The 52814-nt window shown below is 74.0% G+C and carries 50 protein-coding genes (1 of these 50 running past the window's edge); 30 read left to right on the top strand and 20 right to left on the bottom strand.

What is annotated here, in order from left to right:
• The first annotated feature begins 194 nt into the window (after positions 1-194).
• A complete protein-coding gene (locus tag V6U81_RS09420; RefSeq protein WP_067300694.1) occupies positions 195-464 on the top strand; it encodes a DUF6458 family protein in 270 nt (89 codons plus the stop codon).
• Positions 465-481: 17 nt separating this feature from the next.
• Here V6U81_RS09420 and V6U81_RS09415 read toward each other — a convergent pair whose 3' ends face one another.
• On the bottom strand, positions 482-1021 hold the full coding sequence (locus V6U81_RS09415) for a SixA phosphatase family protein (RefSeq protein ID WP_334486783.1): 540 nt from the start codon (positions 1019-1021) through the stop codon (positions 482-484).
• Positions 1022-1132: 111 nt separating this feature from the next.
• Here V6U81_RS09415 and V6U81_RS09410 point away from each other — a divergent pair, with 111 nt between their 5' ends.
• A complete protein-coding gene (locus tag V6U81_RS09410; RefSeq protein ID WP_334486780.1) occupies positions 1133-1423 on the top strand; it encodes a DUF6458 family protein in 291 nt (96 codons plus the stop codon).
• A gap of 58 nt (positions 1424-1481) precedes the next feature.
• Here V6U81_RS09410 and trhA read toward each other — a convergent pair whose 3' ends face one another.
• Complete coding sequence (gene trhA / locus V6U81_RS09405; RefSeq protein WP_334486777.1) at positions 1482-2159, bottom strand: PAQR family membrane homeostasis protein TrhA; 678 nt, start codon at positions 2157-2159, stop codon at positions 1482-1484.
• Positions 2160-2266: 107 nt separating this feature from the next.
• Here trhA and V6U81_RS09400 point away from each other — a divergent pair, with 107 nt between their 5' ends.
• From V6U81_RS09400 to V6U81_RS09390, 3 genes are read left to right on the top strand one after another with little or no spacing between them, the layout of a single operon-like run.
• Positions 2267-2893 (top strand): 5-oxoprolinase subunit B family protein, encoded by a 627-nt coding sequence (locus V6U81_RS09400; protein ID WP_334486775.1) that lies wholly within the window; start codon positions 2267-2269, stop codon positions 2891-2893.
• Positions 2779-3753, top strand: coding sequence for a 5-oxoprolinase subunit C family protein (locus V6U81_RS09395; protein WP_420884003.1), 975 nt, complete (start codon positions 2779-2781; stop codon positions 3751-3753). The genes V6U81_RS09400 and V6U81_RS09395 overlap by 115 nt, the downstream gene beginning before the upstream one ends.
• Entirely contained in the window at positions 3737-4486 is a 750-nt protein-coding gene (locus V6U81_RS09390; protein WP_334486772.1) for a LamB/YcsF family protein, read from the top strand. Before V6U81_RS09395 ends, V6U81_RS09390 begins: the two co-directional genes overlap by 17 nt.
• Positions 4487-4704: 218 nt before the next feature.
• On the opposite strand, the gene V6U81_RS09385 is transcribed toward V6U81_RS09390, so the two are convergent.
• The 6 genes from V6U81_RS09385 to pdhA form a co-directional block, all read right to left on the bottom strand.
• Positions 4705-6537 (bottom strand): NHL domain-containing thioredoxin family protein, encoded by a 1833-nt coding sequence (locus V6U81_RS09385; protein ID WP_334486769.1) that lies wholly within the window; start codon positions 6535-6537, stop codon positions 4705-4707.
• Between the two features lie 109 nt (positions 6538-6646).
• Positions 6647-9706, bottom strand: a complete 3060-nt coding sequence (locus tag V6U81_RS09380) for a hypothetical protein (protein ID WP_334486766.1) — start codon at positions 9704-9706, stop codon at positions 6647-6649.
• Between the two features lie 339 nt (positions 9707-10045).
• Positions 10046-10183 (bottom strand): hypothetical protein, encoded by a 138-nt coding sequence (locus tag V6U81_RS09375; RefSeq protein WP_334486763.1) that lies wholly within the window; start codon positions 10181-10183, stop codon positions 10046-10048.
• A gap of 221 nt (positions 10184-10404) precedes the next feature.
• Positions 10405-11859, bottom strand: a complete 1455-nt coding sequence (locus tag V6U81_RS09370; protein WP_334486802.1) for a dihydrolipoamide acetyltransferase family protein — start codon at positions 11857-11859, stop codon at positions 10405-10407.
• A gap of 5 nt (positions 11860-11864) precedes the next feature.
• Positions 11865-12854: an alpha-ketoacid dehydrogenase subunit beta gene (locus V6U81_RS09365; protein ID WP_334486760.1), complete on the bottom strand. Its 990-nt coding sequence runs from the start codon at positions 12852-12854 to the stop codon at positions 11865-11867.
• Complete coding sequence (pdhA, locus tag V6U81_RS09360) at positions 12854-14032, bottom strand: pyruvate dehydrogenase (acetyl-transferring) E1 component subunit alpha (RefSeq protein WP_334486757.1); 1179 nt, start codon at positions 14030-14032, stop codon at positions 12854-12856. The genes V6U81_RS09365 and pdhA overlap by 1 nt, the downstream gene beginning before the upstream one ends.
• A 490-nt stretch (positions 14033-14522) precedes the next feature.
• Here pdhA and V6U81_RS09355 point away from each other — a divergent pair, with 490 nt between their 5' ends.
• On the top strand, positions 14523-15281 hold the full coding sequence (locus V6U81_RS09355; protein WP_334486754.1) for a hypothetical protein: 759 nt from the start codon (positions 14523-14525) through the stop codon (positions 15279-15281).
• A gap of 192 nt (positions 15282-15473) precedes the next feature.
• Complete coding sequence (locus V6U81_RS09350; protein WP_334486799.1) at positions 15474-16073, top strand: phosphatase PAP2 family protein; 600 nt, start codon at positions 15474-15476, stop codon at positions 16071-16073.
• On the opposite strand, the gene V6U81_RS09345 is transcribed toward V6U81_RS09350, so the two are convergent.
• Positions 16070-16762 (bottom strand): NUDIX hydrolase, encoded by a 693-nt coding sequence (locus V6U81_RS09345; protein WP_334486750.1) that lies wholly within the window; start codon positions 16760-16762, stop codon positions 16070-16072. The genes V6U81_RS09350 and V6U81_RS09345 overlap by 4 nt on opposite strands.
• A 76-nt stretch (positions 16763-16838) precedes the next feature.
• On the opposite strand from V6U81_RS09345, the gene V6U81_RS09340 reads away from it, so the two are divergent.
• On the top strand, positions 16839-17945 hold the full coding sequence (locus V6U81_RS09340) for an SPFH domain-containing protein (protein WP_334486747.1): 1107 nt from the start codon (positions 16839-16841) through the stop codon (positions 17943-17945).
• A complete protein-coding gene (locus V6U81_RS09335; RefSeq protein WP_334486744.1) occupies positions 17942-18853 on the top strand; it encodes an NAD(+)/NADH kinase in 912 nt (303 codons plus the stop codon). Before V6U81_RS09340 ends, V6U81_RS09335 begins: the two co-directional genes overlap by 4 nt.
• A 43-nt stretch (positions 18854-18896) precedes the next feature.
• Here V6U81_RS09335 and V6U81_RS09330 read toward each other — a convergent pair whose 3' ends face one another.
• The 3 genes from V6U81_RS09330 to V6U81_RS09320 are packed head-to-tail and all read right to left on the bottom strand — an operon-like array spanning position 18897 to position 23688.
• Positions 18897-20123 (bottom strand): hypothetical protein, encoded by a 1227-nt coding sequence (locus V6U81_RS09330; protein ID WP_334486741.1) that lies wholly within the window; start codon positions 20121-20123, stop codon positions 18897-18899.
• A 41-nt stretch (positions 20124-20164) separates the two neighbouring features.
• Complete coding sequence (locus V6U81_RS09325; protein ID WP_334486797.1) at positions 20165-21826, bottom strand: GTPase; 1662 nt, start codon at positions 21824-21826, stop codon at positions 20165-20167.
• 17 nt (positions 21827-21843) lie between these two features.
• Complete coding sequence (locus V6U81_RS09320) at positions 21844-23688, bottom strand: GTPase domain-containing protein (RefSeq protein ID WP_334486738.1); 1845 nt, start codon at positions 23686-23688, stop codon at positions 21844-21846.
• Positions 23689-23897: 209 nt separating this feature from the next.
• On the opposite strand from V6U81_RS09320, the gene dnaK reads away from it, so the two are divergent.
• The 5 genes from dnaK (at position 23898) to V6U81_RS09295 (ending at position 28727) form a co-directional block, all read left to right on the top strand.
• Positions 23898-25751, top strand: coding sequence for a molecular chaperone DnaK (gene dnaK, locus V6U81_RS09315; RefSeq protein WP_334486735.1), 1854 nt, complete (start codon positions 23898-23900; stop codon positions 25749-25751).
• 48 nt (positions 25752-25799) lie between these two features.
• Positions 25800-26555 (top strand): nucleotide exchange factor GrpE, encoded by a 756-nt coding sequence (gene grpE / locus V6U81_RS09310; RefSeq protein ID WP_334486732.1) that lies wholly within the window; start codon positions 25800-25802, stop codon positions 26553-26555.
• An 82-nt stretch (positions 26556-26637) separates the two neighbouring features.
• Positions 26638-27825 (top strand): molecular chaperone DnaJ, encoded by a 1188-nt coding sequence (gene dnaJ, locus V6U81_RS09305; protein WP_334486730.1) that lies wholly within the window; start codon positions 26638-26640, stop codon positions 27823-27825.
• A 28-nt stretch (positions 27826-27853) separates the two neighbouring features.
• The gene (locus tag V6U81_RS09300) at positions 27854-28291 is read left to right on the top strand and encodes a heat shock protein transcriptional repressor HspR (protein WP_334486727.1); all 438 of its coding nucleotides are present in this window, start codon (positions 27854-27856) and stop codon (positions 28289-28291) included.
• Between the two features lie 226 nt (positions 28292-28517).
• Positions 28518-28727, top strand: a complete 210-nt coding sequence (locus tag V6U81_RS09295; protein WP_334486724.1) for a hypothetical protein — start codon at positions 28518-28520, stop codon at positions 28725-28727.
• A 107-nt stretch (positions 28728-28834) separates the two neighbouring features.
• On the opposite strand, the gene V6U81_RS09290 is transcribed toward V6U81_RS09295, so the two are convergent.
• From V6U81_RS09290 to V6U81_RS09280, 3 genes are all read right to left on the bottom strand, one after another.
• The gene (locus V6U81_RS09290; protein WP_334486722.1) at positions 28835-29266 is read right to left on the bottom strand and encodes a hypothetical protein; all 432 of its coding nucleotides are present in this window, start codon (positions 29264-29266) and stop codon (positions 28835-28837) included.
• Between the two features lie 173 nt (positions 29267-29439).
• Positions 29440-30645 (bottom strand): cation:proton antiporter, encoded by a 1206-nt coding sequence (locus V6U81_RS09285; RefSeq protein ID WP_334486720.1) that lies wholly within the window; start codon positions 30643-30645, stop codon positions 29440-29442.
• 5 nt (positions 30646-30650) lie between these two features.
• Positions 30651-31151, bottom strand: a complete 501-nt coding sequence (locus tag V6U81_RS09280) for a cation:proton antiporter regulatory subunit (RefSeq protein ID WP_334486717.1) — start codon at positions 31149-31151, stop codon at positions 30651-30653.
• A gap of 32 nt (positions 31152-31183) precedes the next feature.
• On the opposite strand from V6U81_RS09280, the gene V6U81_RS09275 reads away from it, so the two are divergent.
• Positions 31184-32281: a beta propeller repeat protein gene (locus V6U81_RS09275; RefSeq protein WP_334486715.1), complete on the top strand. Its 1098-nt coding sequence runs from the start codon at positions 31184-31186 to the stop codon at positions 32279-32281.
• An 88-nt stretch (positions 32282-32369) separates the two neighbouring features.
• Here V6U81_RS09275 and V6U81_RS09270 read toward each other — a convergent pair whose 3' ends face one another.
• The gene (locus tag V6U81_RS09270; RefSeq protein ID WP_334486712.1) at positions 32370-33506 is read right to left on the bottom strand and encodes an epoxide hydrolase family protein; all 1137 of its coding nucleotides are present in this window, start codon (positions 33504-33506) and stop codon (positions 32370-32372) included.
• 82 nt (positions 33507-33588) lie between these two features.
• Here V6U81_RS09270 and V6U81_RS09265 point away from each other — a divergent pair, with 82 nt between their 5' ends.
• The 15 genes from V6U81_RS09265 (at position 33589) to V6U81_RS09195 (ending at position 46775) form a co-directional block, all read left to right on the top strand.
• Entirely contained in the window at positions 33589-34230 is a 642-nt protein-coding gene (locus V6U81_RS09265) for a TetR/AcrR family transcriptional regulator (RefSeq protein WP_334486709.1), read from the top strand.
• An 85-nt stretch (positions 34231-34315) separates the two neighbouring features.
• Positions 34316-36907, top strand: a complete 2592-nt coding sequence (clpB, locus tag V6U81_RS09260; RefSeq protein WP_334486707.1) for an ATP-dependent chaperone ClpB — start codon at positions 34316-34318, stop codon at positions 36905-36907.
• 111 nt (positions 36908-37018) lie between these two features.
• Entirely contained in the window at positions 37019-37396 is a 378-nt protein-coding gene (locus V6U81_RS09255; protein WP_334486705.1) for a hypothetical protein, read from the top strand.
• Positions 37397-37450: 54 nt separating this feature from the next.
• Positions 37451-38413: a hypothetical protein gene (locus tag V6U81_RS09250; protein ID WP_334486702.1), complete on the top strand. Its 963-nt coding sequence runs from the start codon at positions 37451-37453 to the stop codon at positions 38411-38413.
• An 83-nt stretch (positions 38414-38496) separates the two neighbouring features.
• Complete coding sequence (locus tag V6U81_RS09245) at positions 38497-39129, top strand: DUF4178 domain-containing protein (protein ID WP_334486701.1); 633 nt, start codon at positions 38497-38499, stop codon at positions 39127-39129.
• A 2-nt stretch (positions 39130-39131) separates the two neighbouring features.
• Complete coding sequence (locus V6U81_RS09240; RefSeq protein ID WP_334486698.1) at positions 39132-39644, top strand: DUF2617 family protein; 513 nt, start codon at positions 39132-39134, stop codon at positions 39642-39644.
• A complete protein-coding gene (locus tag V6U81_RS09235; RefSeq protein ID WP_334486696.1) occupies positions 39641-40066 on the top strand; it encodes a DUF4247 domain-containing protein in 426 nt (141 codons plus the stop codon). Before V6U81_RS09240 ends, V6U81_RS09235 begins: the two co-directional genes overlap by 4 nt.
• 30 nt (positions 40067-40096) lie before the next feature.
• The gene (locus V6U81_RS09230; protein ID WP_334486693.1) at positions 40097-40519 is read left to right on the top strand and encodes a DUF350 domain-containing protein; all 423 of its coding nucleotides are present in this window, start codon (positions 40097-40099) and stop codon (positions 40517-40519) included.
• Positions 40519-41325: a hypothetical protein gene (locus V6U81_RS09225; RefSeq protein WP_334486690.1), complete on the top strand. Its 807-nt coding sequence runs from the start codon at positions 40519-40521 to the stop codon at positions 41323-41325. The genes V6U81_RS09230 and V6U81_RS09225 overlap by 1 nt, the downstream gene beginning before the upstream one ends.
• Positions 41322-42893, top strand: coding sequence for a polyamine aminopropyltransferase (locus V6U81_RS09220; RefSeq protein WP_334486687.1), 1572 nt, complete (start codon positions 41322-41324; stop codon positions 42891-42893). The genes V6U81_RS09225 and V6U81_RS09220 overlap by 4 nt, the downstream gene beginning before the upstream one ends.
• A gap of 81 nt (positions 42894-42974) precedes the next feature.
• Positions 42975-44048: a hypothetical protein gene (locus V6U81_RS09215; protein ID WP_334486685.1), complete on the top strand. Its 1074-nt coding sequence runs from the start codon at positions 42975-42977 to the stop codon at positions 44046-44048.
• Between the two features lie 82 nt (positions 44049-44130).
• The gene (locus V6U81_RS09210; protein WP_334486682.1) at positions 44131-44838 is read left to right on the top strand and encodes a hypothetical protein; all 708 of its coding nucleotides are present in this window, start codon (positions 44131-44133) and stop codon (positions 44836-44838) included.
• Positions 44835-45644, top strand: coding sequence for an SDR family NAD(P)-dependent oxidoreductase (locus V6U81_RS09205; protein ID WP_334486679.1), 810 nt, complete (start codon positions 44835-44837; stop codon positions 45642-45644). The genes V6U81_RS09210 and V6U81_RS09205 overlap by 4 nt, the downstream gene beginning before the upstream one ends.
• A 156-nt stretch (positions 45645-45800) precedes the next feature.
• Positions 45801-46340, top strand: coding sequence for an orotate phosphoribosyltransferase (gene pyrE, locus V6U81_RS09200; RefSeq protein ID WP_334486676.1), 540 nt, complete (start codon positions 45801-45803; stop codon positions 46338-46340).
• 57 nt (positions 46341-46397) lie between these two features.
• Positions 46398-46775, top strand: a complete 378-nt coding sequence (locus V6U81_RS09195; protein WP_210777125.1) for an ArsR/SmtB family transcription factor — start codon at positions 46398-46400, stop codon at positions 46773-46775.
• 175 nt (positions 46776-46950) lie between these two features.
• Here V6U81_RS09195 and V6U81_RS09190 read toward each other — a convergent pair whose 3' ends face one another.
• The 4 genes from V6U81_RS09190 to V6U81_RS09175 all read right to left on the bottom strand — a co-directional run.
• Entirely contained in the window at positions 46951-47838 is an 888-nt protein-coding gene (locus tag V6U81_RS09190; RefSeq protein WP_334486670.1) for a DedA family protein, read from the bottom strand.
• Positions 47839-47867: 29 nt separating this feature from the next.
• The gene (locus tag V6U81_RS09185) at positions 47868-50387 is read right to left on the bottom strand and encodes a polynucleotide kinase-phosphatase (protein ID WP_334486667.1); all 2520 of its coding nucleotides are present in this window, start codon (positions 50385-50387) and stop codon (positions 47868-47870) included.
• Positions 50384-51832, bottom strand: a complete 1449-nt coding sequence (locus V6U81_RS09180; protein ID WP_334486664.1) for a 3' terminal RNA ribose 2'-O-methyltransferase Hen1 — start codon at positions 51830-51832, stop codon at positions 50384-50386. The genes V6U81_RS09185 and V6U81_RS09180 overlap by 4 nt, the downstream gene beginning before the upstream one ends.
• A 114-nt stretch (positions 51833-51946) precedes the next feature.
• Positions 51947-52814, bottom strand: partial view of an LPXTG cell wall anchor domain-containing protein gene (locus V6U81_RS09175; protein ID WP_334486661.1) — the 3' portion only. 689 nt of this gene lie beyond the right edge of the window; 868 of the gene's 1557 nt are visible here — the last part of the coding sequence; its start codon lies beyond the right edge, outside the window; its stop codon occupies positions 51947-51949.

Here is a 52814-nt window from a genome sequence, read left to right as displayed (position 1 = left end):
GTGCTGAAGACCGACCCCAGCCGCACCGCCGAGGAACGGCAGGCGGCCACGCACCAGACCGTCGGGCGCAAGCTCGCCGGCCGCCGTCGTATATCCGCCGCGCTCGGCCGGGTAGGCGGGCCGCCTGACGGGTAACCGTCGCGGACCACGTCAGGGCACGCCCAAGGGCCACCGCACGGGGGAGTGCAGCGCACATGGGCATTGGTAGTGGCATCTTTCTCATCGCGCTGGGCGCGATCATGACCTTCGCCATCCGGGCCAACGTCTGGTGGATCGACCTGCGCGCGGTCGGCTGGGTCTTCATCCTGGCCGGCCTCGCCGTCCTGCTCACCACGCTCTGGTTCTGGCAGGACCGGCGCAAGCGGGCCCGCACGCTGATCGTCGAGGAGAACCGGCTCTCCCACCCGACCGCGATGATGCCCCCGCCGCCGGACCCGCCGCCGCCCACCGCACCACCCTCCTGATCCTCGGGCGGCGGCGGTCAGCCCCGGGCGGTGTGCCGATCGACGATCGGCGCGCCGCCCGCCGCCAGTTCCGCCCACGGCACCCCGAGGCGGTGCACCACCAGGTCGGTGGTGCGCAGCCCGTCCGGGTCCGCCCGCTCCGGGTCGAGCAGGGCGGACAGCAGCGAGATGCCCGGGTTGTGGGCGACCAGCAGCACCGTGCGAGGCGTCGCGTCGACCGTCCGGACCAGCGCCAGCAGGTCGTCCGGGTGCGCCTCGTACGCTGCTGTCTCGTAGCGCACCACCGGGGTGGACCCCGCCGGCCCGCCCTCCGGAGGGGAACCAGTCATGCCCAGGGCCACGTCGTGCCAGGTCTGCCGGGTGCGCCGGGCCGCCGAGCAGAGCACCACGTCGGGCAGGATCGCGTGCCGGGCCAGCCAGGCCCCGGCGGCGGCCGCGTCGGCGTGCCCCCGCGCGGTCAGCCGGCGTTCCAGGTCCTGATCGCCTCCGGCGGGCTGTTCGGCCTTGGCGTGCCGGAGCAGCACCAATGTCCTGGTCTCGGCATGGGCGTCGGTCATCTGCCCAGCTTGCCTGATTGACGATCGGAGCGCCTGGGTAAGTCGATGGATGCCGCTCGCTCATCGATGGCCGCGGTGGAAACGCCAGCTGACAGCCAGGGAGGCGACGTCATGGGCATCGGTGCCAGTATTTTCCTCATCGCGCTGGGTGCGATCTTCGCGTTCGCCGTGGAGGCCGACCTGGGGTGGCTCAACCTCAACGTGGTCGGCTGGGTGCTGATGCTCGCCGGCGTCGCCGGCCTGCTCACCACCCTCTACTTCTGGAACACCCGTCGGCGGACCGTCGTCGCCACCCCGGTGCGCGAGGACCGGGTCGTGGCTGACCGGGTCGTCCCGGTGCAGGACGACCGGGTGGTCCGGGAGGAGTACCGCGAGGTGCGCCGCCCCGGTTACCCGGCCTGATCCACCCCCGTACGACGCAGGGCCCCGCAACGGTGCGGGGCCCTGCGTCCGTCTGCGCTCAGGCGAAGAGCGCGAAGTAGATGGCGATGTGGTGGCAGATCGCGGCGAGCAGCGTGCACGCGTGGAAGAACTCGTGGTGGCCGAAGACGGTGGGCCACGGGTTGGGTCGGCGCAGCGCGTAGAAGACCGCGCCGGCGCTGTAGGCCGCCCCGCCGGCCGCGAGCAGCACCAGGACGGTGACGCCGCCCTCGTGCAGGATCTGCGGCAGCATCGCCACCGACACCCAGCCGAGCGCCAGGTAGAGCGGCGCGGAGACCCAGCGCGGCGCGTGCGGCCAGATCATCTTCACCGCCACGCCGGCCAGCGCCCCGCCCCAGACGAGGCTGAGCATGATCGTTGCCAGCCGCCGGTCGAGCAGCAGGACGCAGAACGGCGTGTAGGTGCCGGCGATGAACACGAAGATCATCGAATGGTCCATCCGGCGCATGATCTGGTAGCCCCGCTCCGACCACACCCGCCGGTGGTAGAGCGCGCTGGTGCCGAAGAGGCCGCAGACGGTCAGGCTGTAGATCAGGCAGCTGACCAGCGGTGCCCAGCCCGGCCGGGTGGCCGCGACGGAACACAGGACGATGCCGCACAGCAGGGCGACGAAGAACGCGTAGGTGTGCAGCCAGCCGCGCATCCGCGGCTTGCCGAGGTCGACCGGCTTGAGTCGAAGCCGTGCGGAGGTGGTCACGCACCTAGGTTACGGCACCGTAGGTTACCTGCAAGTAGTGCGGCTTGTCACCCACCCGAACAGGTCCACCGGCCCTGCCGGAGCCATCGATCGGGGAGTATGGCGGCATGCGGATCCGACCCGTCGGCCGGCACGCCCTGCTGCTGGACTGCGACGACCCCGACCAGGTCGAGGCGTGGCGGGCCGAGCTGTGGCGGCGCCGCGACGCCGGCGAGCTGACCGCCGCTGAGATCGTCCCGGCCGCGGCGACCGTGCTGCTCGACGGCGTACCGGACCCCGGGTCGGCCGCCGCGCGGATCGCCCGCTGGACGCCCCGACCCGCCACCACCCACACCGTCGCCGCCGGAGCGGTCGAGGTGCCCGCCGTGTACGACGGAGAGGACCTGCCCGTCGTCGCCGGGCACTGGGGGACGGACGTGGCGGCGGTCGTCGACCGGCTCGCTCGCACCGAGTTCCGGGTGGCGTTCTGCGGGTTCGCGCCCGGGTTCGCGTACCTGGCCGGGCTGCCGCCCGAATGCGCGGTGCCCCGACGGGCCACCCCCCGCCCCCGGGTGCCGGCCGGCGCGGTGGCCCTCGCCGGCCCGTACGCCGGGATCTATCCCACCGCCTCGCCGGGCGGCTGGCAGCTGGTCGGGCGGACCGGGCTGACCCTGTTCGACGTGCGCGCCGACCCGCCCGCCCTGCTGGCCCCCGGCACCCGGGTCCGGCTGGTGTCCCGCGAGGGCGACGAGTGAGCCGGCCCGGCTTCCTCGAGGTGCTCCGGGCCGGCCCGCTCACCACCGTCCAGGACCTCGGCCGCCCCGGGTACGCGCACCTCGGCGTGCCCCGGTCCGGCGCGCTCGACCCGGCCGCGCTGGCGCTGGCCAACCGGCTGGTCGGCAACGCCGAATCCGCCGCCGGCCTGGAGGTCACCCTGACCGGTTGCGTGCTGCGCCCCACCCGGGCGGTCACCGTGGCGCTCGTCGGTGCCGACGCGGACGTCCGGGTCGGTACCCGCCCCGGCGACCTGGGCCGACCGCTGCCGGTGCCGGCCGGCGTGGAGCTGAGGCTCGGCCCGCCCCGCGCCGGGCTGCGCACCTGGCTCGCCGTCGACGGCGGGATCGCCGTCGAGCCGGTGCTCGGCAGCCGGGCCACCGACACCCTCTCCGGACTCGGCCCACCCCCGGTCCGCGACGGCGACCTGCTGCCGCTCGGCCCGTGGCCCGGGCCGCCCGCGCCGGTCGACGTCACCGTCGTCCGGCCGGTGCCCGGCGAGGTGCGGCTGGCCGTACGACCCGGACCGCGCGCCGACTGGTTCACCGCCGGCGCGCTCGACACGCTGCTGGCCACCGCGTACACGGTCAGCCCGCTGAGCAACCGGGTGGGCACCCGGCTGGTCGGCGCGGCGCTGCCCCGCGCGGTCGCCGGGGAACTGCCCAGCGAGGGCGTGGTGCTCGGCGCGGTGCAGGTGCCGGCGGACGGCCAACCGTTGATCTTCCTGGCCGACCACCCCACCACCGGCGGGTACCCGGTCCTCGCGATGGTGGACGACGTGACCGGGCTCGCGCAGGCCCGGCCAGGGACTACGGTGAGATTCCATGGACCTCAACGCTGACCTCGGCGAGGGATTCGGCATCTGGCGGCTCGGCGACGACGAGGCGCTGCTCGACCTGGTCACCTCCGCCAACGTCGCCTGCGGCTTCCACGGCGGGGACCCGTCCACCATGCGCCGGGTCTGCGCCGCAGCCGGCGAACGCGGGGTCGCCGTCGGCGCCCAGGTCGGCTACCGGGACCTCGCCGGCTTCGGCCGCCGGCACATCGCGTACGCCTTCACCGAGCTGCGCGACGAGACCACCTACCAGCTCGGCGCGCTGGACGGCTTCTGCCGCCTCTTCGGCACCCGGGTCCGCTACCTCAAGCCGCACGGCGCGCTCTACCACGCCGCGGCCGTCGACGAGTCCCAGGCCGCCGCCCTGGTCGCCGCCGTCGCCGGGTACGACGACCAACTGCCCATCCTCTGCGCGCCCGGGTCGAAGCTCGCCCAGCTCGCCGTCGGCGCCGGGCTGCGGGTGGTCGCCGAGGGCTTCGCCGACCGGGGCTACCTGCCCAACGGCACGCTGGTGCCCCGGACCGCGCTCGGCGCGCTGGTCACCGACCCGGAGGAGGTGGCCAACCGGGCGGTCCGGATGGCCACCGAACACACCGTGGTCGCGGTCGACGGCACCGTCGTGCCGTGCGCGGTCGGGTCGATCTGCCTGCACGGCGACACCCCGGGCGCGGTCGCCTCGGCGGCGCTCGTCCGGGCCGCCCTGATCGACGCCGGCGTCACCCCGAAACCGTTCACCTGAAATCCGCCCGCCCGGTAAATGAATCACCGTGCCGGTGCGTGAAGGGAACGTGCAGCGAGAACGGGCGGAGTTCGCGGACTTCTACCACCACGGCCGGGACGACTGCCTGCGTGCCGTGCTGGCGGTCACCGGCGACCGGGGTCCGGGCCGCCCTCGCCACCGGCCCCGTCCGGGACTGCGCGCTGACCAGCGCGCCGCCCCGGTGAACCGGGCCCCGGTCAGGCGTCCATGCCGCGCAGGACCAGCGGCACCCGACTCGCGCCGCCGTCCACCACCCGCACCGGGACACCCCAGTCCTGCCGGGTCAGGTGGCAGGCGGCGTGCTCGACGTCGGCGTCACAGGTGGCCGCCTGTGCGGTCACCTGGAGCACGCCCTCGGCCACCGCACCGTCGATCACCAGCCGGCGGGACAGGTCGGTGGTGGTGCCGGCCCCCTCCAGCAGCAGCTCCGGTGGCGAGGCGGAGACCATCAGGCGGGTGGACGGGCCGTACGTGTCGTCGAGCTTCTGCCCCGGCGCGGGCGTGAAGATGACGGCCAGGGTCAGCTCGCCGGGCGCGACGTCCGTCGGCTTGCGCTCCATCCGGTGCCGAGGGCCGTCGACCGTGCTCGCCCCCGCCGCGGAGAGCGCACCCGGGGCCAGCCGGGTCAGCCGGTGCGCGGCCGACTCGACCACGAGCACCTCGCCCTCGGCGGTCAGCACCAGGTCGCTCGGCTCGGCCAGGCCGTCGGCCACCGTGCCGACCTGGTTGGTATCCGGGTCGAAGCGGCGCACCGCGCCGTTGTAGGTGTCCGCGATCAGCACCGAACCGTCCGGCAGCGCACAGACTCCGAGCGGGTGCTGGAGCAGCGCCCGGTCGGCCGGACCGTCGACGTGGCCGAAGTCGAAGAGCCCCTGCCCGACGGCGGTGCCCAGCACCCCGTTCTCCACGTACCGGATCGCGCTGGTCTCACTGTCGGCCACCCAGAGCCGGGCACCGTCCGCCGAGACCGACAGGCCGGACGGCTGCGCCATCCACGCCTCGGACAGCGGGCCGTCGCGCAGCGCCTCCACGGTGGTACCCGCGTACATGCCGGCGGTCCGCCGGATCGGGTCGAACCACCAGAGTTGGTGGATGCCGGCCATCGCGATGACGACCTTGTCGTCGTACCAGGCGAGATCCCAGGGGGAGGAGAGGTCGACCGAGAGCGCGTCGTGCGCGTGGTCGTCGACCGTCGATCGCCACTGCCGGCCGGTGCCGGCGACGGTCACCACCTCGCCGGTCGCCAGCCGTACGCCGCGCAGCAGGTGGTTGACGGTGTCCGCGACCAGCAGGTCGTAGCCGGCCACCTCGGCGGCGTGCGCGGGGAGCAGGCAGAGCCCCTGCGGTTCCGAGAAGGAGGCCGCCTCCGCCGGGCCGTCGGTGCGACCCCGCTCGCCGGAGCCGATCCGGCGGACCAGCTTCTCCCCGTCCGGGGCCAGCTCGACCAGGGAGTGCCGGGCCGAGTCGGAGACCAGCAGGTTGCCGCTGTCGAGCAGCACGGCCTTGCCGGGGAAGCGCAGCACCGTCTCCGGCTCCGCGGGCGGGACGTACGGGCCGTCGCCGCGGTGCAGGGTGCCCTTCGCCTCGTGCGTGGCGATCAGGTCGTCGACCAGCCGGGCCAGCCCCTCGGCGTGCCCCTCGCCGGCCATGGTGGCCACCACGTAGCCCTCCGGGTCGACCACCGACAGGGTCGGCCAGGCCTTCGCCGCGTACTGCTGCCACATGTCCAGCTCGGGGTCGTCCAGCACCGGGTGGTGCACCCCGTACCGCTCGACGGCCGCGGCCAGCGCGTCCGGGTCCTTCTCGTGCTCGAACTTCGGCGAGTGCACGCCGACCACGACAAGCACGTCGGCGTACTTCTCCTCGAGCGGGCGCAGCTCGTCGAGCACGTGCAGGCAGTTGATGCAGCAGAAGGTCCAGAAGTCCAGCAGGACGATCTTGCCGCGCAGGTCGGCGAGCTTCAGTTCCCGCCCACCGGTGTTCAGCCAGCCCCGACCGCGCAGCTCGGGGGCCCGTACTCGTGCGCTCATGCCCCCAGTCTGCCGGATGGCGGGCGGCCGACCGGCCGGGACCCGGCGCGGGGTCGATCACACGCGACGGCGGGGCCACGGATCACCGTGGCCCCGCCGTCGGAGCTGCTTACTTCGCCGTTGCCGGCTTCAGGCAGAGCACCCGGTCGGCGCCGCTGCCCGGCAGCACCACGTGCGGCTGGGCCGGGTCTGCGCACTTCTCCTTGGCGTCGACCTTGGAGACCACCGTGAAGGCGCCCTGCTCATCGCAGTTCGCCGCGCTCGCCCCGTTGCCGGACTGCTTGACGCAGGAGCCGACGGCCGGGTTGAACGCGGCCGGCTCGTCGTCCCCGCCGACCATGCCGAGCAGGCTGAGCAGACCGAGCGGCACGGCCAGGATCAGCACCGCCGCAACCAGCACGATGGCGAGCACCCTGCCGTTGCGGACCTTCGGCACCGGCTGCTCGGCCTTCGGTTCGGCGTCCGGCTTGAACGCGTCGAAGCGTCCCTGGTCCGACTCGGGCGACGGATCGTGCGGCCACCCGCCCGGACCGGACTGACCGCCCGGACCGGGGAAGGGCTGACCGGCCGGCGGGAACTGCTGGCCCGCAGGCTGGAACTGCTGGCCGGCGGCCGGGAACGGCGACGGGACACCGCCGTGCGCGGGGTCGTGGGCCGGGTGGCCGTACCCCGGGACACCGCCGGCGGGCGGGCCACCGGCAACCGGACCGCCGAACTGCTCCGCGGGCCGTTCGGCCGGGCCGTGCGGGCGGGTGCCGTTCATCGGCCGGTTGTTGCTCGCCGGGTCGGCGAAGGCCGGGATGGCGCCCGGGAAGGCGGGCGGCGCGGCCGGCGAGCCGGGTGGGGCAGAGGAGGGCGCCTCGCCGCCGAAGGCGTGCGGAGCGTCCGGCCGCTCGTCGAAGCGGCCCCGGTCCTGGTCGTCGAAGCGACCCCGGTCGTGGTCGTCGTGGCGCTGGTGCGGGATGTGCTCCGGCTGCTCCTCGACCGGCTCGTCCGGCTCGGGGCGGGCGGGCCGGCCGTACACCCGGGGCTGCGGGGCGGGCGTGCCGCCCGGTCGCAGTGCCTGGTCGGTCGGGGGCATCACCCGGCTGGCCAGCGGCACCGAGGCGCTCGCCGAGGCCCGGCCGGCCGCCGAGTCCGCGCCGTCGGCCAGCGGTACGGAGGCCCGCCCGGCGCCGTCGGACTCCGGCGACACACGGGGGCCGGGCACCACGGGACCGGCCGGCGACTCCGGCTCCTCCGCCGGACCCCAGCCCGCCGCGGCGGCGGGACGCTCCGGCTCGTAGCCGGCACCGTCCCGGCCGTGGGGCTCGAAGCCCGCCTGCTCGCCGGAGTGGCCGAACTGGGCCGGCGGGGCGAAGTCGGCCGGCGGGGCGAAGTCGGCCGGCGGGGCGAAGTCGGCCGGTGGAGCGGCGGCCAGGCTGGCGCCCGGAACCCGCTGCTCCTGCGGCGGCAGCGGGACGGCGTTGGCCGGCGAGATGCCGGGGGCCGGCCCCGGCTGGTAGGCGGGCTGGTCCTCCGAGCGCTGCGGCTCCCAGGCCTCCTCGGCCGGGCGCTGCCCGGGCTCCGCCCCGGCACGGCCCCACGCCTCGTCGGCCGACCACGGCTGGGCGTCCGGTACGGCCGGCCGCTCGGCGCCGGCCCACTGCGGCGGGTTGTCGGTGGTGCTGCCCCAGGCGGGCGGCCCGTCGGGGGTGGCGACGGACGCGGTCGCCCGGGCGGGCTGCTCCGGCGGCGTCCAGTTGCCCTGCTCCGGACGCTCCTCCTGCGGCGGTACGGCAGCCGCGCCCCAGGCCCCGGCACGCGGCGCGGCCGGCCATTCCTGGCCCTGCTGGGCGTCGTCGCGCTGGTCGTCCCGGGCCGCGCCGGCGCCCCAGGCCTCCGGGGCCTGCTGCTGCTCGGGCGCGTCCCAGCGGGACGGCGCCGACTCCTCCGCGGCGGCCCACGGCTGCTGCGGGCGGTCGTCCTGCTGCTCGGCGGGCCAGCCGCCGGAGCGGGCGGCCTCGTCCTGCTGGCCGGCGGGCCAGCCGCCGGAGCGGGCTGGGTCGTCCTGCTGGGCGGCCGCCCAGCCACCGGACCGGGCGGCACCGTCCTCGGCGGACGGTGCCCCGGCGGACCAGCCGCCGGAGCGGGCCGGGTCGTCCTCAGTGGACCAGCCGTTGGGCACGGGAGCGTCGGCCTGGGGGACCTTCGCCGCGCCGCGCGCGCCAATGTCGGGCTGCGCCCACCCGGGTGCCGGCTCCGACTGCTGCGGCACCGGCACCGATGCGCGGCCGGCGCTGCGGGGGGCCTCGTCCTGGGTGGAGGGTGCGGCGGCGTTCCAGCCGCCCGAGCGGGCCGGGTCGTCCTGCTCGGCGGCGTGCCAGCCGCCCGAGGCGGCCGGATCCTGCTGGCCGCCGGCCTGCCAACCGCCGTGGCGGGCGGCGTCGTTCTGCTCCTGCCCGGCGGCGCCGGTGTCCCAGCCGCCGGAGTGGGCCGGGTCGTCCTGGGTGGAGTTCGGCCAGCCGCCGTTGTTCGTGGCACCGTCCTGCGGGGCCGAGTGCCAACCGCCGGAGCGTTCGGCGTCGGCTTCGTGCGGGGCGGTGGCGGTGGCGGTGCCCCAACCGTTGGTGCCGGCGGCCTGCTCCGGCTGCGCCGGGGTCCAACCGCCGGAGGTGGCCGGATCGGCCGGCGCGGGCCAGCCGTTGTCGGCCGGCGCGGCGTCGGGCTGCGGCACCCGGGCGGCACCACGGGCACCGGCCTCGGGCTGCGCCCACGCCGGGGCGGCCGGCTCGGCCTGCGCCCAGCCGGGCTGGGCCGGTTCGCCCGGTGCGGCGGAGGGCCCCGCAGCGGCGGCCCAGGCGTTGGCGGGCCGGTCGGCCTGCGCTGCCCAGGCGGGCTGCGGCGGGCCGCTCGGCGTCCCCCACTGGCCGGGCTGCGCCGGCTCGCCCTGCGGTGGCACCGGCGCGGCGCCCCAGGTCGCGGGCTGGTCGGGGGCCGCGCCCCAGGCGGGGGCGGGCGGGTTCGGTCGGCCGGTGGGGGGCGGTGGCGCCCAGCCGAGGTCCGGGGCGGCGGCGCCGTACCCGGTGTCCTGCTGCGGCTGTCGGTCGCCATACGGCGCCGGTCCACCGGCGCCCGGCGGCACCTCGTCCGGCTCCTGGCCGGGGCGGTGCGGTCCCTCGGACGTCATGGGTGCGCCTCCTCCATCACATGTCGGCCGCCGACGCCGTCCGGTCCGGTCGGCTGGGTCGCCGAACGCTCCGGCGGATCGGCCGTGGCTCCCCGCACCGTATCCGGTGCGCGCGGGTGGCTACCGGGGAGCACCGGCCGTCACTCCGCGTCGCCGGACGGTGTCGATCGGCCGTCATCCGGCCGATCGCGTCGCGGGTCGACGGGTGGCGACCGTGCCCCACCGTACCGGGCGTCGGGTCGAGGTGGAATCCCGGTCTCGGAGCCCTGAAACGCCGACGACCCGCCCGGTGCCCGGGCGGGTCGTCGATCTGGAGGAGAGGAGGAAAGTCGGTTGGCATCAGCCCATGCGACGCTGGGCGATCGCGAGGATCTCCTCGCGGACCGCCGGCGAGTTGGCGGAACGCAGCGCGTGCTCGATGGCGCGGGCGCGGCGGTTGGCGTCGCGGCGGGTGCGGATTCGCTCGATCATGCTCATGGTGGTCTCTCCTCCGGCTATTCGGTTGTCAGCCCCTGATGTCTCTATTTAAGCGCAAGACGAGCCCAACTTCCATCGATTATTAGGTGAGCTGAACCACGGACCTAAGGATCGTAGGTCAACGGGGTTCTGAACCGAAGGTTTCGATCGTCCGAACGGACTACGGCCGGCGTGCCGGGCGTGAACCCGTGCACACCGGCCGTAGCGGGTGCGGTGGACCGTCAGGTCCAGGCGAGCAGCGCCGCCTCGGGGTCGGCGAGGAAGTCGCCGATGTCGCGCAGGAACCTCGAACCCAGCTCCCCGTCGATGATCCGGTGGTCGAACGACAGGCCCAGCGTGGTGACCTGGCGCGGCTTGACCTTGCCCTTGTGCACCCAGGGCATCTCCCGGACCGCACCGAAGGCCAGGATCGCCGACTCGCCCGGGGGCAGGATCGGCGTACCGGTGTCGACGCCGAAGACCCCGACGTTGGTGATCGTCAGCGTGCCGCCGGACATGTCGGCCGGGGAGGTCTTCCCCGCCTTCGCCGTCTGCACCAGGCCCGTCATCGCGTCCGCCAGCTCACGCAGCGAGAGCCGGCCGGCGTCCTTGATGTTCGGCACGATCAGGCCACGCTCGGTGGCCGCCGCGATGCCCAGATTGACGTAGTCCTTGACCACGATCTCGTCGCCGGCCCAGGTCGAGTTGACCATCGGGTGCCGCCTGACCGCCAGCAGCACGGCCTTCGCGACCAGCAGCAGTGGCGAGACCCGCACGTCGCGCCACTCCCGCCGCTCGCGCAGCCGGTCCAGGGCCTTCATCGCCCGGGTCACGTCGACGGTCAGGAACTCCGTCACGTGCGGGGCGGTGAACGCCGAGCGGGACATGTTCTCGGCGGTGAGCTTGCGTACCCCCTTGACCGGGATGCGCTGCTCGCGGTCCGCGCCGAAGCTCGCGACGGCCGTGACCGGCGCCGCGACCGTCAGCGGCTCGGCCGCCGCCGGGGCCGTGCCCACCGCCCGCTGTACGTCCTCCCGGGTGATCGAGCCCAGCGGGCCCGAGCCGGTCAGGGTGGCCAGGTCGACGCCGAGGTCCTTGGCGAGCTTGCGCACCGGCGGCTTGGCGAGCACCAGCCCGCCGGCCCGCCCGGTGCCGTTCGCCGCCGGAGCGGGCGCCGCCGGAGGCGGTGCCGCCTGGACCGGCGCGGCCGGGGTCACCGGTGCCTGGGCCGGCACGCCGCCCTTGCGCGGGCGCCGCTTCGCCGCCGCGGTCCGCGGGCCGTAACCGACCAGCACGGCGGTACGCCCACCCGGGGCGGGCCCACCGATCAGGCCCGGCTCGATCGCGCCCTCGGCCGGGGCCACCTCGACCGCGGCCAGCGACGCCGCCGACGGGGTGGGCAGCGCCGACGCCGGCGCGCCGGTCGTCGACTCCTCGATCGGGCCGGCGCCCGGGTCGGTGTCGATCGCGATGATCGGCGTACCGACCTCGACCGTGGTGCCCTCCGGCTGGAAGATCGCCTGCACCTGACCGGCCCACTTCGCCGGGATCTCGACGGCCGCCTTCGCCGTCTCCACCTCGACGATCGGCTGGTTCAGCTCGATGACGTCGCCCACCTTGACCAGCCAGGCGAGGATCTCGCCCTCGGTCAGGCCCTCACCCAGGTCGGGGAGGTTGAACTCCTTGATCCGTGACATGCCGCTCACCAGCCGAAGGTGCGGTCGACGGCGTCGAGCACCCGGTCGAGGTCCGGCAGGTACTCCTCCTCCACCCGGGAGGCCGGGTAGGGGGTGTCGAAGCCGGTGACGCGCAGCACCGGGGACTCCAGGGAGTAGAAGCACTCCTCGGTGATCCGGGCCGCGATCTCCGAGCCCAGGCCCAGGTTGCCCGGGGCCTCGTGGACGACCACGCAGCGGCCGGTGCGCTTCACCGACTCGTACGCGGCGGTCAGGTCCAGCGGGGAGAGCGTGCGCAGGTCGATGACCTCCAGCTCCCGACCGTCCTCGGCGGCGGCGGTGGCCGCGTCCAGGCAGGTCCGCACCATCGGACCGTACGCCAGCACGGTGGCGTCGGCGCCCGGCCGGGCCACCCGGGCCGAGTGCAGCGGGTACGCCGCGTCCAGCGGGGCGTCCAGCTCGACCTGGCCCTTCTCCCAGTAGCGCCGCTTCGGCTCCAGGAAGACGATCGGGTCGTCCGAGGCGATGGCCTGCTGGATCATCGTGTACGCGTCCTGCGGGTTCGCGCAGGTGACGACCTTGAGGCCGGCGGTGTGCGCGAAGTACGCCTCGGGCGACTCGGAGTGGTGCTCGACGGCGCCGATGCCACCGCCGTAGGGGATCCGGATGACCATCGGGATCCGGACCTTGCCCTGCGAGCGGTAGTGCATCTTCGCCACCTGCGACACGATCTGGTCGTACGCGGGGTAGACGAAGCCGTCGAACTGGATCTCGCAGACCGGGCGGAAGCCGCGGATGGCCAGGCCGACCGCGGTGCCGATGATGCCGGACTCGGCCAGCGGGGTGTCGATCACCCGCTGGTCGCCGAAGTCCTTCTGGAGCCCGTCGGTGATCCGGAAGACGCCGCCGAGCTTGCCGACGTCCTCGCCCATGATGACGACCTTCGGGTCGTTCTCCAGGGCCTTGCGCAGACCGGTGTTGAGGGCCTTGCCGAGGGTGAGCGTCTCCGTGGCCATCAGTGGGCGCTCCCCTCGAACGACTCCATGTACTTGCTGAACTTCGCCCGCTGCTCGTCGAGCTCGGGGGACCCGTTGGGGTAGACGTGGTCGAACATCGTCACCGGCTCCGGGTTGGGCATGGCGAGCACCCGCTCGCGCAGGTGCACCGACTCGGTGCGGGCCTGCTCGTCGACGGACGCGAAGAAGTCCGCGTCGGCGATCTGCTGCTTGGTCAGGAACGCCTTCATCCGGGCGATCGGGTCCTTGGCCTGCCAGGCCTCGACCTCGCTGGCGATCCGGTAGCGGGTCGGGTCGTCGGAGGTGGTGTGCGCCCCCATCCGGTAGGTGTACGCCTCGATCAGGCTGGGGCCCTGGCCGAGCCGGGCGTTGTCCAGCGCGTGCCGGGTCACCGCGTACGACGCGAGCACGTCGTTGCCGTCCACCCGGACGCCGGGGAAGCCGAAGCCGCCGGCGCGCTGGTAGAGCGGAACGCGGGTCTGCCGCTCGAGCGGCTCGGAGATCGCGTACTGGTTGTTCTGGCAGAAGAACACCAGCGGGGCGTTGAAGACGCTCGCCCAGACGAACGCCTCGTTGACGTCGCCCTGGCTGGTGGCGCCGTCGCCGAAGTAGGCGATCACCGCCTCGCCGTCCTCGGTGCCGGTCTTGCCGTCCATGTGGACGCCCATGGCGTAGCCGGTCGCGTGCAGGGTCTGCGCCCCGATCACGATCGTGTACATGTTGAACTTGAACTCGTTCGGGTCCCAGCCGCCCTGGTCGACGCCGCGGAACAGGCCGAGCGGCATGATCGGGTCGATGCCCCGGCAGTAGAGGACGCCGTGCTCCCGGTAGGTCGGGAAGGCCATGTCCTGGGTACGCAGCGCGCGCCCGGAGCCGACCTGTGCCGCCTCCTGGCCGAGCAGGCTGGCCCAGAGGCCCAGCTCGCCCTGGCGCTGCAGCGCAGTGGCCTCGGCGTCCAGCTTGCGGACCAGCACGAGGTCGCGGTACAGCCCGCGGTACTCCTCGTCGGTGAAGTCCACGCGGTACTCGGTCCCGTCGGGGCCGGTCGCGCTCTCGATCCGCTCACCGTCGGCGGTGAGCAGCTGTACGAGTTCCGGCTCGCCCGCCGGGGCGGTGCTCTTGGACCGCGGTGCGGCCCGCCGACCGCGGCTGGTGACCGCGGGGTCGCCCTTTGCCATCCGTCTCTCCCTGTCGTCTCTGCGCCGGCGCCGGGGGTGACCGGTCCGCGCAAATGGTGCGCCAGCCCGGCCGGTGCCGGGCTGGTCCGTGGCGGCCGCGCCTAGCCCTGGTGAGGGTTGCCGCGCGACCTGAGCCGGATTCGTGGGGCGAACCCGGATCGGGAGCGCCGGCGCCCAACCACGCCTGCCGCGGGGTGCGCGGAGGTGCGGCTGCTTTGCCGTCGTGCCTGAATGATTGCAGAGGAGGTGAGCGGGCCCACAGTATGGCCTCCTCTCCCCGGGTGGTTCCGTCTGCTTCGCGACGCATTGAGGGATTTGTCGCTTGGAAGATTCACCGTGACGCACATTTTGTGTGTCGACACGCTGTGCTCCCTGGTGAACTGAGCGTCACTGGTTCAAGCTGGCTGAGGTCAGATTGAGGGCGTTAGAGGCCTTTGTCTGGTTATCGAGCGAGGTTGGCCGACGTCCGTCCCGACGACGAGGAGTGTGCGTGTCCGAGACAGCCGAGGGTCCCGTCGCTCCGCTGCTCGGCCGGCATCTGCCCGGCCCCGCGTACCGGCGGGTGATCGGCTCGCACCGGGCTCCCGGCTCGGACGGCCCCGGCCGGGGCTACCTGTTCACCGTCGCCCTGCTCGCCGGCACGGCGTCGATGCCGATCCTCGCCGCCATCAGCGCCGGCTCGGCCACCGTGGGCAGCGCGCTGCCCGACGGGCGTACCCCGTTCCTGCCCACCCCCTCCGTCGGACCGGTGATCGTGACGGTGCCCGCCACCGGTCAGCCGGCGCTTTCGCCGACCGGCCCGGAGGCACCCGTGCCCCGGCAGCCGGGCGACGGCGACCTGCTGCCGCCCGGCACCCCGTTCCAGCCGCTGCCCGTGGCCGCCCCGGTGCCCCCGCGTCCCGGTGAGCCGGGGGCGGCCCGGCAGCGCGTCCCCGCCCCGCCGCCGACGACCTCGCCCAGCCCCACGCCGACGTCCTCGCCTGATCCCACGCCGACCAACCCGCCCGAACCCCCGCCGACGATTCCGCCCGAACCCACGCCGACGGACCCGCCCGAGCCCACGCCGACGGACCCGCCCGCCCCGGCCCGCCGACCGGGCCCGGCCCCGCTGCCGAACCGTCCCGTGCCGACCCGATCGCCGACCGCCCCGCCGGCCGATCCCACGCCCGGTCCCACCGTGACGGTCACCCTGGTCCCGAGCGCGAGCCCCCGGGCCACCGCCACCACCATCCCCACCCGGCCGGTGTGACCCGCCACGACGGGCCCACTCCGGACGGTACGGTGACGGGCGACGCCGGCTGACCGGCCCGACGTGCCGGCCGGGGCCACGCGGTCGTACGCCGCCGGGACTCCGGGTCGTCCGTCGGCGCTGACGGCTCGGTGGGGACGGATCGGGGACGGGGCGCTGGACACGATCGACGGCGGCGGTGACCGTGGCGGCATCCGCCCGCTCGTCCCGCCCGGACCGGCGACCCGGCTGGCCCGGCTGGTCACCGAGGTGACCGCGCCCGCCGTGCTGGTCACCGCGCTCACCGTCGCGGTCGCCTGGCACGGCGCCGGTGGCCCGCACGGGCTGGCGTGGGGGTTGCTCGCCACCGTCTTCGCCAGCGGCATCCCGTTCGCGTACATCGTCGGCTCGGTCCGGCGCGGGCGCCTGACCGACCATCACGTCGGGCTCCGTGAGCAGCGGCGGGTACCCCTGCTCTTCGGTCTCGCCTCGGCGGCCGCCGGCCTGGCGCTGCTCGCCGCGCTCGGCGCCCCGCGCCCGGTGCTGGCCCTGGTCGCGGCCGGGGTGGTCGGCCTGGTGGTGGCCGTGACGGTCAGCCACTGGTGGAAGATGTCGATCCACTCCGCGGTGGCGACCGGCACGGTGGTGGTGCTGGCGCTGACCTTCGGCCCGCGGCTGCTGGTCGTCGCGCCGCTGCTGCCCGTGGTCGGCTGGTCCCGGGTGCGGCTGCGCGACCACACGGTGGCGCAGGTGGTCGTCGGCGGCGCGGTGGGCGGCCTGGTCGCCGGGGTGGTCTTCACCGCCCTCGGCTAGGCCGGCTCCCCGGGCCGGAGCATCGGCGGGTGCAGCAGGGTGGCCGGTCCGCGCCGGAAGAGCTGCGCCGGGCGGCCGCGCTCGCCCTCGGTGGCGCGGCCGGCCGGCACCACGAAGCCCGGGGTGCCGGTCACCTTGCGGTGGAAGTTGCGCGGGTCGAGCCTGACACCCCAGACCGTCTCGTAGACCGCGCGGAGCTGGGCGACGGTGAACTCGGGCGGGCAGAACGCGGTGGCCAGCGGGGTGTACTCCAGCTTGGCGCGGGCGCGTTCCAGGCCGTCGGCCACGATCCGGTCGTGGTCGAAGGCGAGCTGGCCGGGGGCGAGCCGGGCGACCGGCAGCCAGTCGGCCGAGGCGGCGTCGGTGCCGGCCACCGGCGTGGGCAGGTCGGGCAGGAGCGCCAGCCAGGCCACCGTGACCACCCGGCCGCGCGGGTCGCGGTCCGGCCGGCCGTACGTGCCGAGCTGTTCCAGGTGGCCGGCTGGCTCGGGCAGCCCGGTCTCCTCGGTCAGCTCGCGGACGGCGGCGTCGGGCAGGTCCTCGTCGATGTGGACGAAGCCGCCGGGCAGCGCCCAGCGCCCCTGGTACGGGGGGATGCCCCGACGGACCAGCAGCAGGTGCAGGGCGTCGGACCGCACGGTGAGCACCACCAGGTCGACCGTCACCGCGAACGCCGGGTACTCCGTCATCTCTTTATCACCACCTTGACGATAACCTAGCAGAGCGTTTATCGTCGGCTGGACGAAAAAGGGGAGGGTGACAACCATGGCCGATGTGACGAGGCGGTTCTTCCTGCGCCACCTGCGCGGGACACCGACCAACTGGGTACGGCTGCACGTGGGCGGGCGGGTCCGCCGGGAGGGGATCGGGCAGTCCTTCTGGTACCGGCCGCTCACCGCCGTGCTCAGCGAGGTCCCGGTGGACGACCGGGAGCTGCCGCTGCTCTTCCACGCCCGTACCGGCGACTTCGCCGACATCACCGTCCAGGCCACCGTGACCTACCGGGTGGCCGACCCGGCGCTCGCCGCCGGCCGGCTCGACTTCTCGATCGACCCGCGCACCGGCAAGGCCCGGTCCCGCCCGCTCGACCAGGTCGCCACGCTCCTCGCCGAGCTGGCCCAGCAGCCCGCCCTCGACCTGCTCGCCCGGGTGCCCCTCGCCGAGGCGCTCACCACGGTCTCCCCGGTCCGCGAGGCGGTCTCCGCCGCGCTCGGCGCCGAGCCCCGGCTGGCCGACATCGGCGTCGCCGTGGTCAGCGCCCGGGTGGTGGCGATCCGGCCCGAGCCCGAGCTGGAACGGGCCCTGCAGACACCCACCCGGGAGGCGGTCCAGGTGCAGGCCGACCGGGCCACCTACGCCCGCCGGGCGCAGGCCGTCGAGCAGGAACGCACCATCGCGGAGAACGAGCTCCAGAACAAGATCGAGCTGGCCCGCCGCGAGCAGCAGCTCGTCGAACAGCACGGCGCCAACACCCGCCGCCGGGCCGAGCTGGACGCCTCCGCCGAGCTGGCCACCGCCCAGGGCAAGGCCGAGCGGGAGAAGGTCGCCAACGCGGCCGCCGCCGAACGGGCCCGGGTGCTCGCCACCGCCGAGGCGGAGAAGGACCGCCTGCTCGCCGCCGGCACCGCCGACAAGGAGCGGGTGCTCGCCGCCGCCAAAGCCGACACGGTACGCGCCGTCGGCGCCGCCGAGGCCGAGGCGGAGGCGGCCAAGCTGGCCGCGTACGCCGAACTGCCGCCCGCGGTGCTGCGGGCGCTGACCGTCCGCGACCTGGCCGGCCAGCTTCCGCAGATCGGCCAGCTCACCGTCACCCCGGACCTGCTCACCGACCTGGTCGGCCGGCTGGCCGGGTCGACCGCCGCCGACCGGTGAGCGCGACCCTGCACCCCCGGGTCGTCGTGGTACGCCGCCGCAGCGAGCTGGAGGAACTGCTGGGCCGGCACGGCACCCGGGCCGCCGCCGGGTGGTACCTGCGCGAGCGGGGTCGGGACCTGAGCGAGGTGGTGGCCCGGCACGACGCCCTCCAGGCGGCGCTGACCACCGTCGCGGCCGCCGTGCCGGCCGACTGGCGGCGCGGCACCGTGGACCGCGACGACCTGCCCCGGTTCCTCTTCGGGCCGGAGGACGTGGTGGTCGCCGTCGGGCCGGACGGGCTGGTCGCCAACGTGGCCAAGTACCTGGCCGGGCAGCCGGTGATCGGGGTCGACCCGGAACCGGGCCGCAACGCGGGGGTGCTGGTCCGCTGGACCGCCGATCAGGTGGCGGCGCTGCTTCCGGCGACCGTCGCCGGGGCGGCGCCGGTCCGCCGGCGGGCCATGGTCCGTGCCGCCCTCGACGACGGGCAGGAGCTGGTCGGCCTCAACGAGGTGTACGTCGGCCACAGCTCCCACCAGTCCGCCCGCTACCTGCTCGCCGTGGCCGACGGCGGGCGGACCCGGCGGGAACGGCACTCCTCCTCCGGGGTGGTGGTGGGCAGCGGTACGGGGGCGACCGGCTGGTGCGCGTCCATCGCGCGCAACCGTCCGGGCGCGCCGCACCCGCCCGTCCCGGAGGAGGAGGCGCTCTGCTGGTACGTCCGGGAGGCGTGGCCCTCCCCGGTCACCGGCGCGGACCTGGTGGCCGGGCGGCTGGCCGCCGCCGACACCCTCGAACTGACCGCCGAGTCCGACGGCCTGGTGGTCTTCGCCGACGGCCTGGAGACCGACCGGATCGCGCTGCGCTGGGGGCAGCGGGTACGCGTCGGCGTCGCCCCCGGCCGGCTCACCCTGGTCGAGCCGTGACCCGGATCGGCCCCGGCCCGGGAGCGCGACCGGCGCCGACGGATCAGGGGGTGTCGTCGCCCAGGCGCTGCCGGTTCGCCTCGATCCAGGCGTCCAGTGCCGCCGGGTCGTCCGGGTCCACCCCGTCCGCCATCAGCTGAGCGACCGCCGCGGTCGCCGGGCTGCGCCGCTCACCGGTGCTGTAGAGCCGCGCGAACTCCGGCACCAGCTCCTCGATCGCCTCGTCGGTCTGCCGGCCGGCCCGCTCCGGCAGCCCCCGCCGCCGGGCCGCGTACGCCGCCCAGGCGCGCAGCACCCGGGGCAGCATCGCGGCGTCGTCCATGTCCAGCACGGCGCGCCGGTGCACCCAGTCCAGCAGGAACAGGCCGGCCACCGCCGGGCTCCACCGCATCGGGTCGGCGTCCGGGAAGCTCGCCGCGTGGTCGAAGAGCAGGCTGAGGCAGAAGTGCAGCGAGGCCAGCTCCGCGTCGTCATCCAGCTGGGCCAGCCCGAAGCGGGCGGCCTCCGGCGAGGCGAGGAAGGCGCGGACCAGTTCGGTGCGCTCGTCGCCGCCGAGCGGCTCGGCGTCCCAGCTCGTGGTGTCGGCGGGCGCACCGGGCAGCAGCGCCAGCCGGGCACCCACCAGCGCCCGGTCGGTGGCGAGCGAGCCCTCGGCGGGCAGCTCGCCCAGATCGTCGGTGACCGCCAGGTGCCGGCTCACCTCGCCGTGCATCCGGGCCGGGTCCTCCTCCCGGAACCAGGTCAGGTCGTCGGCGGCGCACATCTGCCGGACCTGCTCAAGGATCCGCTCGGCGGGACCGCCGACGAAGACGTCCTTGGTGATGCCGATGTTGTGGTCGACGAGCGCGACCAGGGCGTGCTCCGGGCCGCCGGTGGCGTCGTCGTAGGCGAAGGTGGCCAGGTAGGAGGTCTGGTCGCCGTACACGTCGCCGTAGGACCAGACGCCGGTGAGGTGGACCCGACCGAGCTGGCCGGTCCAGGCGGGCGCCTGGGCGCCCGGGCGGACCTTCGCCGCGCCCTCGGCGTCCGGCACCAGTGCGGCGAAGACCGAGCGGATGGTGGTCGCGGCGGCCGTGCGGCGGCGCGACGTGGCGGCCAGGAACCCGGAGACGAACTCGCGCACCGCGGTTTCCCGGTCCGTCTCCGCGATCGCGTAGACGCTGCCGAGCAGCGCGGTGCCGAGCATCTCCGCGTCGAGCGCGGTGTCCAGCCTGGTCACGTCGCGTGCGGCCTGGAGCACCGCGTCGTAGGGGGTCTGTGGCGTGGCCATGGACCGACCCTACGCCGCCACCGGCCTTCCGGCGCCAGCCCTCAGCGGCCGGCGTCCCGCAGCGCCTCCCGCGCCTGGCCGTACCGCTCCAGGACCGCGCGGACCGGAGTGATCACGTACGCCCCGCCGACCTCGGCCACCGCGGTGGTCAGGCGTCTCTCGGCCCGCTGCCGGGCCCGCCGGGCAGCCCACCGGATCACCGGCCGGGTGGCCGCCGCCACCAGCAGCCCGGCGAGCAGTCCGCCGAGGAGCAGCAGGGTGGGCAGCGGCACCTCGCCGACCAGCGGGTATTCCAGCTCGGGCAGGCCGAGGGCGCGCAGCGCGTAGCCGAGCGCCAGCCAACCGAGGCCGGCCACGGCGGCGAGGGTGACCAGCCACTGGAGGGCGCCGACGATCCGCCACCAGATCGGCCGCCGATCCATCCCCAGGTCGGTGCCGGCGACCGCGCGGTCCAGCGCGTCCGGCAGGTCGGTGAGGCGGGAGCGGGCGGCGGCGGTAACCGCGGCGGGCCAGGGTGCGGGAAGCTCCGCACCGGTCCGGTCGGCGACCGCGCGGATCGCCAGGCCGAGGGCGGACCGCTGGGCGGCCGTCGGGTCGGGCACCGAGGTGGCCGCGACCAGGCTCTCCTCCGGCCGGTCCGGATCGGTGGCCGGCCCGGGCAGGTGCAGCCGGCGCAGCGGGTCGGGCCGCAGCTTGCGCAAACCGCGCACCAGCGGCCAGCCGGTGGTGCCGCCGGCGCGGTGCCGGTACGCCCCCTCGACCGCTTCCGCGACCGACGGGACCCCGGCCGCGCCGGCCAGGGCCCGGTCCAGCTCCCGGACCGTCGCGTCGTCCGGGGCGCCCTTCGGCACCTCGGCGGCGACCAGCTCGTCCAGCCCGTCGACCACGATGTCCACGTCGCCGGCGAGCCGGCGCAGCGCGGCCTGCCGTTCGGTGACCGTACGCTCCAGCGCCTGGCGCAGCCCCTCCAGCCCGGCCGGGTCGACGGCGGTGGTGGCCAGCAGCGGCACGCCGTCCAGCCCGTCGGCGTCGAGCAGCCGGCGCAGGTCGGCCAGGACCCGGGGCAGCTCGGCCGGGGCCAGCCGGTCGGCCTGGTTGAGCACGACCAGGGTGACGTCCTTGTGCCGGTGGAACTCACGCAGGTAGCTGGTGTGGATCACCCGGTCGGCGTACTTCTGCGGGTCGACCACCCAGACCACCTGGTCGACCAGGCCGAGCAGCCGGTCCACCTCCAGCCGGTGGGACCGCTGCACCGAGTCGAAGTCGGGCAGGTCGAGCAGGATCAGCCCGTGCAGGCCGGACTCGTCGTCGGCGTCCAACGCGCTCTCCCGGACGAACCGGTGCCGGGGCAGCACACCGACCCAGTCGAGCAGCCGGTTGGCCCCGTCGAGCTGCCCCCACACGCAGGCGTGCGCCACCCCCGTGGTGGGGCGACGCACTCCGACCGGGGAGAGTTCCAGCCGGGCCAGGGCGTTGAAGAGGCTGGACTTGCCGCTGCCGGTGCTGCCGGCGAGCGCGACCACGGTGTGGTCCCGGGACAGGGCCAGCCGGGTGCCGGCCCGCTCGACCAGGGTGTTCGCGGCGACCAGCCGGGAGTCGGGCAGCTGGCCGTCCACCGCGCCGAGGAAGCGGCGGACGGCGTCGAGGCGGGCCACCAGGGCGTCCGCGTCCACCCGCTGGTCGCCCCGGAACGCCTCGCGCATCCGGCCGACGATGTTGGTCACCGGGCGCCGCCCTCGGTGCTGGGGGAGGGCAGCGCCGACCCGTGGTGGTCGGCCAGGCCGCTGCGGTGCCGGGCCACCTCGACCCGGCCGGCGGCCCGGCGCAGCTCGGCGCCGGCGTCCGCGCCGGGGCGGGCGTCGGCGGTGCGGGTCAGGAAGCGGGCCGCCTCCTCGTCCAGCAGCGCGCGGACCCGTTCCAGCAGGTCGTCCCGGGCCTTGTTGGCGAGGTTACGAACGGCCTGGTCGCCGAAGATCGCCTGGAGCACGGCCTGCGCGGCGACCGTGGTGCCGGCTCCGGTGGCCACCTCGAGGCCGGTCGGGATGAACGCGGTCGAGGCGAACACCGCGATCATCACGGCGAGGCCGGTGGCGTTGACCGCGTACGCGGCGGTGCGGGCCACGAACCGTCGGTCGCCGCCCTCCTCCTTGACCAGTTCCAGCACGCCGCGCTGCCAGTCGCGGACCATCCGCTCGGCGCGGTCGGGCAGGTCGTCGGTGGGGTGGGCGAGCGCCGGGTCGAGCAGCGCCGCTCCGGCCGGGTGCGCCCGCCACCCGGTGTACGCGTTCTCGGCCGCCTCGGAGGCCACCCCGCGCAGCAGGGTGACCAGCTGGGACTCGATGGCGTTGCGCAGCTCGACGGCGGGGGCGGGACGGCCCGAGACCGCGGCGACCAGGCGGTCGCGTAGCCGGCCGATGCGCGCCTCCAACGTACGGAAGAACTCGCCGGTGCCGACGAACTCCTGCCAGCGGGCGAGGACCTCGCCGCGGAGCAGCCGACCGTCCCTGAGCCCCTCCTCGACCGACCGCCGCGCCCCCCGGTACGCGGCCTGGACCCGGTCGTCCAGGGCGGCGGCGGCGGTGACCTGCTCGTCGGCGGCGTCGGCCAGCGCCTCGACCGTCGGGTGCAGCGAGGCGAGCGCGCCGTCCAGGGTCTGCCGGACCACGGCGGCGCGGGCCTCGGCGTCGGCGGCGAGCCGGGCGAACCAGGCGCTCAGCGGCGCGGTGACCTTGTTCGGCAGGAGGCCCTGCCCGTCGACCCAGGTCTCCGGCAGCACGAAGAGCGGCGCGGCGGCGAGGTCCTGGGCGGCGAGCATCTCGGAGAGGTGGGCGGAGATCTCGTCGGCGGCCTCCGGCGGCACCCGGTCGAGCACCATGGCGATCGCCGCGCCCCGGGCCCGGGCGCTGCGCAGCAGCTCCCAGGGGACGGCGTCGGCGTAGCGGGCGGCGGTGGTGACGAAGAGCCAGAGGTCGGCGGCGGCCAGCAGTTGGCCGGCGAGGGCGCGGTTGGCGTCGACCACCGAGTCGATGTCGGGCGCGTCGAGGAAGGCCAGGCCGGCGGGGAGCGCGGGCGCGGTGACCAGGTGCAGGGTGCGGGGATCCTCGCTCGGCTCGTTGGTCCGGGTCAGGCCGGGCAGCAGTTCGCCGCGGCGGAACCAGCCGGAGTCGGCCGGGTTGCAGACCAGCACCGGTGAGCGGGTGGTCGGCCGGAGCACCCCGGCGGCGCTGACTCGGGCCTGGACCAGGCTGTTGACCAGGGTCGACTTGCCGGCGCCGGTGGAGCCGCCGACGACGACCAGCAGGGGCGCGTCGAGTCGGGCGAGCCGGGGCAGCAGGTAGTCGTCGAGCTGGTCGTTGAGGGCGGCGGCGGTACGCCGGGCGGGCTCGGCCGAGGGCAGGGTCAGTGGGAACCGGGCGGCACCGATCGCGGCCCGGAGCCCGGTCAGCGCGGCCGGCAGGCCGTCCCCGGCGGTGCCGGGCAAAGCCCCCCCAGCCTCCGACGACCCGGAGCGGGCGGCGACGGTGGGCGCGCCGGACCGGGTGGCGGGATCGCCGTGCGTCGTCACCGCTAAAGCGTGCCCGACCGATGCAAGGGAAGACAACCGGACGGTAATAACGGTCGGGTTGCGCCGGGTGGACTCAACCTCGACTTGCGGTTTGGCGACGGCGTGGCACTATTGAGTCAAGTTCACTCAACTTGTGGTGCGGTCGCTGCGGGCGACCCGCCGGGCAGGCCCTCCGACCTGCTTAAACGTTATGAAGCGAGGAAGCGAAGATGGCACGTGCGGTCGGTATCGACCTCGGCACGACGAACTCCTGCGTCAGCGTTCTCGAGGGCGGTGAGCCCACCGTCATCGCCAACGCTGAAGGCTCGCGGACGACCCCGTCGATCGTCGCGTTCGCCCGCAACGGGGAGGTGCTCGTCGGTGAGGTCGCCAAGCGCCAGGCGGTGACCAACCCGGACCGGACGATCCGCTCGGTCAAGCGGGAGATCGGCACCAACTGGTCCGTCGACATCGACGGCAAGAAGTACACCCCGCAGGAGATCTCGGCGCGCACGCTGATGAAGCTCAAGCGGGACGCCGAGGCCTACCTGGGTGAGCAGATCACCGACGCGGTGATCACCGTCCCCGCCTACTTCAACGACGGCCAGCGCCAGGCCACCAAGGAGGCCGGTGAGATCGCCGGCTTCAACGTGCTGCGGATCGTCAACGAGCCGACCGCGGCCGCCCTGGCGTACGGGCTGGACAAGGGCTCCAAGGAGCAGACCGTCCTGGTCTTCGACCTGGGTGGCGGCACCTTCGACGTCTCCCTGCTGGAGCTCGCCGAGGGCGTCATCGAGGTCAAGTCGACCAGCGGTGACAACCACCTCGGTGGTGACGACTGGGACCAGCGCATCATCGACCACCTGGTGAAGACCTTTCGCGGCGAGCACGGCATCGACCTGGGCCAGGACAAGATGGCTCTGCAGCGGCTCCGCGAGGCGGCCGAGAAGGCCAAGATCGAGCTGTCCGCCGCCACCACCACCAACATCAACCTGCCGTACATCACCGCCGGCGCCGCCGGCCCGCTGCACCTCGACGTGACGCTCAGCCGCGCCGAGTTCCAGCGGATGACGCAGGATCTGCTGGACCGCTGCAAGGGCCCGTTCGAGCAGGCCGTCAAGGACGCCGGGATCAAGGTCTCCGACGTCGACCACGTCATCCTGGTCGGTGGTTCGACCCGGATGCCGGCCGTGACCGACCTGGTCAAGCAGCTCACCGGCCGCGACCCGAACAAGGGCGTCAACCCGGACGAGGTCGTCGCCGTCGGCGCCGCCCTCCAGGCCGGCGTGCTCAAGGGCGAGGTCAAGGACGTCCTGCTGCTCGACGTGACCCCGCTGAGCCTGGGCATCGAGACCAAGGGCGGCATCTTCACCAAGCTCATCGAGCGCAACACCACGATCCCGACCAAGCGCTCCGAGGTCTTCACCACGGCGGACGACAACCAGCCGTCGGTGCTGATCCAGGTCTTTCAGGGCGAGCGGGAGATTGCGGCCTACAACAAGAAGCTCGGCACCTTCGAGCTGACCGGCCTGCCGCCGGCGCCGCGCGGCGTGCCGCAGATCGAGGTCACGTTCGACATCGACGCCAACGGCATCGTGAACGTGCACGCCAAGGACCTCGGCACCGGCAAGGAGCAGAAGATGACGATCACCGGCGGCTCCTCGCTGCCGAAGGACGACATCGAGCGGATGCGCCGGGACGCCGAGGAGCACGCCGACGACGACAAGCGCCGCCGCGAGGAGGCGGAGACCCGCAACGTCGCCGAGGCGCTGCAGTGGCAGACCGAGAAGTTCCTCGCCGAGAGCGGCGACAAGCTGCCCAGCGAGAACCGGGAGCAGCTCAACGAGGCCCTCGGTGAGCTGCGTGGCGCGCTCGGCGGCCAGGACATCGAGAAGATCAAGGCGGCCCACGAGCGGCTGGCGCAGGTCTCCCAGCAGGCCGGTTCGCTGCTCTACTCGCAGCAGGCCGAGCAGGGCGAGCAGCCCGGCGCGGCCGGCCCGGGCGCGGGTGCCACGGGTGGCCCGCAGGCCGGTGCCGCCGACGACGTGGTCGACGCGGAGATCGTGGACGAGGACAAGAAGTGACGGTCCGTCCCGGACCCCGACCCACGGCACAGAAATCGAGGTAGTCGCATGACGGAGAAGCCACGAGCCGCCGACCCGGCCGCCACCGGGTCGGCGCCGGGTGGCTCCGCGCCCGCCGAGCAGGCCGCCGGCGACGGGCCGCGGGTCGTCATCCGCAACAACCGCAAGATCGGCAAGACCGAGGAGGAGCCCGCTGCCGCCGACGCCGGGACGGACGTCCCGGCCGATGGCCTGGTCGAGGAGGGCGAGGTCGTGGTCGACGAGATCGAGATCGAGGCCACCTCGATCGACGGTCCGACCCCGGCCGGCCCGCCGGTGGTGGACGCCCCCGCGCAGCCGGTCGACGGCGGCGCGGCCGGCTCCCCGCTCGGCGCCGAGCTGGAAGCCCTCCGGGCCGAGCTGGACGAGCGGACCCGGGACCTGCAGCGGGTGTCGGCGGAGTACGCCAACTACCGCAAGCGGGTGGACCGGGACCGGGGCGTGGTCCAGGAGCAGGCGACCGGCTCGGTGCTCGCCGCGCTGCTGCCGATCCTGGACGACCTGGACCGGGCCCGGGAGCACGGCGATTTGGTCGGCCCCTTCGGCACGGTGGCCGAGCAGCTCACCACGGCGCTGGGCAAGTTCGGCCTGACCCCCTTCGGGGAGCAGGGCGACCCGTTCGACCCCACCCGGCACGAGGCGGTCGCGCACCAGACCTCGCCGGACGTCGACGAGCCGACCTGCGTACAGGTGATGCGCCGGGGCTACCAGCTCGGCGAGCGGCTGCTGCGGCCCGCGCTGGTCGCGGTCGCCGACCCGGAATAGTGCACGACCATCCGGTCGCCCCGCCCGCCGTCGCACGGCGGGCGGGGCGACCGGGCCACATCACTCGGAAGGGGGTGGACCGGTGAGTTCCAAGGACTGGATCGAGAAGGACTACTACGCCACGCTCGGCGTGCAGAAGTCCGCCTCCGCAGACGAGATCAAGAAGGCGTACCGGAAGCTGGCCCGGGAGTCGCACCCGGACCACAACCCGGGTGACCCGAAGGCCGAGGAGCGGTTCAAGGCGGTCTCCGAGGCGTACGCGGTGCTCGGCGACGAGGCCAAGCGCCGCGAGTACGACGAGATGCGGTCGCTGTTCGGCTCGGGCGCGTTCCGGCGCAACGCCCGTGGTGGCGGCGCCCAGCCGGGCGGGGTGCCGTTCGACGTCTCCGACCTGTTCGGCGCCGGTGGCGGCGGTACGGACACCCGGTTCGGCGGCGGTGGCTTCACCGACCTGTTCAGCTCGATCTTCTCCGGCGGCGGCCCCGGCGGGCCGGCGCGTGCCCGTGGCCCGGCCCGGGGTCGCGACGTGGAGACCGAGGTCGCGCTGGACTTCCAGGACGCGGTACGCGGGGTGACCCTGCCGCTGACCCTGCGCGCGCCCGGGGTCTGCGACACCTGCCACGGTAACGGCGCGAAGCCCGGCACTCAGCCGAAGACCTGCCCGGTCTGCCAGGGCGCCGGGGTGACCACCCGCAACCAGGGGTCGTTCAGCTTCTCCGAGCCGTGCCGCAACTGCCAGGGCGTCGGCACCGTGGTCGAGGAGAAGTGCCCGGAGTGCCACGGCACCGGCGGCGTGACCAAGACCCGCACGCTGAACGTCCGCTTCCCCGCCGGGGTGGCCGACGGGCAGCGGATCCGGTTGACCGGGCGCGGTGAGCCGGGCGACCGCGGTGGTCCGGCGGGCGACCTGTTCGTCCAGGTGAAGGTCCGGCCGGACGACCTGTTCGGGCGTACCGGAGACGATCTGACCCTGACCGTGCCGATCACCTTCGCGGAGGCCGTCCTCGGCACTGACCTGCGGGTACCCACGCTCGACGGCGCGGTGACCCTGCGGGTCCCGCCGGGCACGCCGTCCGGGCGGGTGCTGCGGGCCCGGGGCAAGGGTGTGGTCCGGCGCGACGGTCAGGCCGGTGACCTGCTGGTCACGCTGGACGTGGTGGTGCCGGCGACGGTGTCGGACGAGGCCCGCGCGGCGCTGGAGACGTTCGCCGGGTCGACGCCGCCGGCCGGCCGCGAACATCTCGACGCGCGGGTGCGTCGGGTCGGCTGACCGGTGGAGTGGTGCGGAGGTGAGTGGGATGTCGGACGGGTTCGTCGGTTCGGGTGACCCTGCCTACGAGGCCAAGGTGCTGATGATCTCGGTCGCGGCACGGATGGCGGGCATGCACCCGCAGACACTGCGCCAGTACGACCGGCTGGGCCTGGTGCAGCCCGGCCGCGCGGCCGGGGGCGGGCGTCGCTACAGCGTGCGGGACGTGGTACTGCTGCGCGAGGTGCAGCGGCTCAGCCAGGACGACGGGATCAACCTGGCCGGGGTCAAGCGGATCATCGGGCTGGAGCGGCTGCTGGAGCAGGCGCAGCAGCGGGTGGCGCGGCTGGAGGCGGAGCTGGACGCCGCGTACCGGCGGATCGCCGAGCTGGAGTCGCTGGGCGGTTTTCCGCGCGGGGACCTGGTGCCGACCAACCGCACCTCCACCGCGCTGGTGGTCTGGCGCCCCCGGCGTACCGACCGCTGATCCACCCCCTCCGCGTCGGCGTGGCCCGGACGGCGGGTGGAACACCACGGCTGTCTCGGCGGCCCGGTGACGTACCTCGTGTTCCACCGACCGTCGTTCTTCTCTGGACCGGGCCCGGCCTGGCCTGCGGTTCCCGAATTTCTCCGGCGCGGGCCGGGCCGGTTCCGTTAGCCTGGTAATCAGGTCCAACCAGCTCAATCCGGACTCCGAACTGGCAGGGGGAGCCATGGCGGAAGCGGCGAAGAAGGTGGCCGAGCAGGCGGAGGACCGGCTCGAGAAGGTGGCCGAGAACGTCCGGGAGGGATTCGAGCGGCTCGGCGACGGCAGGTTCGCCGACATGATCAAGAATGGCCGGTTCGCCGACCAGGTCGACCACGGGATCGACCAGGGACGCACCGAGGCCAGACGCCGGAACCAGGGTGGATCGCAACGCTGACGGTCCACCGACGTGCGGGCCGGGACCCACGGGGGGTCCCGGCCCGTTCGCCGTCCAAGACGTGCGGGCCGGGACGCGGTGACGCCGGTCGGAGGCCGTGCTCGCAGTCAGGCGAGCCGGCGGTTCTCCCGGACCAGGCCGCCCTCGCACCAGTCCCGGTAGACGAAGAGGTCCTGCCGGGCCAGCAGCATCCGGCTGTTGTGCGCCCAGGTGCCCATCAGTTCGTCGCCGTCCCGCTCGGCCTGCTCGACCAGCTTGCGGAAGCGCCGCTTCGGGTGCGCGCGGAAGTTCGTCCGGATGCCGTCCGCGGCGTAGATGTAGAGGCAGTGCAGCGCGAACCGGCGGGCCGGGCAGGCCGGGTCCATGGCCAGGTCGAAGAGGGTGAGCACCAGGTGATCCCCGGCGACCAGCAGGTCCCAGTCGGGCGGCATGGAGGTCAGCGGGACCGAATCCGGCTGGTATGCCCAGGCCCGCAACTCCGCCGGCGACGGATCGACGGGGTTGGCGAAGCCGTGGAACGTCGACTCCTGCACGTTCACCGGCAACCTTCCGCTCGTGTACCCGCGGGGGCCCCGCCCACCTGCGGAGACTGGCCTGCTGGGGCGCCACGGTAGCGCGCCCTCGCCAGCTGGCGGAAGCCCCTGATGGGAGCAATTCGGCGACGGCCGGACCGGCGCCGGATCGGCCGTACGGCCGACCCGGCCGCCCGCGCTCAGTCGGCCGTGGGCAGCGGCTCGGTACGACGGACCGGGCTGCGCCGCCGCAGCCACGCCTTGAACCAGCCCATGTCGGGCAGTCGGGCCAACATCGGACCGGTCACCACGGTGATCAGCACGTACGCCGTGGCGAGCGCCGCCAGCCGGGGCTCGACGGTGCCGGCGGCCACCGCCAGCCCCGCGATGACGATGGAGAACTCGCCGCGCGGCATGAGCGCGAAGCCGGCCCGCCAGCGGCCGGGTTCGGCGATCCCGGCCCGGCGCGCCGCCAGGTAGCCGGTGAGCAGCTTCGTCCCCATGGTGACCACGGCCAGGGCCAGCGCCGGCAGCAGCACCGGCGGCATGTCCCGGGGGTCGGTGACGAGCCCGAAGAAGACGAAGAAGACCGCGGCGAAGAGGTCCCGCAGCGGGGAGAGCAGCTCGGTGGCGTGGTGCGCCACCGGCCCGGAGAGGGCGATGCCGACCAGGAACGCGCCGACCGCGGCGGAGACCTGGAGCTTGGCCGCCACGCCGGCGACCAGCAGGGTCAGGCCGAGCACGCCGAGCAGCAGCGCCTCCGGGTCCTTCGCCGACAGGGCCGCGGAGATCAGGTGGCCGTACCGGATGGCGACCACCAGCACGACGACGACGGTGAGCACCGCCACGCCGAGCGCGATCCCGCCCTTGACCAGTCCCACGCCGGCCAGCAGCGCGGTGACCAGCGGCAGGTAGAGCGCCATCGCCAGGTCCTCGATGACCAGCACGGAGAGGATCACCGGGGTCTCCCGGTTACCGACCCGGCCCAGGTCGCCGAGGACCTTGGCGATCACCCCGGAGGACGAGATCCAGGTGATTCCGCCGAGCACCACGGCGGCCACCCAGTCCCAGCCCAGCAGCAGCGCGAACGCGAAGCCCGGCAGCGCGTTGAGCGCCGCGTCGATCAGGCCGGCGGGCGCCGCCGAGCGGAGGTTGCCGACGAGCTCGTTGGCGCTGTATTCCAGGCCGAGCATGACCAGCAGCAGGATGACACCGATCTCGGCGCCGACCGCGAAGAACTCCTCGCTGGCGTTCAGCGGCAGCAGGCCGCCGTGCCCGAAGCCGAGGCCGGCGAGAAGGTAGAGGGGGATCGGGGAGACCCCGAACCGCCGGCTGAGCCGGCCGAGCAGACCGAGGAGCAGCAGCAGCGCGCCGACCTCGACGAGCAGTGTGGTGGTTTCGTGCATCCGCCTCAGCCGTCCGGGTCACTGTCGGCGAGGATGGCGGTCACTCCGTCGAGGCCCTTGCGGGTCCCGACCACGACCACCACGTCACCGGCCGCGAAGCGGAAGGTGGGATCGGGCGAGACGATCACCTCGCCCTGGCGCAGCACCGCCACGATGGAGGCGCTGGTGCGGGTACGTGCCCTGGTGTCGCCGAGCCGCCGGTTGACGTACTTCGACCCCGCCGGGATGGCGATCTGCTCGGTGAGCAGCCCGGCTGCCTGCTCGCGCAGGCCGGAGAGCTGGCCGAGCATCAGCGACGCGCCGAGGATGTCGGCGAGCGCCTCCGCCTCGTCGTCGGTGAGCGGGATGTCCGCCTGGCAGGCGTCGGGATCGTCCGGGTCGTACAGGACGAGGTCGCGACGGCCGTTGCGGTGGGAGACCACACCGAGTCGGCGGCCGGATTCCGTCACCAGATCGTGACGCACACCGATCCCGGGTAGGGCAGTCTGTTCGACACGTACTCGCACCCGGGCAAGGCTACCCGGTGGAGGGGGAGGTCATGATCGATCGCGCGCGGCGGTCGCTGGCCGTCCTCCTGCTCGTACCCGTGCTCGGGTCCTGCTCGGCGATCGGCGACATCCGGCGGGACCCGCCGGCCCCGACGACCGCGCCGCCCCGGCCGGTGGTGACCGCGCCGGCGCCGCTGCCGTCCGGCGGCTTCGACGAGGTACGCGCCGTCCGGGTCGCCGTCGCCCAGCGGTACGACGACCCGTACGTCGAGTTCGCCGACGCCGCCCACGGCTGGGCGCTCTTCGCCAGCTGTGACGGCCGTCCGCCGGACCGGAACTGCCCAGCGCTGCTCTTCTCCACCCTGGACGGTGGCCGCTCCTGGGTGAAGGTGCGTCATCCGCGCCCGGTGGCCGACAACCAGCAGCTCTACACCGCGCCGGGGCTGGTCACGCTCCTGGCCGAGCCGCACGGCTGGTACGCGTCGACCGACGGCGGCGCGAGCTTCGTCCGCACCGACGGGGAGCCGCCGGCGTGGCGGGCCGCGCAGGGGCGGTTCCAGATCATCGAGGGCGCGGAGCGGGTGGGTGAGTGGGACGGCCGGACGTTGCGCCCGCTCGCCGTCCAGCCGCCTGTGCCGGGGCTGAACAGCGTCGCCGTCGCCGACGATCTGGTGGTGGCGGCGGGGGTGGCGGGCGACGGGCCGTCCGCCGCGGTCTCCACGGACCGGGGTCGGAGCTGGCAGCGGACCCCGGTGCCGGCGGCCGACGGGGAGCTGTCGATCGTCCGGGCGCGGGTCGCCCCGGACAGCCAGGTGTGGCTGGTGGGTGAGCGGCCGGACCGGCTGGACTTCCCCGCGCTCTGGCGCTACCAGGGGCGCTGGGAGTCGGTGCCGGCGCAGTCCTACCCCTCCCGGATCCTGTCGGTGGCCCCGGTCGGCGCCAGCCGGGTCGCGGTGACCGGCCCGTACGGGGCGGGTGTGGTGATCGACGGCCGGTACACCCCGGTCGCCTGGCCGGTCGGCCCCAACCACTACCTGACCACCCTCGACGACGGCACCGTCGTCGCCCGCGGCTCGTCGGAGGTGGTGCTGGGCACCGGCGTCGGCACGGACCGCCGGTGGATCCGGGTGACCGTCGAGGGCGACTGACGGGCGACCGGCGCGCACCGGTTCCGCCCGGCGCGCGGACGACGCGCCCGGCCGGGGGTCCCCGACCGGGCGCCCGCCTGCCGCCGGCTCAGTGGAGCGCGGCGAAGAACTCCCGGATGTCGGCGACCAGCACGTCGGTCGCCTCGTGCGCGGCGTAGTGCCCGCCCACGTCGCCGCGCCCCTCGACCTCGGTCTGGTACGCCGTCCAGCGCACGATGTTCCCGTGATCCCGCTCGGCGAAGCGGCGGATCGACTGGAAGTCGCCGGGGAACATCGCCAGCCCGGTGGGGCTCGTCGTCGGCCCGGTCGGGTGCTCGGTGGTGTGCGCGTCCTCCCAGTAGAACCGCATCGACGAGGCCGCCGTGCCGGTGAGCCAGTAGATCGCCACGTTGGCGAGCACGAAGTCGGGGTCGAGGCTCCGGTCGAAGAGCTGGCCGTTCCAGGCGAGCAGGCCGACCGGCGAATCGGCCAGCGCGAACGCCAGGGTCTGCGGCTGCTGGCTCTGCACCTGGTTGAAGGAGAACTTGTTCTCGAAGAACCACTGGAGGTGCGCGAGCGCGGCCTGGTCGGCCTCGGAGAGCTCCTGGAACTCGCTCGGGTCCCCGGAGGGGAACGAGAAGAGCTGGGTGACGTGGACGCCGAGCACGTGCTCGGCGTCGATGCGGCCGATCTCCGGCGAGATCATCGAGCCGGCGTCGTTGCCGACCGCGCCGTAGCGGTCGTAACCGAGCCGGGCCATCAGCTCCGCCCACGCCCGGGCGGTGCGGTACCGGTTCCAGCCGGCGCTGCGGGTCGGCCCGGAGAAGCCGAAGCCGGGCAGCGACGGAATGACCAGGTGGAACGCCGGCGCCGTGGGGTCGGTGGGCTCGGTGAGCGGGGTGATCACGTCCAGGTACTCGACCACCGATCCGGGCCAGCCGTGGGTGAGCACGAGCGGGGTGGCGTCGGTGCGGGACGACCGGACGTGCAGGAAGTGGATGTCCTCGCCGTCGAGCTCGGTGACGAACTGCGGGTGGGCGTTCAGCCGCGCCTCCACGGCCCGCCAGTCGAACCTCTCCAGCCAGTACGTCGCCAGGTCGCGGATCCGGTCGATGGTCGTGCCGTACGCGTCGCCGACGCCCGGGAGCTCTCCGGGCCAGACGGCCCGGCGGAGCCGGTCGGTGAGGTCGTCGAGGGCGGTCTGCGGGATGTCGACGCGGAACGGGCGGATGGCGGTGCTGGACATGCGCTGCTCCTCAGAACGGAATGTTTCGTTCCGCTTCACGATAGCAGAGCGGAATGATCCGTTCCACTGCTACTCTGTGGTCATGCCGAACCCGACCGACACCCCGCCGCTCGCCGGGAGGCGTGCCCAGGCGGCGCGCAACGACGCGGTGATCCTGGAGGCGGCCCGCGCGGTCTTCCTCGCCGATCCGAAGGCTCCGATCGCCGCGGTCGCCGAGCGCGCCGGTGTGGGCATCAGTGCCCTCTACCGGCGGTACGCGGGCAAGGAGGACCTGCTGCGCAAGCTCTGCCACGACGGCCTGCGGCGGTTCATCGAGGCGGCCGAGGAGGCGGCCGGCGACCCGGACGACTGGTACGCCTTCGCCGGCTTCCTGGAGCGCGTCGTCGATGCCGACGTGCACTCGCTGACCGTGCACCTGGCCGGCACCTTCACCCCGACGCCCGAGATGGGCCGGGACGCGGCGCGGGCCAACGAGCTCACCGCGGCGCTGGTGGAGCGGGCGCGGCATGCCGGGCGGCTCCGACCCGACCTGGTGGTGCAGGACGTCGGGCTGCTGCTGGAGGGGTGTGCCGCGATCCGCGTACCCGATCCCGAGCGGACCCGGCAGTTGCGCCGGCGGCATCTCGCGGTGCTGCTGGCCGGCCTCGCCGTCACCGATCCCCCGCTGCCGGGGCCGCCGCCCGCCGCCGGGGAGTTCGACTGGCGGTGGCAGCGACCCGAGTGACCCGGGTCACATACCTGGAGTTGAGCGGAATACGCTCAACTCTGGTTTCGTCCTTCCTAGTGGACACGCCGATCCGGGGGAGCCCATGAACACGGAACGTCTCACCACCAAGAGCCGCGAGACCATCACCGGTGCCGTCGCGCTGGCGAACCAGCGCGGTCACGCCACCGTGGAGCCCTGGCACCTGCTGCTGGCGCTGCTGGACACCGACGGCTCCACCGCCGCCGGCCTGCTGCGCGCCGTCGGCGCGGACCCCGCCGAGCTGCGCCGCGTCGCCCAGCGCGCGGTGGACGCGCTGCCCGCCGCCCGCGGCTCCAGCATCGCCGAACCGACCCTGGCCCGGGAGTTCGTCAACGCCATCGGCGCCGCCGAACAGATCGCCCGGCCGCTCGGCGACGAGTACACCTCCACCGAGCACCTGCTCGCCGGCCTGGCCCGGGTGGGTGGTGCGGTCGCCGGCGCGTTGAAGAACGCCGGGGCCACCGAGGAGAACCTGGTCGCCGCCTTCCCGACCGTCCGGGGCGGGGACCGGCGGGTCACCACCGCCGACCCGGAGCAGACCTACCAGGCCCTGACCAAGTACGGCGTCGACCTCACCGCCAGCGCCCGGGACGGCAAGATCGACCCGGTGATCGGCCGGGACTCCGAGATCCGCCGGGTGATCCAGGTGCTCTCCCGCCGGACCAAGAACAACCCGGTGCTGATCGGTGAACCGGGCGTCGGCAAGACCGCGATCGTCGAGGGGCTGGCCCAGCGGATCGTCGCCGGTGACGTGCCCGAGTCGCTGCGGAACAAGAAGCTGGTCTCGCTCGACCTCGGTGCGATGGTCGCCGGCGCGCAGTACCGCGGCCAGTTCGAGGAGCGGCTCAAGTCCGTCCTGGAGGAGATCAAGAACTCCGACGGGCAGGTCATCACCTTCCTCGACGAGCTGCACACCGTCGTGGGCGCCGGCAAGGGCGAGGGCTCGATGGACGCCGGCAACATGCTCAAGCCGATGCTCGCCCGCGGTGAGCTGCGGATGGTCGGCGCGACCACGCTGGACGAGTACCGCGAGCACATCGAGAAGGACCCGGCCCTGGAGCGCCGCTTCCAGCCGGTGCTGGTCGGCGAGCCGACCATCGAGGACACCATCGGCATCCTGCGCGGCCTCAAGGAGCGCTACGAGGTGCACCACGGCGTCCGGATCACCGACGCCGCGCTGGTCGCCGCCGCCGGCCTCTCCGACCGCTACATCACCGACCGGTTCCTGCCCGACAAGGCGATCGACCTGGTCGACGAGTCCGCGTCCCGGCTCCGGATGGAGATCGACTCCCGTCCGGTCGAGGTGGACGAGATCGAGCGGGCGGTCCGCCGGCTCGAGATCGAGGAGATGGCGCTGGCCAAGGAGCCGGACGCCGCCTCCGCCGAGCGGCTGGAGCGGCTGCGCAAGGAGCTGGCCGACAAGCGGGAGCAGCTCACCGCCCTCTCTGAGCGGTGGCAGACCGAGAAGAGCCACATCACCAAGCTCTCCACCGCCAAGGAGGAGCTGGAGCGGCTCGGCGGCGAGGCCGAGCGGGCCGAGCGCGACGGCGAGCTGGAACGCGCCGCCGAGCTGCGCTACGGCCGGATCCCCGCGCTCAAGGCCGACCTGGCGACCGCCGAGGAGGAACTGGCCCGGCTCCAGGCCGATGGCGCGATGCTCAAGGAGGAGGTCGGCGCGGACGACATCGCCGCCGTGGTCGCCTCCTGGACCGGCATCCCCGCCGGCCGGCTGCTGGAGGGCGAGACCGCCAAGCTGCTCCGGATGGAGGAGTCGCTGGCCTCCCGGGTGGTCGGCCAGGCCGAGGCGGTCGGCGCGGTCTCCGACGCGGTCCGCCGGGCCCGGGCCGGCGTCGCCGACCCGGACCGCCCGACCGGCAGCTTCCTCTTCCTCGGCCCGACCGGCGTCGGCAAGACCGAGCTGGCAAAGGCGCTCGCCGAGTTCCTCTTCGACGACGAGCGGGCCATGGTCCGCATCGACATGAGCGAGTACGGCGAGAAGCACTCCGTCGCCCGTCTGGTCGGCGCCCCGCCCGGGTACGTCGGCTACGAGGAGGGCGGCCAGCTCACCGAGGCGGTGCGCCGCCGGCCGTACTCGGTGATCCTGCTCGACGAGGTGGAGAAGGCCCACCCGGACGTCTTCGACGTGCTGCTCCAGGTGCTCGACGACGGCCGGCTCACCGACGGCCAGGGCCGTACGGTGGACTTCCGCAACGCCATCCTGATCCTCACCTCCAACCTGGGGTCGTCGGTGATCGGCGACCTGACGCTCGGCGAGGAGCAGCGCCGGGAGGGCGTGCTCGCGGTGGTCCGGTCCCACTTCAAGCCGGAGTTCCTCAACCGCCTCGACGACATCGTGGTCTTCGCCGCACTGCGCGGTGACGACCTGCGCGAGATCGTCGACATCCAGCTCAACCGGATGCGGAAGCGTCTGGCGGACCGCCGGCTCGGCCTGGACATCACCGATGCCGCCCGGGGGTGGCTCGCCGAGCACGGGTACGACCCGATCTACGGTGCCCGTCCGTTGCGCCGGCTGGTCCAGTCCGCCATCGGCGACCAGCTCGCCAAGGCCCTGCTGGCCGGGCAGATCCGCGACGGCGACACGGTCCGGGTCGACCTGGCCGACAGCAAGGACGCCCTAGCCGTCACCGCGGCCTGACCCCACTCCCCCCGGATGATCATGGAGCTGTTGTCCCGACACGCCGATACGGCAGGCAACAACTTCATGATCACCGGGGTCGGGGGCGGGGCGAGCGGGCAGTAGGAGGACATGTTGGGAATCGGGAAGCGGGACCGGGAGCTGGACGCGGCGATCCGGGAACTCGCGAAGGCGGACACCCTGGCCTTCGGCGGCGTGGGGATCGCCTCGCAGATCCTTCCGGCCACGGAGGCGTACCGGCACGTGGAGGCGGCGCTCCGCGAGCACCCGGAGCGGGCCCGGAAGAAGGTGGACTGGCTGCTCACGCACGCCTCGCCGGCCGGTCGGGCGTACGCGGCGGTGCTGCTCGAGGAGGTCGACCCGGCGGCGGCCCGGGAGGCCTGGACGGCGCTGCGCGACGACGAGGGTGGGTTCACCACCTTCTCCGGCTGCGTGATGGGCACGACCACGCTGCGCGAGTACGCCACCGACCGGCTCGCCGGGAGCTGAATCCGGCCGGAAACGGGACAGCGGATAGCGCCGGCGCTGCCGTAGCTTTCCGGCATGACCGCACCTGCCGCCCCGCCGGTACGCCCGCCCAGGCCCCGCCTCGTCACCGTCGCGTTCTGGTTGCAGCTCGCCATCGCGGCGCTCCTGCTGGTGCTGGCCGGTCTGGTGGTCTGGCAGGCCGTGCACTGGAACGGCGAGATCGACCGGGCGTTGCGGCTGGTGCCGGACGCCGACCCGGAGGAGGTCTCCGGCGAGCGGTTCGGCAACGTCATGATGGCCTGCGTGATCGGCGTGCCCGCCGTGCTGCTGGCGGTCGCGCTCGCGGTCACCGCCCTCGGGATCCGCCGGGGCAGCAACGCCGCCCGGATCACGGTGTTCGTGATCGCCGGTGTGCAGGTGTTGATCATGCTCGGCCAGGGCTGCTCGGGCGCCCTGTTCCTCCCGTTCCTCTTCTTCCTCGACGAGGGCCCGGGCGAGTACGCCCCGGACGAGTACGACCCCGGCTTCCCGGAGGACTCGAAGTTCCTCGACGCCCTCTACGGCAGCGGCCCGGACCGGTCCGAGGACGTCCTCTTCGCCGTCGGCGGGCTGAGCCTGCTGCTGGTCTTCTGCCTCACCCTCGCCGTGGTGGTGCTGCTGGTGCAGCCGACCGTGCACCGCTGGTTCGTGCCCCGGTCCGCGACCGAGGCCCGGCCGCCGGTCGGCTACCACCCGGTGCCGGCGGCCTTCGTGCTGCCGCCCGGCTACATGGTCTGCCCGGATCCGCGGCTGCACGGCGTACCGCAGCCGGGCCAGTACCCGCCGGCGCCCTACCCGCCGTATCCGTCGCCCTTCGCGCCGGCACCCCATCCGGCGGGCACGTCGCCCTTTGCGCCGACGCCGCCGATGGAGGCCGCGCCGGCGCCCGAACCGGCGCCCTCGACCCCGGGGGACGCCGGGCAGGGGCAGCAGGACACCGGCGGCATCACCCCGCCGCCCGCCGACCCGACCGCTCCCGGCGGCACGCACGGTGGCTGACCGAACACTCAGCAACCGGCCGATGTCCCCCGGTGCGCGCGGTTGTTACCGTTCCCGCCAACGCACGTGGGAAGGCGGTCGCGGTGGACGGTTCGGTGGCGTACCTGGTGACGGCGGTGGGGTGTCTCGTCGGGGTCGCCGGAGTGGTGATCGCGGTGATCGCGATCCAACGTGGACGGAGGCGGGCGACGACGACGGCCGGGCCCGGTGACCCGTTCCGGGACAGCGACGCCGACGCCCTGCGCGGCGACCCGCGCAAGCTCAAGCCCGGCGACATCGTCGAGATCCGCCAGGTGTCGTACGCGGTCCGGGGCTCGGTGCATCTCGTCGAGGGGGCGTGGAGCTGGGCGGAGCACCTGCTCGACGACGCCGGCGGGGTGAAGCGCTGGCTGTCGGTCGAGGAGGACCCGGACCTGGAACTGGTGCTCTGGGCCGCCGAGCCGGGCACCCCGCTCACCCCGGGCGCCCCGACCCTCGACTTCGCCGGCCGCAGCTACTCCTGGGAGGAGTCCGGGCAGGCCCGCTACTCGGCCACCGGCAGCACCGGCCTCGACCCGAGCGGCACCGTCCGCTACCACGACTACCGCGCCGCCGACGGCTCCCGGCTCGCCTTCGAGGCGTACGGGGAGGCCGGCTGGGAGGTGGCCCGGGGCGAGCGGCTGCACCGCACCGAGGTGATGGTCTACCCGCAGGCCGGCGCCGGGACGGTGGACTGAGCGTGCTCGTCTCGCTTGACACCCCGTACGTCGACACCAGCGCCGCCGACCTGAGCCTGGACCTCGGCGGCCCGGAACGCCCGGCCCTGCACGTCCGCGACCTCGACCTGCCCGGTGGGGTCCGGCTCCGGCTGCGCCTGCTCGGCGCCTCCCACCAGGTCGTGCTGACCGCCGACGGCAGTGCCGCTCCGCTCACCGAGACGGTCGCCTGCCTGCCCGGTGGCCCGCCGCACCTGCCGGGCACGCTGCACGACGAGGCCGGCGGCTACCGGTTCACGGCCACCGTGCTCCGGCCACCCGCCGGTGAACTGCGTACCCGGGTCGCCGCGCTCCGCGCCGACCTGGCCGACGACCCGTACGCGCTGGTCGGCGTCTTCCCCGGCGACCCGGACGCAGTCACCGCGCTGGCCGTCCGCCCGGACCCGCCGGACGGCTCGGTGGCCTGGCGCACCTGGCACGCGTATCCCCAGACGAACGAGTTGGTCCTGACCGAGACGGTGGTGGCACTGCGATGACGTACCGGCGATGGTTCGTGGTGGGGGTGTGCTTCGCCGTCATCGGCGCGCTGGTGGCCGCCTTCGCGATCTTCTACGGCAGCTTCTCCCCGCGGGGCTACGTCCAGGACCGGTACAGCCGGGCGACGGGCCGGGACATCGGCGGCGACGCGGTCGCCTACACCTCCGGCAAGGCCCCGAGCCTGGTGGCGAAGGAGGTGTCGGACGCCTGGCAACCGGCCGACCAGTACGTCGACGGCAGCGGCGTCTACCTGCGCTACGACGACGACTCCGTGGTCATCCTGCCGCTCGCCGCCGGCTCGCTGATCCTGCTGGAACGGCTGAACACCGCCTACCCGCGCTACCACCGCACGGTGGGCAACCACTGGGGCTGGGGGCGGGGCAGCACCGTGCGCGGCGGCGGCCCCGGCGCCGGCAAGTAGTCCGACCGAACGACACCCCTGGAGTCCCCTGTGCAGACCCTCGTCACCGACCTGCTGGTCACCCTCGCGTACGGCGTGGTCGGCGTCGTCCTGATGGCCGTCGGCTACGCCCTGGTCGACATCGCCACCCCCGGCAAGCTCCACGAGCTGATCTGGACCGAGCGCAACCGCAACGCCGCGCTGCTGCTCGCCTCGAACCTGGCCGGCGTCGGCATCATCGTGGTCGCCGCGATCGCCGCCAGCGCGGACGACTTCGTCCTCGGTCTGGTCGGCGCCGCCGCGTACGGCATCCTCGGCCTGGTCATCATGGCCGGGGCGTTCCTGTTGCTCGACGCGGCGACGCCGGGCCGGCTCGGCGAGCTCCTGGTCGACCCGGAGCCGCACCCCGCGGTCTGGGTCTCGGCCGTCGTCCACCTCGCCACCGGCGCGATCATCGCCGCCGCGATCAACTGATGTCGACCGGCAAGCAGCCCGGTGCGCAGCCGAAGAAGAGCGGCTGGCCGGCGCTCATCTGGACCATCGTCCTGGTGGTCCTGTGCTGCGGAGGGACGGTCGTCTACCCGAGCTGGGGCACCGTCTTCGGCGACGACCGCTCCGCCACCGTGTCGGCGCCGACCGCGCAGGAGCGCGGCGACACCGTGCCGATTCTGGCGCAGTCCGCCGCCGGCCAGGGCGTCTGCTACGGCTGGGTGCTGAAGGACTACTTCGACTACGGCGACCCGGTCAGCGTCGGCTCGAACCTCGGCGACGGGGTGGCGGTCCAGGACAACCCGGCCTGCCCCCGCTGGGTGCAGGTGTCCGCCCGCATCTACTACCCGTCGAAGAGCAGCGAGAGCGACGACAACGCCTACGTCGACGTGACCGGCTCCGCCGACGTCGACTCCGTTGACCTGCTCCGGATGAAGAGCGGGCTGGATCGGCTCGGGGTCACCGAGAAGGCCTTCGTCGACGACCCGGGCTGGGCCATCACCCGCGCCGCCGTCATGCTGCCCCTGCTCGCCGCCGAGCAGGGTCTGGTCGAGCCGGCCGCCACCCCGGCCCCGGATACGGCGAGCCCGTCGCCGCTGCCCGCCGCCGGCAACGACCTGTGGCGGGACCGTTGGGGCTACTTCGTCGCCGTCACCACCCTGGTGCTGATCGCCGCGCTGCTGATCACGGTCGGGGTGGTGCAGCGCCGCCGGCAGCGCCGCCGCGTGGCCGTGCCCGCGCAGCGCGCCGGGGCGGAACCGGCGACGACGCGTACCCCGGAGAGAGGGTGACCACCGACGCGCCGGGCGCCCCGGCGCACTGGCGGGCGGCCCGCGCGGCGGTGCTGCTCGCGGTCTTCGTCTGTGCTGCCTGCGGCCTGGTCTACGAGCTGGCCCTGGTCGCGCTCGGCAGCTACCTGATCGGCGATGCGGTCGGCCAGGCCTCGATCGTGCTCGGCGTGATGGTCTTCGCGATGGGTGTCGGCGCGTTGGTCGCCAAGCCGTTGCAGCCCCGGGCCGCCGCCGCGTTCGCCGCGATCGAGCTGACCCTCGCCCTGCTCGGCGGGCTCTCCGTGCTCGGCCTCTACGCCGCCTTCGCCTGGCTGGACCTCTACGGCCCGGCGCTGGTCGGCACCGCCTTCGTGCTCGGTCTGCTGATCGGCGCGGAGATCCCGCTGCTGATGGTGATGCTGCAGCGCATCCGCGCGCAGTCCGCCGGCAGCGCGGTGGCCGACCTCTTCGCCGCCGACTACGTCGGGGCGCTGCTCGGCGGGCTGGCCTTCCCGTTCCTGCTGATCCCGGTCTTCGGCCAGCTCAAGGGCGCCCTGGTGGTGGGCGCGGTGAACGCGGTCGCCGGGCTGGTGCTGGTCGGCACGGTCTTCCGTCGGGAGCTGAGCCGCCGGGCGCGGGTCGCGCTCACCGCCGGCTCCGTCGTGGTCGCCCTCTGCCTGGGGTACGCCTGGATCACCGCCGCCGACTTCGAGCTGACCGCCCGGCAGCAGCTCTACCGGGACCCGGTGGTGCACGCCGAGCGCAGCCGCTATCAGGAGATCGTGCTGACCCGGTCGGTTCGCGAGACCGGTCATGCCGACACCGACCTGCGGCTCTTCCTCAACGGCGACCTCCAGTTCAGCTCGGTCGACGAGTACCGCTACCACGAGGCGCTGGTGCACCCGGCGATGCGCGGCCCGCGCGGCGAGGTGCTGGTGCTCGGCGCCGGCGACGGGCTCGCGGTGCGGGAGATCCTGAAGTACCCGGACGTACGCCGGGTGACCGTGGTCGACCTCGATCCGGCGGTGGTGGCGCTCGCCCGCACCGAGTCGCAGCTGCGCGAGCTCAACCGGCGATCGCTCGACGACCCGCGGGTGCGGGTGCTCAACCTGGACGCGTTCGGCTGGCTGCGGACGGCCACCGAACGGTTCGACGTGGTGGTGGCCGACCTGCCCGACCCGGACGAGACGGCGACCGCCAAGCTCTACACGGTCGAGTTCTACGCGCTGATCCGGGCCCGGCTGGCCGAGGGCGGGCGGCTCGTGGTGCAGTCCGGGTCGCCGTACTTCGCGCCCCGGTCGTACTGGTCGATCGAGGCGTCGGTGCGGGCGGCCGGGTTCGCCACCGTGCCGTACCACGTGGACGTGCCGAGCTTCGGCGACTGGGGGTTCGTGCTGGCCGCGCCGGGCGCCACCCCGCCGGCGCTGGAGTTGCCGGCCGACGTGCCGCCGCTGCGCTTCCTGGACCCGTCGGTGCTCCGCGCGGCGGCGGCCTTCCCCGCCGACCGGCGTCGACTGGACGTGCCCGCCTCCACGTTGTTGCAGCCCAGGGTGCTGGAGTACGCCCGCACGGAGTGGCGCGGCTACTAGCGTCGACGGGGCGTCCGGCGCGTGTCGAGTCGGGTTGGGGCGGAGTCGATACGGTGGGAGCCGATCAAGGGAAGGAGAATCATGGTCGATTCCCACAGCACCCCGGCCCGGACCCGTCCGTCCGTCGTGACCATTTCCAGCTATCTGCTGATCCTCTTCGCCGTCATCCAGGTGATCGCCCTGATCGTGGCGCTCTCCACGATTGGCGCGGTGCGGGACGCGATGACCGACGCCTTCCGGGACAGCGGCGTCGAGGGCGCGGAGACCGTGCCCGACATCGCTGTCGCGGCCACGGTCGGTGGCGCCATCTTCGCCCTGCTGCTCGCCGTCGGTCTGGTCGTGCTGGCCATGCTGAACAACCGGGGCAAGAACGGCTCCCGGATCACCACCTGGGTGCTCGGCGGCATCCTGATCTGCTGCAGCGGCGGCGGACTGGTCAGCAACGCCACCGGTGGCTTCACCGGCGGGGCTTCGGGCGGGAACGGGCCGAGCCCGGACGAGATCCAACGCCGGCTCGACGATGCGCTGCCGTCCTGGTACGGCCCGGTCAACATCCTGCTCGGCGTGCTCGGTCTGCTTGCCCTCATCACCGCGCTGATCCTGCTGGCGCTGCCGAAGTCGAACGAGTTCTTCCGTAAGCCGCAGCCGGCCTGGGAGCCGCCGGTCCCCGGCGCCGCCTACCCGGGCTACCCGGCCACCCCGGGCCACCCCGGGCAGGGCTACCCCCAGCAGGGTTACCCGCAGGCCGGTTACCCCCAGCAGGGTTACCCCCAGCAGGGTTACCCCCAGCAGGGTTACCCCCAGCAGGGTTACCCCCAGCAGGGTTACCCCCAGCAGGGTTACCCCCAGCAGGGTTACCCCCAGCAGGGTTACCCGCAGCAGGGCTACCCGCAGGCGGGCCATCCCCAGGCGGGTCACCCGCAGCCGGGCTACCCGGAGGGCGGCTACCCGGCCACGCCCGGTCAGCCGCACGCCGGCCAGCCCGGCCAGCAGTCGGACTGGCAGTCCCCGCCCGCCGCGGACACGTCACCGTCGGCCCCGTCGCCCGGCACGCCGGACGCCGGTACGCCGGACACCCCGCCCTCCACGGGCGGCCCGGACAGCTCGTCGTCCGGTGGCTCGGACAGCTCGTCGTCCGGCGGCAGATCGGACTGATCCGCCCGACGGGCGCGTAGCAGCGACGCCGACGATTCCCTCCGAGTAGGTTGCATCCCGACGCCTACCGGAGGGAATTGTCGTGTCGTACCCGGATCAGGTGCCCGCGCGTCGGCCGGCCGCCGTCACGCTGGCGGCGGCGGTGCTGGCGTTGATGGCCCTCGCCGCCGCCGTGTACGCCGTCGTGTCCCTGCTCGCCCTCGGTGGCACGGTGGACCGCTTCCGGGCGGCTGCGGCCGGGACGACCGCGAGCGCCGACGACGTCGACGGCGTGGTGCTCCTGCTCCGCGTGCTCACCATCGTCTCGGCGGTGCTGACCATCCTGGTCGGTCTGCTGCTCGTCGGTCTCGCCGCCGGGCTGCTGGCCCGTCGCGCCGGCGCCCGGGTGGCCACCTGGGTGGTCTGCGGCCTGGGTCTGCTCCTCGGATGTTGCGGGGTGGCGGTGCTGGTCGCCCAGCGGACCAACCCGGTGCGCGGCCAGACCAGCGCCAGCGGGGAACTGGTGGGCCTCCTCGCCGACGCCTACCCGTCCTGGTGGATCCCGGTGAACGGAGGGCTTTCGGTGGCCCAGGCGCTCGGCTACCTTGTGGTGGCCCTGCTGCTGGCGCTGCCGGCGGCGAACGCCTGGTTCCGTCGGCGCGGGCCCGCTCCGGCCGGCCCCCGCCCGGTCCCGCCGTACGGCCCGGCTCCGCAGCCGTCGCCCTTCGGGTCGGTCCCGCCGGGTCCGCCCCCGCACCAGCCCTATCCGCCCCCGCAGTCCCCGCTGCCGCCCGTTGAGGACCGCCCGTGACGTCCGAGCCCCCGCCCGTCGAGCGACGTGCCCTGGTCACCGGTGCCACCGCCGGCATCGGCGAGGCGTTCGCCCGACGGCTCGCCGCTGACGGCTCGCACCTGGTGCTGGTCGCCCGGGACGCCACCCGGCTCGCCGAGGTGGCGGCCGACCTGACCGGCCGGTACGGCCACCAGGTGGAGATCCTCCCCGCCGATCTGTCCACCGACGACGGTTGCGCGACGGTGGAGCGGCGGCTCACCGGCGGGGCTCCGGTCGACCTGCTGGTCAACAACGCCGGGGTCAGTCTCAACCGGCCGTTCCTACGCTCCACCGTCGCCGACGAGGAGCGGTTGCTCCGGCTCAACGTGCACGCGGTGCTGCGGCTGACGCTCGCCGCCCTCGGTCCGATGACGGATCGCCGGAACGGGGCAGTGATAAATGTCTCTTCCGTCTCGGGTTTCGCCCCGGTCATGCCCGGCTCGACGTACCCGGCCAGCAAGGCGTGGGTGACCAGCTTCAGCGAGTCGGTCGACCAGTCGGCGCGGCCGTTCGGCGTACGGGTGATGGCGCTCTGCCCCGGTTACACCCGGACCGGGTACCACGAGCGCAACGGCATCGACATGTCCGCAACCCCGGGGTGGATGTGGCTGCGGGCTGAGGACGTGGTCGACGAGGCCCTGCGTGACCTGCGCAAAGGCAAGGCGGTCAGCGTTCCGGACTGGCGTTACAAGCTGGCCGTGGCCGCTCTGCGGCACGCGCCCCGACGACTGCTGCGACTGGCGTACCGGGACCGGCGGGGCCGAGTCGACCCGACCGGGGACTGAGCCGCGACGGTGCCCGCCCGCCGGCCGTGGCGGCGGACCCGATCGACGCGATCATCGCGGAGCGTAGCCGTCCATCGCCACCCATCGTCGCCCGCGAGGTTGACCCGGGTGGACCCCACACACGGCGCACAGACTCGCGCAGTACCCTCTATCGCCATGGGGGACCACGACGACCTGCGTAAATTCATCACTGACCTGGCGGTGGTCCACGGGCGGGTGGTGCTCTCCTCGGGCCGCGAGGCGGACTGGTACGTGGATCTGCGTCGCGTCACGCTCCATCACCGGGCCGCACCGCTGGTCGGTCGGGTGATGCGGGAGCTGACCGCCGACTGGGAGTACGACGCCGTCGGTGGGCTGACCCTGGGCGCCGACCCGATCGCGGTGTCCATGCTGCACGCCGCGGCGGAGACCGACCGGCCGCTGGACGCCTTTGTGGTCCGCAAGGCCGGCAAGGCGCACGGTTTGCAGCGGCGGATCGAGGGGCCTGATGTCGCCGGCCGGCGGGTACTGGCGGTGGAGGACACCTCGACGACGGGCGGCAGCGTGTTGACCGCGGTCGAAGCATTACGCGAGGGCGGGGCGGATATCGTGGGTGTGGCGGTTATTGTTGATCGAGGCGCCGGCGACGCGGTGCGAGCCGCCGGACTGCCGTATCGGGCGGCCTATACGTTGGCTGACCTCGGCCTTGTGGCGTAAAAATTTGCCGATTCGGATCTGCTGATATGCAGGCGGATCGATGCTGCTGGTGGAAGGATGGAATACGTGGGAACTGCGTTGGCTGAAATGACCATGCCTCAGATCTCGCCGCTTGCCGGCGAGCCGATCGAACGTGCCGATGCCGAGCGGCTGGCGGGGGTCCTCAAGGCCCTTGCCGACCCCGCGCGGCTGCGGCTGCTCAGCCTGATCCAGTCGGCCCCCGAGGGCGAAGCGTGCGTGTGCGACCTGACCGCGCCGCTCGGCCTCTCTCAGCCGACGGTCAGTCACCACCTGCGTATCCTCACCGAGGCCGGCTTGCTGGAGCGGGAGAAGCGCGGTGTCTGGGCGTACTACCGGCTGGTGCCGGCGGCGATCGCCACGATCGCCGACCTGCTCACCCCGCCGCGTAAGCGGGCCACCAAGAAGGCTCGCTGACTCTTTGCGTCGTCCCCGTCGGGGGCGGCGTCCGGTGGCGTACCAGGGGTGGCGTCATCGGGCGGTGACGCCTGTCCGTCACCAGTGAGCTCGCTGCACCACCACCGGCTCCCGGTGGCGTACGTCGACGAACGGCCGGTCCCGCCCGGGACCGGCCGTTCGTCGTACCACCTGATCAGTGGCCCTGGCCGGGCCCGCCCTGCGGCGGCTCCTGCCGGTACGGCGGCTGCTGCGGGCGGGGCGGCTGCTGGTACGGCTGCTGCGGGTGGCGCGGCTCGTCGTGGTGCAGATGGTGCTCGATGGTGTCCCGGACCGCGTCCACCGCGCCGGCCGCGCTGGCGGCGGCGATCACCGCGACCGCCTCGCCGCGCTTGCGGGCCTTCCGGTCACGGAGGAACTCGAAGAAGATCGGCAGCACGGAGATCAGCACGATCAGCACCACCACCGGCAGGATGTACCGGTCGATCTTGTCGCCGATGGCGTTGTAGATCTGTTCGGCGAGCAGGTAGCCGATCAGCAGGATGCCGTCCACCCAGAGGATCGCGCCGACGATGTTCCAGATCAGGAACTGGCGGGCTGGCATGCCGAGCACGCCGGCGACCGGGTTGAGGAAGGTCCGCACGATCGGGATGAACCGGGCCAGCACCACGGCCTTGGCCGGGCCGAACTTCTGGAAGTAGTACTCCGCCTTCTCCACGTACTCCCGCTTGAAGAGCCGGGAGTTGGGGCGGTCGAACATCCGCCGGCCGTACCGGGCGCCGAGCCAGTGCCCGAGCTGGGCGCCGAGGATCGCGCAGATCGGGCCGCCGATCAGCAGGCCGATCAGCGAGAGCCGGGTGCCGTCGCCGAAGATCGCGTCCGCCACCGGCGACGCGGCGACGCCGGCCAGGAAGAGCAGCGAGTCACCGGGGAAGAAGAAGCCGACCAGCAGGCCGGTCTCGGCGAAGAGGATGGCCCAGACGCCGACCAACCCGAAGGTCTGCAGCAGCTCCTTGGGGTCGAGCGGGTTCAGGGCGACCGTCTCGACGACCACCCGGGTCTTCTCACCTGTGTCCACGGCCACACAGGCTACCGAACTCCCTGGGGCCGGGGTCAGAGGCGGGGGTCGACCGGCTCGGACTCGCAGGCCAGGATGGCGAAGACCAGCTCGTGCCGACGCCAGAGCGGGGCGTTCTCCGCAAACGCGTCCAGCGCGGCCAGCCCCAGGGCGTGCTCGCGCAGCGCCAGGCCCCGCTTGCGCCCCAGCGACCGGCGGCGCAGCGCGGTGAGCTGACCCGGGTCGGTGTAGCCCGGGCCGTAGATGATCCGCAGGTACTCCCGACCGCGGCACTTGATCCCCGGCTGCAGCAGCGAGCCCTTCGGCGACCGGGCGGTCAGCCCGGCGTACGGCTTGACCACCATGCCCTCCCCGCCGGCCGCGGTGAGCGACAGCCACCAGTCGGTGGCGGCCGCCTCCGCCGCCGGGTCGGCCAGGTCGACCACCTGCCGCCGGGTCGGGGTGAAGAACTCCGGGTCCGCCGCGCGGAGCCGGTCGGCCAGCGCCAGGTGCCAACCGTGGTCCCGGTCGGCGAAGCTCACCCCGGCCCCCGCCAGCACCGCGAACGGCGCCAGGGTCACCCCGCGCAGCCCGTCCGTCGGCGCCACGTACGCGCGGTAGGCGGCCGAGTAGTCCTCGACCTCCGCCCGGCGGGTCGCCATCCGGTCCCGCAGGTCGCCCACCGGCAGTCCGCGTCGGGCGGCGACGTCCAGCGTGGCGAGCACCGCCGGCAGCGCCGCCCGACCGGCCGCGCCGACGCTGGCGTACTGCTCGCGGATCAGCGCGCCGGCCTTCGCCGACCAGGGCAGCAGCTCGCAGTCGAGCAGCAGCGTGTCGGTGCCGAGCTCCGCCCAGAGCCCGGCCGCGGTGACCGCCGCGCGGACCCGGGCCAGCAGCTCGCCGTCCAGCGGCGGGCCGAAGAACGGCCGGCCGGTGCGGGTGTGCACCACCCCGCCGCCGAACGTCCCGCCGGTGGGCTCCCGCTCCACCAGCACCACCGCCCGCGAGCCCATGTGCTTCTCCTCGCAGACCACCACGTCCACACCCGCCGAGCGGAAGTCGTCGAACGCCTGCGCCGGGTGCTCCAGGAAGCCATCGACGGTCGACGTCGAGCAGGGCGCCATGGTCGGCGGCAGCCAGACCAGCCGCCCCGGGTCCACCGCGAACCGGCTCATCACCTCCAGCGCGGCGGCGGCGTTCTCCGCCGGCACGGTGAGCGTCCCGTAGGCGTGTTCGAGGTGCCGCCGACCGGTGACGTCCGCCAGGTCCAGCACGGTGTCCGGGCGGGCCGGCGCGGCGACCAACGGACGGACCGGCGCGTACCACTCCTTGACCGCCGGAACGGCGACCAGCTCCTTCTCCGGGTAGCGCAGTGCGGTGAGCCTTCCGCCGAACACGCAGCCGGTGTCGAGGCAGATGGTGTTGTTCACCCACTCCGGCTCCGGGGTCGGGGTGTGGCCGTACACGACCATGGCCGAGCCCCGGTAGTCCCGCGCCCACGGGTAGCGGACCGGCAGGCCGTACTCGTCGGTCTCGCCGGTGGTCTCCCCGTACAGCGCGAACGACCGCACCCGGCCGGACGCCCGGCCCTGGTAGGCCTCCTTCAGGCCGGCGTGCGCCACCACCAGCCGGCCGCCGTCGAGGACGAAGTGGCTGACCAGGCCGTCGACGAAGGTCGCCACCTCGGCCACGAAGCTCTCCGGCTCGGCGGCGAGCTGGTCCATCGTCTCGGCCAGCCCGTGGGTGAGCCGCACGTCCCGGCCGCGCAGCTTGCGCAGCAACTTCTGCTCGTGGTTGCCCGGCACGCAGATCGCGTGCCCGGCCGCCACCATGCCCATCACCAGGCGGAGCACGCCGGGGGAGTCCGGGCCGCGGTCCACCAGGTCACCCACGAAGACCGCGGTACGACCAGCCGGGTGCAGCGCGTCCACCGGGCGGCCCGCGTCGTCGCGGCGCAGCTGCCAGCCCAGCCGGAGCAGCAGCGCCTCCAGCTCCTCGCGGCAGCCGTGCACGTCGCCCACGATGTCGAACGGCCCGGTCAGCTCCCGCCGGTCGTTGAAGAGCTTCTCGTAGCGGATCTCGGCGGCCTCGATCTCCTCGACTCCGCGCAGCACGTGCAACTTGCGGAAACCCTCCCGGGCCAGCTGCCCGTACGTCCGCCGCAGGTCGCGCTGCATCCGGCCGAGCACCTGGCGGCCGAAGGTCCGGTCGACGCGGCCCTGGGTCCGCTCCCAGGCCAGCGCCTCCGGCACGTCCAGCACGATCGCCACCGGCAGCACGTCGTGCTCCCGGGCGATCCTGACCAGCCCGGCCCGGGCGTGCGACTGGAGGTTCGTCGCGTCGACCACGGTGAGCCGGCCGCGGCGCAGCCGGGTCGCGGCGACGTGGTGCAGCGCGTCGAAGGCGTCGGCGGAGGCGGACTGGTCGTTCTCGTCGTCGGCCACCAGCGCCCGGAACGCGTCCGAGGAGAGCACCTGGCTGGGGGCGAAGTGCCGGCGGGCGAAGGTCGACTTGCCCGAGCCGGAGACGCCGACCAGCGCCACCAGGGCGAGTTCGGGAATGTCGAGGGTGGTCATCGGCTCTCCTCCTGCCGGGTCCCGTCGACGCGGGTCAGCACGGCGAGCTGGGTCGGGGCACCCACCTCGGGATCGTCGTCGCCGATGCCGCTGATCGTGGCGGTGTAGCCGTACGCCGCCGTGACCCGGCCGATCCAGTCGGCGAACTCCGCGCGGGTCCACTCGAAGCGGTGGTCGGCGTGCCGGAACCGCCCGGCCGGCAGCCCCTCGTAGCGGACGTTGTACTCGGCGTTCGGCGTGGTCACCACGACGGTGCCCGGCCGGGCGTGGCCGAGGACGGCGTCCTCCAGCGCCGGCAGGCGCGGTGGGTCGAGGTGCTCGATCACCTCCATCAGCACCGCCCCGTCGTACCCGCGCAGCCGGTCGTCCCGGTAGGTCAGCGCGGACTGCCACAGCCGGATCCGGTCGCGCTGCCGCTCGGGCAGCCGGTCCAGCCGCAGCCGGCGGGCCGCCATGGTAAGCGCGTGACTGGACACGTCGGTGCCCACGATCTCGGCGTACCGCCGGTCGGCGACCAGCGCGGTGAGCAGGGCTCCACCGCCGCAGCCCAGGTCGAGCACCCGGGTCGCGCCGCTGGCGGCCAGCGCGGCCAGCACCGCCTCGCGGCGGCGTACCGCCAGGGACGCCCGTCGAGGCGCTTCCGGCTGCTGCTCGTCGGTCAGGCTGTCGTCGGTCGCCGGTTCGTCGGCCAGTCGCAGCTCGGCCAGCCGCGCCAGGGCCTGCCCGGCCAGGGCCCGGCGGTGCGCCAGGTAGCGGCGGGTGATCAGCGAGCGGTCCGGGTGGTCGGCCAGCCAGCCGGCGCCGGCCCGGAGCAGCTTGTCGATCTCGTCCGGCGCCACCCAGTAGTGCTTGGCGTCGTCCAGTACGGGCAGCAGGACGTACAGGTGGTTGAGGGCGTCGGCGAGCCGGACCGTGCCGGTGAGCAGCAGGTCGAGGTAGCGGCTGTCACCCCAGTCGGGGTGCTCCTCGTCGAGCGGGAGCGGGGTGGCGGTCACCGTCCAGCCGAGCGGGGCGAAGAGCCGGACGGCCAGCTCGGCGCCGCCCCGGCAGCGCAGCACCGGCACCCGTACCTCCAGCGGGAGCGCGCTCGCGGCCAGCTCCGGCCGGTCCCGGGACTCGCCGCGCAGCGCCGAGCGGAACACCGTGGACAGTGCCGAGGAGAGCAGGCTGGACGCGGCGTACGTCCGGTCGTTGACGTACTGCCCGAGGGTGAAGCTCTCCGGGGTGGCGGTGTTCCCGCGCCCCCGGCCCCGACCGACGCCGAGCCGCTGCGGGTCCACCTCCACCAGCAGCGCGGCCGTGCACCGGTCCTCGTCCGCCTGCGGGTAGAACACGTGCGCGACGCCGGCGGGCAGCGCGAAGCTCTGCACCCGGTCGGGATGCTTGACCAGCAGGTGACCGAGGTCGGTCGCCGGCTGGTGGGTGGTGGTCAGGGTCAGCAGCACCCGCTCATGGTTCCAGGCGCGTCGATCATCCGTCGTCGGAGTTTTCGCCGCCGTCGCGCACGACGGAACCCCGCCGACCGGTGGTCGACGGGGCTCCGGGTGGGACGAGGCGGATCAGGCCACGAAGCGGGTCTTCCGCCGGCGGGCCAGCACGTAGCCGCCGGCGCCGGCGGCGAGCAGCAGGGCGCCGATGCCGGCGATCAGGCCGGTGGCGGTGCCGGTGATCGGCAGCGTGCCGCCGTCACCGCCGCCGGTGCCACCGCCCGTGCCGGTGCCGGTGCTCTTGATGGTCAGCGCGGCGGTGTCGTTCTTCGGGCTCAGGTCCGCGACCTGGTTCCCCTCCTCCAGGTCGAAGTGGAGCAGCCGCACCGAGCCCGCGGTGCCCGAGGCCTTGTCGACCCGGAGGCCGAACTCGAAGACGGCGGAGTCGCCCTTGTGCAGCGTCTCGTACCACTCGCAGAAGTAGACCCGGGCGCCCGGCTCGCCGTACCCACCGGTCTGCTCGTCGACGGTGCCCGGCGCGCACAGGTCGGGCGCCTCGACCACGGTGGCGCCGGCGGGGATGGTCACCAGAGCCGCGGTGACCTGCTCACCCGGGGTGTACGCGTTGATCATGGCGGGGCCGTTGTTGACGAAGCCGACCTTGGTGGTGACCGTCTTTCCCACCGTGCCGGGCAGTTCGGCACCGGTGGCCGCGGCGTCGGCGCGCTGGTCCCCGGTGACCCGGGCGTCGATGAACGTGGCGTTGTTCTTCGAGTCCGTGTCGGTCTGCCGCAGCGAACGGGCCTGCGCCTCCGCCGCCGGCACCAGCTTCAGGGCGGTCCCGCTGCCCTGCTGCCAGTCCTCCTCCGGCAGGTACTGCTTGGCGAACTCCGTGTAGTCGTCCCCGGTGAACCAGATCGCCTGGCCGTACTGCCGGCTGGGCGCCCAGGCGTCGGCGGCGATCTTCACCCCGAACGAGCCGTCCAACTGGAGCGCCGCG

Origin of the sequence: Micromonospora lacuserhaii (assembly GCF_036902735.1) — a bacterium.
Lineage (GTDB): Bacteria > Actinomycetota > Actinomycetes > Mycobacteriales > Micromonosporaceae > Micromonospora.
This window is presented reverse-complemented; position numbering and strand designations above follow the sequence as displayed.

What these genes read in the sequence shown, in the direction of transcription:
- pyrE (WP_334486676.1), top strand. Translation starts at nt 45,801, where the DNA reads ATGGGGGACCACGACGACCTGCGTAAATTCATCACTGACCTGGCGGTG.
- V6U81_RS09265 (WP_334486709.1), top strand. Translation starts at nt 33,589, where the DNA reads ATGCCGAACCCGACCGACACCCCGCCGCTCGCCGGGAGGCGTGCCCAG.
- V6U81_RS09385 (WP_334486769.1), bottom strand. Translation starts at nt 6,537, where the DNA reads ATGAGCGCACGAGTACGGGCCCCCGAGCTGCGCGGTCGGGGCTGGCTG.
- V6U81_RS09420 (WP_067300694.1), top strand. Translation starts at nt 195, where the DNA reads ATGGGCATTGGTAGTGGCATCTTTCTCATCGCGCTGGGCGCGATCATG.
- V6U81_RS09275 (WP_334486715.1), top strand. Translation starts at nt 31,184, where the DNA reads ATGATCGATCGCGCGCGGCGGTCGCTGGCCGTCCTCCTGCTCGTACCC.
- V6U81_RS09340 (WP_334486747.1), top strand. Translation starts at nt 16,839, where the DNA reads ATGGCCGATGTGACGAGGCGGTTCTTCCTGCGCCACCTGCGCGGGACA.
- V6U81_RS09370 (WP_334486802.1), bottom strand. Translation starts at nt 11,859, where the DNA reads ATGTCACGGATCAAGGAGTTCAACCTCCCCGACCTGGGTGAGGGCCTG.
- V6U81_RS09400 (WP_334486775.1), top strand. Translation starts at nt 2,267, where the DNA reads ATGCGGATCCGACCCGTCGGCCGGCACGCCCTGCTGCTGGACTGCGAC.
- V6U81_RS09185 (WP_334486667.1), bottom strand. Translation starts at nt 50,387, where the DNA reads ATGACCACCCTCGACATTCCCGAACTCGCCCTGGTGGCGCTGGTCGGC.
- V6U81_RS09330 (WP_334486741.1), bottom strand. Translation starts at nt 20,123, where the DNA reads ATGGCCACGCCACAGACCCCCTACGACGCGGTGCTCCAGGCCGCACGC.
- V6U81_RS09225 (WP_334486690.1), top strand. Translation starts at nt 40,519, where the DNA reads ATGTCGACCGGCAAGCAGCCCGGTGCGCAGCCGAAGAAGAGCGGCTGG.
- V6U81_RS09300 (WP_334486727.1), top strand. Translation starts at nt 27,854, where the DNA reads ATGTCGGACGGGTTCGTCGGTTCGGGTGACCCTGCCTACGAGGCCAAG.
- V6U81_RS09250 (WP_334486702.1), top strand. Translation starts at nt 37,451, where the DNA reads ATGACCGCACCTGCCGCCCCGCCGGTACGCCCGCCCAGGCCCCGCCTC.
- V6U81_RS09390 (WP_334486772.1), top strand. Translation starts at nt 3,737, where the DNA reads ATGGACCTCAACGCTGACCTCGGCGAGGGATTCGGCATCTGGCGGCTC.
- V6U81_RS09345 (WP_334486750.1), bottom strand. Translation starts at nt 16,762, where the DNA reads ATGACGGAGTACCCGGCGTTCGCGGTGACGGTCGACCTGGTGGTGCTC.
- V6U81_RS09415 (WP_334486783.1), bottom strand. Translation starts at nt 1,021, where the DNA reads ATGACCGACGCCCATGCCGAGACCAGGACATTGGTGCTGCTCCGGCAC.
- pdhA (WP_334486757.1), bottom strand. Translation starts at nt 14,032, where the DNA reads ATGGCAAAGGGCGACCCCGCGGTCACCAGCCGCGGTCGGCGGGCCGCA.
- V6U81_RS09285 (WP_334486720.1), bottom strand. Translation starts at nt 30,645, where the DNA reads ATGCACGAAACCACCACACTGCTCGTCGAGGTCGGCGCGCTGCTGCTG.
- dnaK (WP_334486735.1), top strand. Translation starts at nt 23,898, where the DNA reads ATGGCACGTGCGGTCGGTATCGACCTCGGCACGACGAACTCCTGCGTC.
- V6U81_RS09255 (WP_334486705.1), top strand. Translation starts at nt 37,019, where the DNA reads ATGTTGGGAATCGGGAAGCGGGACCGGGAGCTGGACGCGGCGATCCGG.
- V6U81_RS09365 (WP_334486760.1), bottom strand. Translation starts at nt 12,854, where the DNA reads ATGGCCACGGAGACGCTCACCCTCGGCAAGGCCCTCAACACCGGTCTG.
- V6U81_RS09325 (WP_334486797.1), bottom strand. Translation starts at nt 21,826, where the DNA reads ATGCGCGAGGCGTTCCGGGGCGACCAGCGGGTGGACGCGGACGCCCTG.
- clpB (WP_334486707.1), top strand. Translation starts at nt 34,316, where the DNA reads ATGAACACGGAACGTCTCACCACCAAGAGCCGCGAGACCATCACCGGT.
- grpE (WP_334486732.1), top strand. Translation starts at nt 25,800, where the DNA reads ATGACGGAGAAGCCACGAGCCGCCGACCCGGCCGCCACCGGGTCGGCG.
- V6U81_RS09215 (WP_334486685.1), top strand. Translation starts at nt 42,975, where the DNA reads ATGGTCGATTCCCACAGCACCCCGGCCCGGACCCGTCCGTCCGTCGTG.
- V6U81_RS09295 (WP_334486724.1), top strand. Translation starts at nt 28,518, where the DNA reads ATGGCGGAAGCGGCGAAGAAGGTGGCCGAGCAGGCGGAGGACCGGCTC.
- V6U81_RS09235 (WP_334486696.1), top strand. Translation starts at nt 39,641, where the DNA reads ATGACGTACCGGCGATGGTTCGTGGTGGGGGTGTGCTTCGCCGTCATC.
- V6U81_RS09410 (WP_334486780.1), top strand. Translation starts at nt 1,133, where the DNA reads ATGGGCATCGGTGCCAGTATTTTCCTCATCGCGCTGGGTGCGATCTTC.
- V6U81_RS09375 (WP_334486763.1), bottom strand. Translation starts at nt 10,183, where the DNA reads ATGAGCATGATCGAGCGAATCCGCACCCGCCGCGACGCCAACCGCCGC.
- V6U81_RS09270 (WP_334486712.1), bottom strand. Translation starts at nt 33,506, where the DNA reads ATGTCCAGCACCGCCATCCGCCCGTTCCGCGTCGACATCCCGCAGACC.
- V6U81_RS09380 (WP_334486766.1), bottom strand. Translation starts at nt 9,706, where the DNA reads ATGACGTCCGAGGGACCGCACCGCCCCGGCCAGGAGCCGGACGAGGTG.
- V6U81_RS09195 (WP_210777125.1), top strand. Translation starts at nt 46,398, where the DNA reads ATGGAATACGTGGGAACTGCGTTGGCTGAAATGACCATGCCTCAGATC.